The organism is Vibrio chagasii, assembly GCF_024347355.1.
Taxonomy (GTDB): domain Bacteria; phylum Pseudomonadota; class Gammaproteobacteria; order Enterobacterales; family Vibrionaceae; genus Vibrio; species Vibrio chagasii.
Genome location: NZ_AP025466.1, coordinates 1,671,896 through 1,729,566 on the forward strand (window position 1 = coordinate 1,671,896; position 57,671 = coordinate 1,729,566).

Here is a 57,671-nt window from a genome sequence, read left to right on the forward strand (position 1 = left end):
GCTTCGTAACTCTGAATGGAATCAGTATCTGATTGGATCAGTATTGGAAATGGTAGAGCTCCCGGGACCTTTTGTTTACTTATATATAGTGGGATCCCAATGTCCGAATCTGTAATTCAATTTAATGAATTAGCCCTAAACGAAAACATTCTTTCAGCTCTTGATAGCATGGGTTTCGTTTCTCCAACTCCAATCCAAGCAGCAGCTATTCCTCTTCTTCTTGAAGGCCGTGACGCACTAGGTAAAGCACAGACTGGTACTGGTAAAACAGCAGCATTCTCTCTGCCTTTACTAAACAAAATCAACCTAAACCAACACAAACCACAAGCAATCATCATGGCTCCTACTCGTGAGCTAGCGATCCAAGTTGCTGCGGAAATCAAAAACCTAGGCCGTGACATCAAAGGTCTTAAAGTTATTGAAATCTACGGTGGTGCTTCAATCGTTGACCAAATGCGCGCTCTAAGCCGTGGTGCTCACATTGTTGTTGGTACTCCAGGTCGTGTTAAAGACTTACTAACTCGTGACCGTCTACACCTAGATGAAGCACACACATTTGTTCTTGATGAAGCAGATGAAATGCTAAAAATGGGCTTCGTAGATGACGTTACTTGGATCCTTGAGCAAGCTCCAGAATCTGCACAGCGTGTACTTTTCTCTGCAACTATGCCTCCAATGGTTAAGACTATTGTTGACCGTTACCTACGTAACCCGGCTAAAGTTGACGTTGCTGGTACTAACCACACAGTTGATAAAGTAGCGCAGAACTTCTGGGTTGTTAAAGGCGTAGAAAAAGACGAAGCAATGTCTCGTCTTCTTGAAACTGAAGAAACTGACGCGTCTATCGTATTCGTACGTACTCGTCAAGATACTGAGCGTCTAGCTGATTGGCTATCTGCACGTGGCTTTAAAGCTGCTGCACTGCACGGTGATATTCCTCAGTCTCTACGTGAGCGTACTGTTGATCACATCAAACAAGGTGTTATCGATATCCTAGTTGCAACTGACGTTGTAGCTCGTGGTCTTGATGTTCCACGTATCACTCACGTATTCAACTACGACATCCCATTCGATGTTGAATCTTACATCCACCGTATTGGTCGTACTGGCCGAGCTGGACGTAAAGGTAAAGCGATCCTTCTAGTTCGCACAAACCAAATTCGTATGCTTCGCACTATCGAGCGCGTAACTAAGTCTACAATGGAAGAAATCCAACTTCCTCTACGTGACCAAGTTGCTGCAGCACGTGTTGCTAAGCTAGGTGCTGAGCTTGAAACAGAGAAAGAAAGCAAAGCTCTAGAAAACTTCGCAGGTCTTATTACTACCCTGCAAGAGTCTCTAGACGTTGATGCTGCTACTCTAGCTGCAATGCTTCTTAAGCGTCAGCAAGGTAAGAGCCCACTGTTCTACATTGGTGAAGACCCAATGATCGCTGCTATCGAGCGTGACAAGAACCGTCGTAAAGAGCGTCGTGAAAACCGTGATAACGGTGGCCGTGACTTCAATACTCAAGACTGGGATACTTACCAACTACAAGTTGGCCGTGAGCAAGGTGTTCAGGTTAAAGATATCGTTGGCGCACTTGCAAACGAACTTGGCCTAACTAAAGGTTCTATCGGTGCTATCAAACTTGACCAAGGTTCAACTTACGTTCAACTGCCAAAAGCAATGAACTCTGAAACTGCTGGTAAACTAAGCAAGCTACGCATCCGTCAAAAAGAAGCTGGTGCTGTTGTTGTAGACTTCAACGATTTCCGTGAACCACGTCGTGGTAACGGTGGCCGTGGCGGTCGTGATGGTGGTCGTGGTGGTTACCGCGGAAACCGTGATGGCAACCGCGATGGTAATCGTGAAGGCGGTCGCGGTGGATACCGTGGCAACCGTGACGGTAACCGCGATGGCAACCGTGAAGGCGGCCGTGATGGCGAGCGTCGTTTCGACCGTAACCGTGGTGGCGATCACCGTGGCAACTACCGTGGCGAACGTGGCCATGGCAACGGCGGTAACCGTGGTCGTCGTCCAGAGCGCAACGAAGGTTAATCAACCTTTAGCTTAGACGCTCTAGTCTAGACACTGAATTTAAAAGCCGAGCATTATGCTCGGCTTTTTTGTGCCTGCTTGTTCATTCTTCCGACCGCACTGCGCATAACTAATGCACCTTACTTCACGCCAAGATTAATATTACTTCTGCAACCCAGTTAGAAATGATTGTTCAAACTCCCGGATGAAGGGAGCAATCACTCTATCTTGCTCCGTTAACGTAGCTGTATAGCATTGTAAGGCTATACTTAAATTACGTGCTACCAGTCGAGGTAGTAGTAATAAAAGCCTCTTAAATTGCTGTGTAGTCTGTTTACGCAGGGCTCAACTTCTAGAGCATGGAGAGTGTGGGATAGGGTGAGTATTGTTGCTTTGTTTCATGATGTTGACCGTCTTACCGGATCACTCAAATCAAGTTAAAAATAGTTCAAGCATTCGTTTGCTTTGTAAGTTTGTTCATTTTCATATTCAACTATTTTTTAATTTTGCTCTCGAAATAAATAAATTAATGACTAAGGTCAACTTAATTGTGTTGATTTGGTGATTTTTTCAAAACAAAAGTTGAAAGATTCAAAAATTATTGAATAATGGGCTTAACTAAAATTGAAGTAAACACTTCATCTAATTCGTACTGAAACAGGATCCATATCCAATGTCTAATTCGTTTGTTCTGGTTATTAACTCGGGTAGTTCATCCCTAAAATTTGCTGTCATTGATTCTGTTTCTGGTGAAGCAGTGTTGAGTGGCTTAGGGGAGTGTTTTGGTCTTGAAGATGCTCGTATGAGCTGGAAATACCAAGGCGAGAAAACTGAAATTGCTATTCAGGGTGAAGGTAGCCACCACAAGATTGCTATTGGCAAATTGGTAGGCCTGATGGAAGACCTTGGTTTCACGGCAGATATCGTGGCTATCGGTCACCGTATCGTTCACGGCGGTGAGAAGTTCACTCAAACGGTTCGCATTACTGAAGAAGTAACGAACGAGATTGAAAGCCTATCTGATCTTGCTCCACTTCATAACCCAGCAGGTGCTATCGGCATCCGCGCTGCGATTGAAGCTTTCCCTTCTCTGCCTCAGTTCGCTGTATTTGATACGGCTTTCCACCAAACAATGCCACAACGCGCATTTACTGGTGCAATCGCTAAAGAACTATACACAGACTTCGGTGTACGTCGTTACGGCTTCCACGGTACTAGCCACTACTTCGTAAGCCGTGAAGCTGCGAAGATGCTAAACAAGCCTGTTGAAGAATCTAGCTTCATCTCTGTTCACCTAGGTAACGGCGCATCAGTATGTGCTATCAAAGACGGTAACAGTGTTGATACGTCAATGGGTTTCACACCACTTTCTGGCCTTATGATGGGTACACGTTGTGGTGACTTAGACCCAGGCATCATTGAATACCTTCTTAAGAAAGGTTGGTCACAAGAGCAAGTCTTCAACTCTCTTAACAAGGAGTCTGGCTTCCTAGGTGTGTCTGGTCTTACGAGCGATGCTCGTGGCATTTTAGAAGCTATGGAAGAGGGTCATGAAGGCGCTAAGCTGGCTTTCGAAGTATTCACATACCGTGTAGCTAAATACGTTGCTTCTTACCTTGCAACACTAGATTCTCTAGACGGCATCATCTTCACAGGTGGTATCGGTGAGAACTCTCTACCAATCCGTCGTGAGATCCTTAAAAACCTTAAGATCCTAGGTTTTGTTGAAGATGTTGCTGGTAACGAATCTGCTCGCTTTGGCGCAGACGGCATCATCGCTAAGTCTGAGATGCTAGATGCAGTAGCAATGGTTATCCCAACCAACGAAGAGTTCGTGATTGCTCAACAGTCGGTAGAGCTTCTGTAATTTAGCTTAAAACTAAATACTGAAAAGCGAGCCCAAGTGGCTCGCTTTTTTGTTTTAAATGTTGGATAGGCTTATCGCTAAATACCTAAACCGAAAGCAGCCATCGTTAGATGCTTTGTTGTCTGGGAATCACTTTCAGACTCTTCTAGACAGCTAGCCAATCGTGACTTACTTCTGCCTAGAAATGTGTTACACCTTTTGCTTATTTCTATCTTGTTTATGGGTTTATACCCAACAAAAATTTTCTGATGCCACAACTGTCAAAGTAATTAGGCGCAGAGCGATCTAAATCGCTGGCAGCTCTAGAACTACCACGTCCTCAGATGTGCTAATACTGTCTGTATTCGTGTTAATTTGTTCACCAGAAGTTTTATTGATACACGCGCCCAATTAATCAGGCACGTGTACTTATGGAGTTCAGAAAACAATGAGCAAACTAAGATTAAAGTGTCGTTAGTTTGGGTGTCTAGTTGATAATATCGATGTCTATGCTTCCCAAATAGGTGCCGGTTAGCTGCACCTTATCGCCAGCTTGCAAGTAACTTTTGTTATCAAAGCTTTCCTCGATGTATTGCTCCAGAATATAGTCTACAGGACCTGAATCTAAGAATGAAAAGGTTGCGAACCACTTGATGGATTTGGATATTCTGTAACCCCATCCTGGAGTGTTGTAAACGACACCCGCTGGGGTACCTGTCACGAGATTTTGGTTTGGGTTAATCCCTTGTTGACCGAATAACGTGACGTCTTGACCTTGATATCGCCAGATAGGCTGCTCACCCTTTTCTAGAATCATTTCAATCAGAGATTTGGGCTCACGAATCATTTCAGAGGCAGCGGTTTGTTGGCGCTGCTCACCATTGACATAGGTGGTTAGCGACACGCTCTTTAAGAAGGAGTTCCAATCTTTGGGAACCACAATGTAAGGTCCGGTTGGGAAGCGTGATTGTCCACTTTTCGCATCACTAAATCCATGACCTGATGTAACGTTGTCGACATCAATCTTCCGCAACAGCTCCGCTCTGTCAGTAAAGTCACCACATACAAATAGCCCCGCATAACCATCGCTTTGTTTAGGGCTAACTATAGGTTTAACCCACCTCATACACAGCTCTACCTCGTAATCCAGAAGTACATTCTTTTGGTAGCGGATCTTAGTGTGGTTTGGTGTTGGCTTGGAAAACTTAGGAAATAGGAAGACTTCGTCAATATCTGCTTCTTCTCCGTGCTCTAAGTAGTTAGTGCCTGCTGCGATATGCTCAGATCCTTGCCCGCCTGCTGCGAGTAGTTGTTTGTAGTCTAGGGATGTAACTGGGAGGTCGTAATGTACGTCAGACAAAGTGCTATAGCCGTATCGGTCGATAAAGCTTAGTGCTTCGCTCGGGTAATAGTCAAAATGTTCACTTAGATTGATCGCTTTTACACTTTTTCCCGTAGATTCAGTGACTAAATACGTATGGGTTTGACCTGATGGGTTGAGTGCTTGTGCGAGTGTAAGGGCAACGTCAGAGGGCGCGATTTCCGTCGAATGAGCATAATTGATTGACGACAAAGCGAATAGTGCTGTGAAACTGATTAGTTTTGGTGATACTTTCATTTTAACTCTCCGTTTGGTTGATGTGATCACATTACGCTTGCCAATGTCACAATTACGTCACCAATCTTCGAGCTAATACAGTAGTCATTGAAAAGGAAATTACATGAGAATACTTGTCGCGGAAGACAACCACGCAACCGCAGCTAATTTAGGTGATTATTTAGAGCTCTTTGGTCACGATATTGACTTTGCGTATAATGGGCAGGCCGCTATTCAATTGTTAGATGAGTCGCGATTTGATCTGATAATATTGGATATTATGATGCCAGTAATGAACGGCTTAACGGCTTGTAGTGCTATTCGTGCGGGTCGTCACGCTGATATACCCATTATCTTTTTGACTGCGAGAGATACACTTGAGGATAAATTAGCAGGCTTCAAAGCCGGCGCTGATGACTACTTGGTGAAGCCGTTTGAGTTACAAGAGTTGCACGCTAGAGTCGAAGCACTCGAGGCGAGAAATCAACGCCGCTTAAGTCCAGAGTTTCGATACGGCGCTTTGGTTTACGATGTCGGTACCGATACTGTCACGGCTAATGATGAAACACTTGCTCTAGACCCAACTCAAAAACGTATCGTTTGCTTACTCATAAAAAAAGCCCCCAAACTCGTCGATAATCAAGACATTGCGTACCAAATCTGGAAAGGCGATGAGCCCGAAGAAACGAGCGCATTACGCACTCAAATATACCGCCTGAGAAAGGCATTGCCAGAAGGGATACTCGTTACAGAGCGTGGTAGAGGGTATCGACTTAATGCTGTTTAATGTGAAACGCTCATTGAGACAATGGTACTTTGGTCACCTTCGGCATCAAGTTTTTACCGTAATGTCGGCATTGATGTTGCTGGTGGTCATTGCGATAGGAGTGATTGCGTGGGCGGCTACTGAAATAGCCGCCGACAGTTTTATCAACCAACGCGTAAAGTTACTACAACAACAATGGATACAAACATCCTTAATGGCCAGCGAGTGGACTAGCCCTGAAGATAATTTCCTTGCCGTCTACCAATTTGAAGATGATAACAAACCGAGTTTTCTTGAAAGCATAACAAACTTAGGGATAGAAGAATTTGAGCTTAGCGATGCTCATACGGTGACTTTTATGTCACCGTTTCAACAACAGTGGCTTCACTTTGTCTATTACCCTGAACTGGATCCTCAAATGGTCGATTATGGCGAAGGAGTGATGGCTTATGTTGGGTACATGATGGTCGTTGTGTTTGCTTTAGGACTGGTTGTTGCTCACTTACTGTCAGGTTATTTTAGCGGTCCAATTGACCTTTTGGTCCATCAAATTCAACATCCATCTGATAACATTAATGATAGTGCCATTTCGTCGCGCAAAGATGAAATAGGGGCACTGTATCGGACTTATCACCAAGCCTATTCTAGGATTCAATTCTTTTTGAAGCGAGAGCAACAGTTTACTCGCTTTGCCAGCCATGAATTACGAACGCCGGTCAATGTGATTCTCGGCGCGACCGATCTTCTACAAATCGCAGAAGTTAATGATAAAAAACGGCAAATAATTAGTCGTATTCAAGTCGCAAACAAAGAGATGGATAACTTGATCAATACCTTTTTGTTACTTGGCAGGGAAGAAAAGGGGATCCAGCCTAAAAAGTCACTACAGGCAGTCATTAACGAAACGATCGAGCAGCATCACTTTTTGTTCTCTGGTCGAAGTATCCAACTAGAACAAGTTTTGCGCTCGGATGTTGAAGTAGAAAGTTACTTTGCAAAGGTCATTGTCGCGAACCTTATCCGTAATGCGATGAGTTATACCGATTGCTATGTATCCATCCATTTAAAAGGGCGGCGACTTGTGATTGGAAATGATGTTAGGGAACACGATGGGCAAGGCTTTGGTCATGGAGATGAAATTATTTCAGCGGTCTGTAAGAGTGCCAACTGGCGCTATCATTTGTCGGTGACATCTCACAAAGCTAAAGCTGTGGTTTATTTTTAAATAAGTTAACCGGTGAGTTGTGACTTTGTTGTGACACAAGTCTAAGTAGAGTCTGACTATCAAAGCACATAAGGATAGTACGATGATTCACTCAAACTTGTTAGTTCACCCAGTTTTATTTACGCCTTCGTTGAGTCTTATGCAGAGAAACAAGGTGACCATGTCATTCTCACTAAAAGGTTACCTTAAGCTGTTAGCAGTTGGATGCGTGTTGGCTAGTTCTACAGTGTATGCAGAAGAACACAGCACTGTTGGCTTTCATGGTAGTGTCAGTCTTTTTACGGGGGTAGATGGTACTAACTCGGTGATGGATACCGAGTCCCAAGCTAAAATTACTGACTATTCAGGTTCTCAAGAACGTCAGAATGAAGCGGTTGTTATTCCGTTTTGGGATCTTAACTATCGTTTTGATGATTCAAATGAAGTGTATTTTAAAACCGATATTGTTGGAATGGCGAGCGACTTTTACACGCAAGCTGGATATCGTCATTATTTGACTGACGGCTCAAATATAGCGATTGGTGTGGTGCCGGGGTTGTTGGAGAAAGAAGTCTGGAAAAACCCATATCAGTTGCAATCAGATAGAACGACGACAAACGCTGCTGTGCAAGGTCTTGTTTTGAATTATGACCGAGTTTTGGGTTCAGATTGGTCTCTTGAATTAGCTCACGGGAAGTATTCTTTAGACCAAGAAGACAGCCTAGCAGCGCTCGATAGAAATTCGAATCTTAGCTATGTCGAACTAAATTACATGACTGACTTAAGTGAATCATGGGGAGTCGAGTGGTTGATCAATTATCTAGATGTTGATGCCTCTGGCTCGGCATTAAAGAGCCAGCGTATTAGTACCGAAGCTGAATTTCAACTAAGAAACGGGCGACACATTACAATGCTAGCGGGCAGCGTTGGACTTCAAAAATTTGATGACACAAACCCTCTCTGGAAGCGAACTCGAGAAGATACGAAGTTAGGTGTGTCAGCGACATACATATATGCGATGCCATTTGATTGGAAGAATACACTTTTCATTGCGAGAGGTGGGTGGGACATCACTGACGCTAATATTGATTTCTATGACCATGATGAATACTTGGTGACTTTAGGAATGCAATATCAATTCTGAAAAGCCAACGTATTTAAAGTGGGTAAATGGCACTGATGCTTCTTCAGTTTCATTTACCTTTTTTATGATTTTGATAGAGAAGGTTACTCGCCGTGTTTTGACTCTTCCATAGCGAATCTAGAGTGACTCTAACTTATTGGCTATCCAAAGGTTAGGGCGCCCTTTGCAAACTATGTCTGGGCCTTTAGATGAGCAGCCCAGTGTCGTGGATGGGTGAGTTTGTACACTAGATTGTAGGCTTTGTTGTAATAGAAGTAATCCGTTAAATGCTAATTTAGAAAAATCACTGTCATGCTTCTGTCCAACTCCGTGTTAGTAGATGCAATACTAATAGGTTGCCAACCAATGAAGAGTTTGTGATTGCTCAGCAATCGGTAGAGCTTCTGTAATTTAGCCTAATACTAAATACTGAAAAGCGAGCCCAAGTGGCTCGCTTTTTTGTTTTATAGCTAGAGAACGGAGATTAAAATAGGCTTCTTGGCATTGAGTGGCTGCTTTATGTTTGTGTAACGAATCGCTCTGCTGCCCTCAGCCCCATTTGGTAACCGGCTTCAAGTTTGTCTTTATCTGTGGTTAATCTTCCGACAGCAAAACTATCGTCCGGCACGATGACCTTAATGGTGCAATCGTGAGGTGGGTTCTCAATAAACTCTAAGGTTTGATTGTATTGTTCTGCACGCGTGATCATGGCCTCAGCCAGTTGAGGTGTCTCTTTCATTAGGCGACGTAAGAGCCAAGGTGCTTTCGGTGGGCGCTTTTTGTAACCCTGCTTTTGCGAGAGGATCACCGTGATCTGTTTCGCCCCTTGTTTATAAGCCTCAATCACGGGAATGGAATCGACCACTCCACCGTCTATCATCTTTTTACCATTTACTCTCAGAGGCGTGCGGTAGGCCATAGGGACAGAGCAGGACGCTTTGAGGAGTTCTTCTAGGTTACTCTTTTCACCCTGCGTGTAGAGCGGCTAACCGGTTTCAACGTCCGTGGTCACGACTTGAAAGGGGAGCGGCTGTTTATCGAAGGCTTCCATATCGTATGGATAGTGCTGTGCGATATGATCCCAAAGCCAGTCGAGGTCAAGCAAGTGTCCACCTTTGGCAAACTTCTTGAAGTTAATAAACTCGGGTTGGCATGAGTAGTCGGAAATAATGGTATAGGTTCGGCCGCGTTGGTTAGATAACCAAGAGGCTAAATTGGTTGAGCCCGCAGAGACGCCGATGCAGAAGTCGAACGGGTTGTATTGGTGGTCGATAAAGCCATCTAGTACCCCAGCGGCAAAGATGCCACGCATTGCACCACCTTCTACAACTAGGGCATGTTTTGATTTTAGTGTCATTTGATTATGGACTCCCTAACTCTTATAGATGCATATCCTTTCACTGTTATTAATACTAGATAAATGGTCGGATGTGTAGGCTAACCATTATTTTACAGGGTAGTGAATTACGTTATGGAACATCGCATTGTCTTCACCGAGGTTCTTATATCCGTGCTTTTGGTTAGCATTAAAGCGAACGGCTTGCCCTGCTTGTAATGTTTGCCATTCACCATCAAAAAGCACGGCCATCTCTCCTGAGATACATAATATGTGCTCGGTAACGCCAGTGTTATGCGGGTCGGATTCATGTTGATAGCCAGGTGCGAGGGTTAGCTCGAAGATCTCAAACCCTAATGCTTCCTCAAAAGGAAATAATAAGCTGACGAAGAAACCAACGTTATATTCCTCACGCCTTAACTCGTTTGCATCTCTGAATAAACTCGTCAGCTCATTGTTCGAACTTTCTGTGATGAAACTGGAAAATGACACTTCAAACCCAGATGCGATCTGCCAGAGCTTAGCGACGGTTGGGCTGGACTCCCCACGTTCAATTTGACCTAACATCGCTTTACTTACGCCTGTCGCTTTTGCTGCTTTATCTAGGCTCCAGCCCTTTTCTTGGCGTAGGCGTTTTAAGTTAGTGCCGACTTTAATTTCTGTTTGCATACTTTTTCTACAAGATTTTTTCTATAAATAGCTTGTGCGTTATAGCGCACAAGTGCTAGGTTTAGCTTATGGACGTTATAACGCACATAGGAACAAAATAACATGACTAAGCTAAAATTTTCCCACGTTAGTACGGGCTTTATTGCTGTATTTATTGGGTATGCAAGTGCTGCAGCGATTATTTACCAGGCTGCGATGAGTGCCGGAGCAACTCAAGAGCAGGTTGCGTCATGGTTCTGGGCGTTGGGAATTGGTATGGGGGCAACCACGATATTGCTCTCTTTCTACTACAAAAAACCGGTTGTGACGGCTTGGTCGACACCGGGAGCAGCACTGTTGATTACTTCGCTTGAAGGTCTGACGATGAATCAGGCAGTTGCTGTATTCCTGTTTAGTTCGTTGTTGATCACGCTAGTCGGTATGGCTGGGATATTTGAGAAAGTACTGAAACAAATACCCACGTCGATTGCATCGGCTATGCTTGCGGGGATTTTATTGCAGTTCGGTTTGGGCTTGTTTACATCGTTAATGGAAGAAGTTCAGATAGTGGTGGTGATGCTTGCTGTGTTTATTTTGGCTAAATCGAGGTTAGGAAACTTGTTGATCCCAAGTATTTTCGTCATTGCTTTGGTGATGTGCGTTGGTTTTGGAAAGCTCGATGTCAGTCAAGTCACGTTAGGTTTAACGACACCGGTATTCATTATGCCTGATTTCGAATTCTTTTCTCTTATCAGCGTTGGTATTCCGCTGTTCATCGTGACGATGGCTTCGCAGAACTTACCGGGGTTTGCGGTGCTAAAAGCAAACGGGTACCAAGTGGATTCATCGAAGATCATCACTACCACGGGTGTGACAGGGTTACTATTAGCGTCGCTCGGAGGCTTTGCGTATAACCTTGCGGCAATCACCGGAGCGATCTGTATGGGCCCCAATGCCGATGACGATCCCAAAACGCGTTATATGGCGGGAATCTCGATGGGCGTGTTCTACTTGTTAGCTGGCGTGATGGGCATGTCATTTGTGTCCTTGTTTAGCGCGGTTCCTTCAGCGGTAGTCATCGCTGTCGCGGGGTTAGCGGTGATGCCTACATTGATGAACTGTTTAGCGGTTTCCATGGCAGACAACCACTACAGAGAGCCAGCGTTGTTTACGTTCTTATTTACAGCTTCTGGTACGAATTTATTGGGTATCGGAAGTGCGTTCTGGGGGCTTTGTATTGGTTTACTTTGTTGCTGGTTACACAATTACAAAGTCAGAACGAATGGGGACAATAGAGCTTCACAAGCTCAGTCATAGTGATGCTTGATGAAAGGCGCTAGTGAGCGATGGTTTACTAGCGCCTTTTTGTTTACGAGGTATTACCTAGATGACAGCTCGTTTTTGGATGAGATTAAGTTCCAAAGCTTTATCTTGGTTTCCTCGAAGCTTAAAAGTAGTGAAATATAGGTGGCTCATGCATCAAAAAGTTCTGGTGAGAAATGTTCCACGCATAAGCACCTGCCAAGGTGAAAACAAGATAATCACCGATGTCGATGTACTCAATGTTTTGGTTTCGAGCGAGTACGTCTTTTGGTGTGCATAACTGACCAACTAAATTGGCAGTAGTGTGGTGGATTGGATTCGAAATGGTCGAGTGCTGCTGATTGTGGATGACCGCAAAAGGGTGATCATGGCTTTGTGCTGCTGGTGTACGGAAATGATGCGTGCCGCCACGAGCAATAACAAAATTTTCGCCAAGATTCTGTTTGATGTCTAACACTTCCATCACATAGTAGCCGCAAGGAGCTGAGATATAGCGTCCACACTCAAAGCGCAGTTTCCAATCTTGCATATGTTCTTCAGCGATCAAGAATTCTAATTTGTGGCAAAATTCTATCCATGGGAAGTGTTGGCTAGGATCTTGGTAATTGATCCCCATACCGCCACCGAGGTTAATAATGAGTTCTTCAAGAGAGTATAGTTCTCTCCACTGTTTAACCACCTGGAAGTAACGTTGAACGAGTGCTAAGTGACGACCAACATCGAGTTGATGAGACATCAGGTGAAAGTGGAAGCCTTTCAACTCTATTAACGGGAAATCACGTAGATACATGATGGCGTTATCCAATTCAGTTTCATCGAAACCAAATGGAGTCGGTTTTCCGCCCATGGCTAGCTTGCTGAGCGTGATGTCCCCAATATCGATATTCATGCGCAGAAAGATGGAAGCAGGTCGATTCAACTTTTGTGTCAAAGCTCCGATACGCTGTAGTTCTGTAATACTTTCGACATGAATGGCATCGACATCAAGTTGTATCGCTTGTTCTAATTCGCTTGGCATCTTCCCTGGACCACCAAAGATCAGTGGTTTATTAAGCTGTTGCTGCTGAAGGTGGCTAAGTTCGCCGCCAGATGCCGCTTCAAACCCATCAACGTAAGGCGCTAAAGACCTCAAGATTGGCGCAGAAGGGTTAGCCTTTGCGGCATAAAACAGTTCCACGTTTTTGGGTAATACATGGCGCATCTGCTTGATGTGCTGTTCCAGCGCATTTAGGTCATACATGTAAGCACACAATGGCTGACTTTGCTGCTTCGCGAGCTGTTTTACTTCTTGCTCGATGTACGGGGGAAGCTGAGTTGGCTTAGTCATGACACTCTCCTGTGTTTTGAATCGCCCATGGTGTCGCGATTAGCGTGTACCCCGACTCTTTGTCGGCATTTTGCATCAAGCGAGTGGTGAAGTTGTTCTTACTTGGGAAGAAGCCGCCATCAAGTAACGCCACTAACTCTGGCTGCTTGCCATTGATTGACTGCCAACGAACGATGGCTTCTTGTAATAACTCCCACAATGTCTCTTCAAGTTTGGCGTCTCCCTCAGCAATAAAGAATACGGCTTCACTGATGTTGTTAATAAAGGTGCAGTAACCAATGCGATTCCAGCCTTGTTCTCGGCTGTAGTAAACCGATTGTTGGGCCCGCTCTGGAAGCTGTTGTAATGTCTCTGAAGGCCACAATTCAGGTAACAATTTTGTACCTTCGAGATCTCGAATCCACACGCAGCATGGCATACCTTTTTCGAAACCGATCAGCGTGTTTTGTAAATGAGGTTCAAATGCGACCCCGTGTTTGAAGTAATAGTTAAACACGCCCGGAATCAAGCAATGCAAGTAGCGCTCAAACCACAAGGTTGCGACACTCTCATACTGGCTTTGTGTCGCTTTCGCTTTTTGTTTTAGCTGGTTAGCTATACAGCTGTTTCCTTCACGATCATAAGCAAACAGCGAACCTGCCAACGTCGGTTGTAGAATGTCGGTTTCACTAAGTGAGAAGTTCTCACGATACAAAATGCCAAATGATTCACGAGCTTTTATGATGTTGTCAGGCTCTTGCTCGGCAATTGAACCTAGATTCAGTGTTGTTGCGTACGGCTCACTCATCACCTTGAATACAGGGTTACGCAGTTGTTCGCTCTCTTTTATCGGACGTAGAATTGAGGTTAACTGTACGGCACTATCGAGTTCATACCATGCGTTTTTGCGAACACAGTTGGTCAAACGTACATTGATGGAAAACTTAGCAAACCATTCCATATCTGGGTGATAAAGAGTGCGCACGGAGGAAGTGGGTAACAGTTTGCCTCCACCTAAGCCTAATGGTGTAATTTTTCCTTGTTCAATCGCGCGTTGAACTGCTGGGTTTTGTAGAAGTGTGTAGCTTTCCCATGGGTGGCATGGATAAAGTAATTTTGATTCTGAATCACTTTCTTTCGGGGCCAATTGTTCGAGCATCGTTTTTGGTGATGTGCGCGTATCTGAGTGCAATACATCCAGTAAAGCTGCTTCCACCTCAAACCAATATAGAGGCACCTTTGCGCCAACTTCCGGGGAGCAAGCCAGTAAGTCATCCATACTTACTCCAGAACGACTTTTTGGTGTTGGGTGAAAAGTGTGTCCCCAGAGCAGTGACTGTTCTGACGCGATAAAGGCATTATGCTGCTGGAGTGGGCTGTCGGTGTTTAGGAATTGCTCGGTTACCAACAAGCTGTTCTGCATTTGTTTTATCAACTCATGGTTGAACGGGATCATTAACACTTGTTTAAGGTAATTGAGTAACAGTGTTAGGGTTTGAGTTGCGTCTAATTTAGACCAGCCAGCACCAGCTGTTTTCGACCAAGGTGTAGCTGAAAGTTTTACTTTTCCTAGCTTACTGACGTATTCAACAGGCAAGACTAACAAGCCACTCTCTTGCGTCTGATTTTGCTGAGGGAGATGTATTGCCACACGTTGTTTGGCCGTAAAGTTTCTTTTTAACGTCTGCGGAAGTGATGCTGAGCTGAAGCACCAATTAACTTGCTTTTTCGGTATCGCGTATTCACGCAGGTAGCAATTCACTACGCCCATGATGGTGTTTAATTGGGCTTTTTCTTGATTGAGCCGAACCTGACTGTGATTTATTTGTGTCTTGTTTTCAGCTCGGTTCTCAGTTGGATATGAATGAGTGTTTAACATGTCGATGTCCAAATTTTGAAAGAATGATCATCGCGATAGCAGTACTAAAGCTGATCAAAGTAGAAAGTAAGAAAGGAACCTCAAGCCACCCTAAGCTTGATATAACAGACGCGCTTAACCCTGCTGCAACGCCACCCCATTTAGACATGGCATCAAAGCGTGAAAATATTTTGCCACTTTGTTGTCGGTCGATTTGGTTGGCTAAGGCTTGATGCAGCCCTTGGTAGCAACAGACCATCCCAAGTCCAAAAACAACTCGAGCGATGATCAGCGTTGTTTGATCGGGTATTAGGTGCATCGCTGTACTGACTGAGAGCAAGCCAAAACCAAGGTACAAGGTATTTTGCGGATGACGGCGGTTGAGCCTCTCTGAAAACAGATGAACTTTTCCGGCAAAGAGTAAGTAAACACCATGTGGAAGAGCGTATAAAAAGCCTATCCACGCTTGGTTTGTCACACCGTATTGCTGCACAAAAGGTGAGAAATAGGGGAAGGTGACGACCATCGAAAAAGCAAAGCAGAACTGTACACCGAACACCCAGTAGAGATGGCGCAACGGCTTGTGTGTTGCTTGTTCTCTTTGACTTGTTGCTTGGTTTTTTGCTTCTTTCTCTACATCCAATTTCTCTAAGTTATCAGCAGGGAGCGTTAGCGTGATTGCCAATGCTAACAAAGGCAAGGCAGACAACCACAGATACGCATTGAGCGGACTCGTGTCTGACAATGTCCAACCTAGGCCGATGGGAGCGACAATCAATGCCAAACGAGCAGAAAGCTGGGTCTTATTCAGTGAGGTACCGAGGGTCTTTGCGTCTTTAATTTGACTTGATAGGTAGCTATTAGAGGCAGCCATGGTGCCGCCAAAGGTTCCTTGAACAATAAGACCAAACGCAAACATCGTTAGGCTATCTGCCAAACCACACAGAGCAAACCCTGCAGCAAGCCCTAGTTGCGCTCGTAACAGAGAGCGACGTCTGCCAAATTTATCAGCAAACTGCCCCCAAAATCGTGCAGCTAACGCAGTACAAAAGGTTGGCAAAATAAATAAAATGCCTGCCCAATCTGAATCGATATATGCGCCAAGTGTCGGTAATACCATAGGTAAAAACAGAGGCATGCCTAAGGCTGCGAATGCCGCTATGAAGTGGCAGAGCAGCACACAATAAATGAGTTTGGTCATGGTGGATTAGTTCACGCTCTGTTTGATGGATTCTAAGTAAGCGTGTTGTGCTTCTTCACTGGTAAGTAGTAAGAAGTTCGGAGCCGATAACCCATAAAATTTGTTTATATCGCTAGCACCGGAGGCTTCTTTCGAGAGCAAACTGCCTGAGCTTAATAAATACTTGGCGTATAGATTCGGTGATTCAAATAGCAACTCATTGGCAAGTGAAACGTCATGACCTTGATTGCGAAGTTGCTCTAGCTTTTGTGAAAGGCTAGTTGCCACTATTTTGTAAAGGTCAGCCGATGGCGCAATAGCTTGTGCGGCCATTGCTTCAACAATCGCCGCAATATCGAGCTGTAACGTGATGGTCGTGAACATCTGACCAAGAGCCAGCTCCTCGTCTACTTTAATGCGTTGATCCAGCAATTGATTGCACTTAACCGGTGAGAGGTGTTCGAAGTTTTTAAATCGCTCAGGCCAAATCCGCGCTGCATCATTGTCCTTCATCGCTAAGGTCATTTTTCCCTGAGCACCGAACGCTATAATGGCGTTCTGTTGGTTGGACTCCAATGCAATGCCGTAGCGAAGCCACAATCTCAGATGCACTTTTGAAAGCAGATCAACGTAATCCTTAAACCAAGCTAACGTGTCATTGTGATAATACTGTTCGGCGAGGTGCTCTAAGAACAAGCGGCCATCGGGCATTGGGCTAGCCAACGCGGCAACGGGAACGAGTGCTTTATCTTGCGAATGGTTCAATGGATATTCACGTACGATGTAAGCGAAGCTCTTGTCATCTCCTACGTGTCCACCGTGTTTCTCATTACAATGAAATAGTGTGCCTTGTAAGTCGCTATCATTTTGTTCCAAGTGCGTTAATAGGCGCTCGAACCAGTGTCCATCATAAAGAGTCGAAGGCTTGATTAAGCGAATGTTTTTGGTACCTAGAGAACGCATGATAAGAGGTACTTTGATGTGAATATTTGGTGCAGAATTCACAACAACGGTACGCACCGATAGTGTAGGCGTAACCTCAAGGTATGGAGTAGGGGCTTCAATAATGCCTTCTGGAAGAGACTCAAGGCCTTGTAGTGTTAAAGGGTGTGCTGGGAATAAATGATGACTCACAGCAAAGTCGCCCGGTAGACCTACTTGCTCCATGGTTGGCCAGCATTGTGGCTGTGAACTTGTCAAAGTGATGAGTGACTTATCAATCGCTAGCCAACGCAGAGTAAAGCTTTGTGCAAACTCTGGTGCATATTGCTTGAGGTCTGTATCACTTAACCCAAATTTTGCGCGAGCGGTTGGATAATAAGGGTGATCAAGGTACGACGCGATTTGATCAGCACGCAGTAATTTTTGGTTCCAATGCGTCAGCTTAGAAATCGGCTGCATTAATGACTTAGAATGTTGCTGGAAAGCGTTATCACATAGTGCTTTGTGTTCCTCTGCACATTCCAGTTCTTGTAAGTAACCATCTAGCAATGGGTGGGAGCTTTCATGTGCACACGCTTTTAGCAATTGTATCCAATTATGATAGTCATGCTGAAGTTCAAACTGGCCCTTTTTCTCGATTAACCAGCCACTACCATCCACCCCATTGGGAGAACCGTAAATCCAGCGCTGCATGTAGTAACTTGGCGTGACGGGTAGGTAAAGCGTGAAATCAGAATGGGAAAAGATAGCCCATGCTTGCTCATCCGGGTAATTAGAACTAGTAAGGGTAGCAGGCGTTCTGGCTGTGAACTGACTTTTAGACACTAAGCCGAATAGGTCTTCACGAAGGCAAGTGTCCACTAGTCGCTGAGTTAGGTATGAAGCGTTGCTGTTCATGCGTTCACCTCACTGTTTGACGTTAGATTGAATCGAGAAATAGTGCGTTGAAGAGCAGCATCTAAACTTTGTCCTGAGGGTGATGCTATAGAAATTCGCGCTAAGTAATCTTTGTTGGAAAAGCTTTGTAGGAAGGTATCACCCGGGTTTTTGAGTACCTGCTGCTGCGTGACAATATCGCCATCTTGATGAATGAAAGACGTTGATGTCCCCTCGATGATGCCACTTTGATTTGCCACAACATAGTGGACATTTGCACTGCCACTTATTTGGAATGAAGGGTCTAGCTTGCTGCCGAGGTGTAGGCTTAAGATGGTGCTGAACCACTTTCCTCCACTTAGATTGTCGAGTAGGAACTCACGACCATCTCCAATACTACGATAGTTGATTTCAACTAATACTGGGCCTGACTTTGTGATAATAAATTCACTGTGACAAACACCAAAGCCTACGCCAAATGCCTGCAACTGTCTGACACATTCATCTTTGAATTGAGTGCTGTTGTCGCCATTCCAAGTCGCAGCAGTTTCAATAAAGAATGGAGGCTCAGAGAGCTCTACATCAAACCCACCAAGTGCAGCTAAGTTTTCTCCGTCTCCCAAGGTTTCTACGGTGACCAGTGGGCCTTGTAAAAAATCTTCAACCAAGATTGGGTTCGTCGGGTGTTTCTGCCAAAAGCGTTCGCAATAATTCTCCAGTTCAGTTTTAGAGTTACAACGCTGGACGTCTATGCTTGCCACGCCCTCTTTGGGTTTAGCGACGACAGGAAACGTAAAGTTCAACGTAGAGTCTATGTCTTGGTAGAGCAATTCACTTTGCACATTGGGTAAATATTTATCGCTCAGAACTTGGCGAGTGAGGTGCTTGTTCTTTGCTTGCAACGTTACCGTCCAATCTTTTGCTGGTAAGCCGAAGAATTGCGCACAGATAGCGGTAGAGGTTTGCAAGTGATCACTGTTACTAAAAATAGCGCTAGGTTTCAGGTTTTGTTCAGTGATGGTTTCGATAAGTTCAAGTGGATTAAACACATCACATTCAAGAATTGCGTCTGGGCTAAAACGCTCGTCATCGTTACTCAATTTTAGGTGGCTGAGCTTGTGATCTGTGATCAGTATGACGTTAAGCCCCATCGCTTTTGCTGTCGGTACGAAGCCGTGAGTGACTGCGTCATTGACGACGTGACTCACAATAATAATCGTAGATTTCATTGGGCTTTCCTAATTTATAAAACGTTGTTGTTACCTGCTCACAACTTGCATTCAAGTGGCCTTTTTCTTGTTTTTAGGGAAGGCTTATTTCTATGTCATTGTTTTTATTGATAATGGTATTAATAGTGCAGTTGCATATTGCCGGGCAAATATAGATCAAAAAATATATATTGCAAACATAAATGATATTTGTTTTCATTCGCGCTGTTGAGAATTTATAAATTAAAACGGAATTAGAAAATGGATATCAGATTGAACTTGTCTCCTCTTGCTCTCGCGATTGGAGGGGCATTGACGGTGGTCGTCGGCGTACCAAATGCAGTGGCTGAAGAACAAGCCAAAGTGGATGAAACATTGCAAATTATTGGTCACCAATACGAAGGATATGCAGAACATATGCCTCAGTCAGGAACCAAGACAGATGTTGAGTGGTTGGACGTACCACAAGCAGTATCTGTGGTCACGAAGACAGAAATGGAAGACCGAGGCGCGGTACGTTTAGTGGATGCACTCGATGGTGTAGCTGGCGTCAATAATACCCTAGGCGAAGGTAGCCGAGACCAGTTCGTTATCCGTGGTTTTGACTCACTCAATGACATGTATCGTGATGGTATGCGTGATGATGGGACCTTACAGTCATACCGAAGCCTCGCAAACATTGAGCGTGTTGAAATTGTCAAAGGCCCGGCCGGTGCGCTTTATGGTCGGGGCTCTGCTGGCGGTATCATTAATCTAGTCACTAAGCGTGCAGAGGGTGAAAACTTCACCAATGTAAATGGTAGTGTGGGCAGCAACAGCCAGTTTGTTGGACAAGTTGATAGCTCTATGGCTTTTTCGGACAAGGTTAATGGCCGTATCAATGTGGAGCATCGCCAAGCCGATTCTTACGTCGAACATGTGGATTCTAACGATTTCTTTATTGCCCCAACGATTCGAGTGATGCCTTCTGATTGGCACACTATTGATCTCGATGTTGAATATGCCCACCAAGAATTAGTACCTTATCGTGGTGTTCCATCCAAAAATGGTAAACCAGTCGATGTTTCCGAAAGTACTTTTTACGGCGGTACCAACGATTACCAAGAGTCGGACAGCATTCGTGTTGGCGTTAATTACGAATGGCTTTTGAACAGTGAGTGGTCATGGACCAACCGCGCAGCCTACAACCATATCGAGTTAGAACAAAAAGGCACACGCCAAGACAAAGAACCAGTTACAGGAAATGAGGTTAAACAAACTGTCAACAACTTCGGTTACGATCCGCGTACCACCACGACCTTGCAATCGGAACTCGTTTGGGAAACCGATTCTAATCAAATGATGATTGGTGCTGACTACAATCAGATAAATATCGCTCTCACTTCTGCTTTAGTTAGCGACGAAGAGTTACCTCAAAAAGATATCTATGACCCCGTCACTGGTCCTACGCCTGATCCGGGTTTTAAACCTTCCCGTGACAACACCACAACGACCGCTGGCGTGTACATTCAAGATGTTTATACCTTTGGCGATCTATCGGTAATAGGTAACGTCCGTTATGACTCTATGGAACTGGAACAACAAAAGGCAGGATCTGCCAAAGAGCATTTAGATGATAACAAGGTGAGCTACCGTGGTGGTGTTGTCTATCGTCTCAACAGTGATATGTCGGTGTATGCAAGTTTAGCTCGTTCGTGGCAACTGCCTTATGCTGGCATCTACATCAAACCTGAATTAGCTGAATTCTTCCATACCGATCTAAAGGAAGTCGGTGCAAAAGCCTACCTATTGGATAACGCCTTGATGCTCAATGCAGCGCTTTTCCAAATTGATCAAGAACAGCCTGAAACCAACACTAACGGGGATGTCGTCAACAAGATTGAAGCGCGTCACCAAGGCATTGAATTGGAAGCTCGCGGCCAGATTTCTGAGCAATGGGATATTTCGATTGGCTATAGCTTCCTCGATGCTGAAGACAAAGAGACAGGCAAGAAGCCGAACGACGTCTCTGATCACTTGTTCTCACTGTGGAGTACCTACCAGCTAGACGACAACTGGCGTTTAGGTGGCGGTGTGAAATATGTCGGCGACCGCTATGCGGGTAATGACGAAGCCGTCGCATTGGGGGATTACACCACGGTTGATTTGATGGCGGCGTACACCACCGGTCGTCACAAAGTCCAAGCGAATGCTTATAACGTGCTGAACGAGAAATACATTCTCGGAACAACCAATGGTAAGTCTGGCACCAACCAGGTTGGTTACGGTGCACCAGCTGAATTCATGCTCAGCTATGGCTATCAGTTCTAACTATAAGATCTTTTATAAATACTTTTGTTTGCTAGCAAATAGCGATCACTTTTGGCCTTATTTCGAGGCCGTTTAGCCCAAAAGGTCAAAAGGACATATCGAATCGATGGTAGCGCCTTTGACCTTAACCTGCCTTTTTAGGAGATTTTCATGCCTTACCAGAATTTGGATGGTAACCCCTGTACTCAATCGCACAAAAAGTTGCGTCTCAGTGCTCTATCAATGGCCATCGCTTCCGTGACGTCCATGGGCGTACTTGCAGCGTCTGAACCTCAAACGACAACCATGGAAACAGTCATCGTTACCGGTAGTTTGATAGGTAACTCAGAGCTCGAGGACGTAAAAGAGTACCCTGGATCTCGTACCGTTTTGACCAATGAACAGATTAAAAAAACGGGTACGCTTTCGGTTGATTCTGCTCTTCAAAGTGTTCCTGGTATTAAGGTTCAAGATGAAACGGGCACAGGTGTTCTGCCTAACGTCTCAGTTCGCGGTTTGAAGGAAAGTCGAAGTGGTCAGGCTCAGTTTCTAATGGATGGCGTGCCGCTTACTCTAGCGCCTTATGGTCATACTGGACAATCCATCTTCCCAGCGACGCTTTCGATGCTTGATCGTATTGATATTGTGCGTGGCGGTGCGGCGGTACAGTACGGGCCAAACAACGTGGGGGGGGTGATCAACCTGGTGACCAAGCCTATTCCTCACCAATGGCAAACGGAAATCAGTAACCGCTTTACCGTTTTTGAAGATGGCGATATCCCGCTGAACGATATTTATCTGCGTACTGGTGGTTGGCTGAATGATAAACTGGCACTCCAAGTAGAAGGTAATTTCTTAAAAGGAGAAAGCTTCCGCGAACACTCTGACACCGATGTTAAAAACTTCCAGGCTAAGTTGCAGTGGTTACTGAATGATACTCAAGAACTACAAGCTTTCGTCCAGCGTTATGATGCTGACACGCAAATGCCGGGTGCTTTATCGCCAGAAGATTACGAGAAAGACCGTACACAATCCAAGCGCCCTTATGATGAGTACCAAGGTAAGTCGACGCGTTGGAGCTTAAAGTATTTACATGATTTGAATATTGCTGATAGTGCCGAGCTAGAAGTACTGACTTTTGGCCATCGTTCTGAGCGTTTCTTCCAGTGGGGTTACAACAGTACTAAAGGTGTGGAGTGGTCTGATCCATCACTTCCGTCGACTGATATTCGCACGTCACCACGTGAATTTAAGGTATATGGGGTAGAACCGAAACTCGCGATCTATTTTGACGGCAATACAGTGACCCAAAACGTAATTGTTGGGGCTCGCTACGTCAACGAAGATATCGATTACAAGCTTACTCAAACGCCGATTGCTGGTGGCTTGACAACGACTCCACGTGACTGGCACTTAGACACCGACGCTTATGCTGGCTATATCAGTAACGAAATTGGTTTGTTTAATGATGTATTAAAGGTAACACCAGGTGTTCGTTATGAATCAATTGATATGGCATATAGTGATTTAGGTGAAGGAAAGAAAAAAAATAATAGGGTGACTGAGTGGTTGCCTGGCTTAACGGTGGCATACCATCTAACTGAGCAATGGGTTGGTTATACCAATGCACAGAAATCCTTGCGTGCACCTCAAATATCTAACATTAAACTTCATGGTGAGGAGGGCAGTGAGCTCGCATGGAACTATGAGGTGGGTGCTCGCTACAATCAAGATTCAACCAGTTTCAACGTAGCGCTTTACCGAATCGATTTTGAAGATCAGCTTCAATGGCAAAAAGCGACTGAAACTTTCGACAATATTGGAAAAACACTTCACCAAGGTGTTGAGCTTTCCGGCCGTTACACGCTGGAATCTCTTCAGGCTCTGAGCTTAGGAGCGGGTTATAATTACCTAGACGCAACGATTGAAGAAGACGGTGCAAATAAGGGTAATCAACTGCCTTACACCTCTAAACATCAATTTAGCTGGGATGCGACTTACGCATTTAGCAAGCTAGACACGACCTTGTCTGGTTATTACTTCAGCGAGTCATACTCTGACAATGCCAACACGAGTGACGAGGATGCTATCGGGGCGACGGGCAAAGTCCCAGCCTATATGGTATGGAACTTCAATTTGGGCTCCGATCTATACAAGGATGAGAGTAGCAAACTGCGCATGAACTTTGCTGTCAACAACTTGTTTGATGAGGACTATTACTTCCGAGGCATTGATACCAGCCCAGTTGGTCGCTATCCGGCGCCAGGGCGATCTTATACCTTGGATCTGAATTACCAGTTCTAATCAGTAATTTATTGAAAATCATAACGAATAAAAGTCGCCAATACCCTTGGCGACTTTCACGGTTCTAGCGTTAGAGGATAATTTAATATGGGAAACGACTCTCAACCAGTTTCAACGAATACATTACGCCCAATGAATAGATTATGGTTAAGTCTTGCTGCATTGGTGATGTGTTTAATTTCATTTTCGAGTTTGGCCAAAACAAGAGTCATCCAAGATGAGCAAGGTCAGTTTGAGATTAACACCACGCCACAGCGTATTGTTGTGCTGGAATTCTCATTTGTTGATGCATTAGCCGCGGTAGGCGTTTCTCCCGTTGGTGTAGCCGACGATAATGATGCGACACGAGTGATTCCAGCAGTACGAGACTTGGTTGATCCTTGGCAGTCTGTTGGCATGCGATCTCAACCTAGTCTAGAGGCTATTGCTGTGCTCAAGCCTGATTTGATTATCGCAGATGCGGAACGTCATCGAGCTGTGTATCAAGATCTACAGCGAATTGCACCGACTTTGCTATTAAAAAGCCGAGGAGAAACTTATCAAGAAAATTTGGAATCAGCGCTCAAAATTGGTGTTTCTCTTGATAAGCAATCAGATATGGAGCAACGAATTCAACAGCATCATCAAGCTATGCTCGGCTTCAAGAGCCACTTCTCTCTGAAGCAAACCGTCCAGTTTGCTGTCGTATCGGATAAAGGAATGTGGCTTCATGGCCCAGCATCCTATGCAGGAGGAGTACTGACAACATTGGGAATTGAGAGCCCGATTAAAGAACTTACTGAAAAAGCGTATTTGCCAACAAGCTTTGAGTTGCTGCTAAAAACCAATCCGGACTGGCTGTTATTAGGTGCTTACTCGCATCCTAATGTGGTCAACGATTGGGAGAAAAACCCGTTATTCAACCTAATGACTTCAGCAAAAAATAGTCAAGTTGTTGAGGTGTCGCCAGCACTTTGGTCATTAAATCGAGGCATGCTAGCAGCTGAACAGATGGCGAAAAATCTAGAGCAGATCTTGGAACGATCATGAGAACGATATTGACCTCTAGCGGAAAGCGAAACCTAACAATATTACCGTGGCGAGCCACTGTATTTACGCTATCAGTGTTGTGTTTGATGCTATCTGGCTATGCGGCTTCGATGCTGGGATGGTCCAACTTTTCTCTGTCTCTTAATGACTTAGTTGGCTATTGGTTTGCGTTTGATACGAGCAATATGACTCATCAAATTTTGGCGACTCTGAGAGCGCCAAGAGCCTATGCTGGGTTATTGATTGGAGCGAGTTTAGCGGTTGCGGGCTTGTTGATGCAGGGCTTAACAAGAAACCCACTCGCATCTCCTTCTATTCTTGGTATTAATTCTGGTGCAGCCTGTTTTATGGCTTTAGCTGCCATAGGCGTGCCTATTGTCAGTGAACTCAATCCCATTCTTAATGCTGTTATCGGTGCTTTGTTAAGTGGCGGTGCTGTGATGATCCTCGGTGGTTTTTTTTCTGCACGATCTCACCCATTGCGCTTGGTTTTAGCGGGCATCGCCATTACGGCACTACTGATTGGTTTGACTCGAGCAGCATTGATTCTTGCCGACGATATGGCTTATAGCGTGCTGCATTGGCTTACAGGCTCATTATCTAACGTGGATGATGAACAATGGCGAATGTTGTGGCCGCCCATAATGGTTGGGTTAGGGTTAGCTATTAGCTTGGCGCGCAACCTTAATTTACTGGCGCTGGGTGAGGAGGTTGCGGTTGGGCTAGGCAGCAACATCCGCCTTACGCGATTCATTTGTAGTGTGACCATTGTTTTGCTGGCGGGCGCGAGTGTCGCTATTGCCGGGCCTATTGGCTTTGTCGGATTGCTAATTCCCCACTTAGTTCGTCCTATGGTTGGGCATAATTACCATGTTTTAATTCCCGTTTCCGCTCTGGCTGGTGCTGCATTGGTATCTTGGTCAGACGCGTTGTCGCGAGCTATTGCTTTCCCGACAGAAACGCCAGTGGGTGTCATTACCGCTTTATTAGGGACACCTTGTTTTGTTCTCATAGCTACGAGGAGGTCTTAATGCATCATAATGCGAAGCTATTGTTATTGCTTGGGCTGCTTATGCTGATGGCCTTTTCTAGCTTGTTTGTTGGGGCTGCATCACTTTCTATTTCTCAAGTGATGGAACATCTGATTGCTTTCTCTAGTGACGATTTTGTTATCCAACAGTATCGGTTGCCACGTATGTTACTCGCAATCAGTGTCGGTGCAGGGTTAGGGCTTTCAGGCGTGTTAGTACAAGGTGTAATACGTAACCCTCTGGCGTCTCCTGACTTGATGGGAATTAGCGCCGGAGCAGGCCTTGCTGCAACAGCGAGTTTGGTTTGGTTTCCTAATGCGCCGGTGAGTTTGCTTCCTATATTTGCGATGTTTGGTGGTGTTTTTGCAGCTGGATTGATTGCCTTATTGGCATGGTGGTCTAAGCCAACACCAGCCAAACTGGCATTAATTGGTATTGCAGTAAGTGCGTTTCTGGCCAGTTGTATTGATTTCTTACTCGTCACTAACCCTATCGAGATCAATACAGCCATGGTATGGCTCACAGGTAGCCTTTGGGGTAGGAACTGGCAGCAAGTCCCATTTATCTGGGGGGCGTTGGTTTTACTATTACCAATGGCATTATGGCTCGCTTGGCGATTAGACGTGTTGGGACTGGGTCAGGAAAGTGCGACTACCTTGGGTATTAAGCCCAAACAGATTCAGGTTCTCGCATTGTTGGCAGCAGTGTTACTCGCAAGTGTCAGCGTGTCAGTAGCCGGGACAATCAGTTTCGTTGGGCTATTGGCGCCTCACCTAGCGCGCTTATTGTTTGGGCATAATCACAAGTTGCTAATCCCCGCGTCTGCTTTATTAGGGGCCATTTTAGTCACCTGCGCAGATGCACTCGCACGAGGTTTGAACCCTCCAATCGAATTGCCTGCCGGCGTACTGACGTCAGTGATTGGCGCACCTTATTTCATTTTTCTTCTTTATCGTTATCGAGGTTGGTAACCATGCTAAAAACGCAGAATCTTTCCGTCGCGTACGGCAAACAAACGATCATCCCAAACCTCACGGTTTCAATCCCTAAAGGGAAAATTACCGCATTAATTGGCCCCAATGGATGTGGTAAATCCACTTTGTTAAAAACCTTGGTAAGAATTAATAAACCGATGTCGGGAGAGGTGTCGTTTGAAGGTAAACCATTATCAAGTTATGGCGATAAAGCGCTTGCACGTTCTTTATCGCTTCTGCCACAAATCCTAGTTAGCCCGGAAGGTATTACCGTTAGAAAATTGGTCGAATATGGACGTTCTCCTTATGTATCTCACTGGGGAAAGTTAGGAAAAGACGATCAAACCATTGTTGAGCAAGCGATGCGTGATACAGGCGTACTTGAATATGCTGATAAGCCAGTAGAATCATTATCAGGGGGACAAAGGCAAAGAGCGTGGATCGGAATGGTGATAGCACAAGATACGGACATCGTTATGCTTGATGAGCCAACCACGTATTTAGATATGTCGCATCAGGTGGAGCTAATGAATTTGATGCAACAGATGAACGCCAAAGGCAAAACGGTGGTAGTGGTACTACACGATCTAAATCAAGCGTGTCGTTACTGCGATCATTTGGTGGTGTTAGAGCAGGGTAGTGTTGTGGCAGAAGGCTCGCCCGACGAGGTGATGACAGAGGCGTTACTTGATGATGTGTTTGACCTAAATGCGAAAGTATTCCGCGATCCGATTTCGAATACGCCGATGTGTGTAGCGATTTAGGTAGTGATTGTTTGAAGCAATTATTGACCGACAGCTAGCTATTCAGTCATTCGGAGTTGTGATTGAGATAGTATTTTGCTAAAAAACGCGCATAATCTCGCTATACCACATTTAAAGAAGATATTACTTATGACTACGTTTCAATACTACTTTCACCAACTGCCTTGTTTTGACTGCAAAAAAACGACAGTAAGCACAGATCTTGGTTGGTTAACGCCAGCGATGAAAGAGGTGGTTTTAGCGCAACTGACTGAAACACTAGCACAAGGTGAGATTACCCCTGACCTTACTGCGAACGTTGTGTGCACTAAAGCAGAAGCTCGCGAGTACCTGCTGTTTAACTTCTTTGGTTATTCAGAAGAAGAGCTTGAAGGTGAAATCGAGGCGGATGATGAGCAAGAAGTCGCTGACGAGATCGCAGAGCTGCTTGAAGACGGCAAAGACACGATTGAGTTCGAACATGAAGTAGCGCTTCAGTGTTGTGCTGACTGCGACATCATCGAAGAATAACTAAATATCTTCTAAAGTAAGCGAATCAGTTTGCCACATCTGGTGATAGGTCATTCGCAAAGGCGCTCGTGAACAATTGTTCGCTAGCGCCTTTTTTGTATCCAGTTTGAAATTCAGCATTAAGATGCTTAGCTGTTGATGACACCTTGCTTATTGAGCTGGGAAAGGATCTCCGCCGTTTTCTCACGGAATAAATCTCTCAGTAAACGAACGGTTGGCGTGATGGATTGACGGCTTGGGCACACCAACCACAACTCTGTTGGTGTCGGCTCATAGTTAGGCATGATTTTGACCACATCGCCAGACAGCAAATGACTCGACATATCCAAACAAGACTTTATAGCGATGCCTTTTCCTGCAACACACCATCGTCTAACTAGGTCAGCGTCATTGGATGCGCGATTCCCTTTGAGCTTTACTTTGTGGTCTTGGGTGCCGTCGTTAAATACCCACTCGTCTTGCAACATGTCATGGAGTTGATACAGCAGTCCGTTGTGCTCAGCCAAATCACTTGGATGGTCTGGGCTGCCTTTTTCTGCGAGATACTCAGGCGAAGCACATAATATTCTTGGCACATCACAAATTTTGAAGCCATACATGTTGGCATCAGTTGGCGAACCATAACGCAGCGCCATATCCACGGAATCACGATAAAAGTCGATGTTACTGTCGCTGATGCTCGTTCGAAGTGTCGCTTGAGGGTAATCAAATAGAAACTCATCTAGCCAAGGTATGACGAGGTTTCGCCCTAAATCTGATGAAAGCGCGATTCGAATTTCGCCATCAATGACACCAAGCTCCTCACGTATATTAAGTTTCGCTTGGTCCAGCATTTTTAACGCTTGTTCGCACTCTGGTAAATATCGTTCTCCAGCGGGAGAGAGGCGAAGATGTCGAGTGGTTCTTACGAAAAGCTCCGCACCGAGTGCCGCTTCAACGCGTTTCACCGCCGCACTTGCCGTTGCTGTGCGCATGTCTAGGTTAGTGGCGGCTGCTGTGATACTACGAAACTCCGCTACCTTTAAAATTACTTGTAAGTCTTCAAGAAGCATTTCATTTCCCTGCTCTGAGCCGTGAATCGGTTGCTCTGTTCGCCATAAGTTTGGCTTTTTCTTCTGACTAATCTTAGTGTTTTTTTTGCGTACACACACCTTATTATCAAAAATAATTTGATAATAATTCAAATATTAGGCTGTTTATCTAAAGTGATAAATCTCTAAGATTCAATTATCGAATGTAAGGAGAAGCATCATGTCACTACCATCTACAATGAAAGCCATCGGATTTACTCAATCACTAGCGATTACAGAACCAGAAAGCCTGTTTGAATTTGAAACGAGCCTACCGGAGTTAAAAGAGAATGACTTACTGGTAAAAGTGAGTGCGACTTCTATCAACCCTGCAGACGCAAAAATCCGAATTCGCAACGCAAAAGATAAAACACTTGAGCAACCAAAAGTGTTGGGCTACGACGCTGTTGGTGAAGTGGTAGGTAAAGGCAAAAACGTCGAAGGTTTTGAGTTGGGCGATCGTGTGTACTATGCGGGTGATGTAACACGCATGGGCGCTAACGCAGAATACCAAGCCGTTGACTACCGCATCACAGCTAAAGCGCCACAAAGCTTAACGGATGAAGCTGCGGTTGTTATGCCGCTTGCAACGCTCACTGCGTGGGAAGCGTTATTTGATCGCCTGCGTGTTCGCCCTGAAGAGAAAAAGTCTATCCTGATCATTGGCGGCGCTGGTGGTGTTGGCTCTATTACTATTCAGCTAGCGAAGCAATTAACCAACCTTAATGTTATTGCGACAGCGTCAAGACCTGAAACGGAGCAGTGGGTAAGAGATATGGGGGCTGACCACGTAGTGAACCATCGAAACTTAGTTGAATCAGTGCGTGAACAAGGCATCCAGTATGTGGATTACATCTTTAATGTTGCAGACACAAAAGGCCACTGGGACGCGATGGTAGAGTTGATTGCGCCGCAAGGCATGATCAGTTCGATTGTTGAGTTTGATAGTGAGATTGACCTGTCGGCACTACAAGGTAAGTCAGTAGGCTTCATTTGGGAGTTGATGTTTACTCGTTCGCTGTTCAACACCGACGATATTCAGAAGCAGCAAGATATCTTGTTCCAAACGGCGAACTTGATTGATGCGGGGCGTATCAAACCTACGCTAACCACAACACTGAATGGTTTGAGTTCTGGTACGCTGAAAGAGGCACACCGACGTATTGAAAGCAGCGCATCGATTGGTAAAACTGCCATCAAATACTAAGTGCTGAAGATATAGAAAATATAGGCGTTTTGACACTTGAATAGAAGAGCCCCAGACATTTTTCGTATTGCGAGCTGTGTCTGGGGCTTCGTTCATCTGTGCTCTCTTCAGTTTATTGGGATGATTTAAATTGAATCTGAATCAGTTTTAACTCAAAGGGTGAGGGCTGTTTGTCTGCAATCAAAAAGCCGAACTGTTTGATGTCTTGAGCCTTGAGTTCTGGTGCGTTATTGAGTAATCGACCTCTAAACACGGCTTGAAAATCCTCTAGTCTGAACACTTTCTTGAGTGGTTCACCTTTGACGGTCTCAAAGCTGTGCTTGTAGTTGGTTCGATAACCGTCTTTCCATGTGGTGAACCTTAACTGGTAGGTATGCCCGTCCCCAATAAACGACAGCTCTGCATTTTTCACCGCGGGGTTTAACGATTCAAGGGAGCGGTTTATTGAGCTGAATCCACCATTGTTTTCTAATGATAGTTCACCTTTAAATAGGCTGTGCTGGCCATCATAAACGAGCCCACCTATTGAAATGCCACCCATTACGTTGTCGTTGATCGCAGACCATTTCTGTTGTTCGCTCGCTTGCGTAAAATCAATCATCTCTATTCCTGCTGCTGACGTTTCAAACCATAACAAAGAAAGGCTCAGGGTTAACCATAAAGGGGGGGCTCGTTTACGCAATGAAGACGTTGTGAAGTTCGACTTATTCATGATTTTCTCCATTAATCATTAGTCCGATGAAGGTTCCGTGGCGAGTATTCCCAGACAATTGTCGATAAATTCAGAGTAGTTTGACGCGTTGTCGTACTCAATTTTAAGCGAACCATGAAACATCAGTGTGACGGTGACGTCTTTGTAGCTTAGCCAACAGGTGTAACCATCGTAATCATGCCAAGCTATCATCTCGCCAACTTGATATTTATTGTTCAGTTGTTCCCCGGAAGAGCGAATGAAATCGAATACTCTAAGAAACTCAATGATGGTGATCCTGTTGTCCATGTGTGGCTCCCTCGGTGTGATCGACGATAAACAGCTAAGCACTTGTATTTAAATCGTTACGGTTTGCTTTTAGGTTCCGATCACTAAGAGAGACGCGAGCACTTTTAGATTGTGCTCGCGGTATGGAAGTAGAGAAATGTATCTACTGATGAGCTCCTAAAAGAGCTTCAGATTTATGCTTGATACGAAACACAAAATAGACCATTGACGCTAGAGCAGCGATAAGGTTACCGAGGGCCATGAAAAAGATGACATTGAGAACAGGATTATCGAAAGCGTTAATAAAGAAAGCTCCTGGCAGCCCAACAAAGATCATTGCAAGTCGAAATAGCGGCGGGAGTTGAGAAAAGCCTCTAACTCTTAACCAAGATATAAACACAAGAGCAATACCATCAATTGCGATCACTGCGACTGAGAGTTTTAATGCTTTTACCAATTCATTTGTCGCAGTAGGTGTATAGATCTGAGAAATAGCCTCAGCAAGTAAAATTAACCCAAATGCACTCACGAGGATATAACCGAACATAATCGTGAGCATTGAGTAAGGTTCATTAGAGGATTTGTCCATTTGAGAGAGTGAAATGGACAGAGATATCACCAACCCTACATAGAGCACGGAAAAGCTATTCATAAAGTTGAGGGCAAACCCAAGATACGCAGTATGCTCTTGGTTATAAAGGCTGGCAAACGTAAGAACCAAAATTGAAATACCGCCAGTGAAGCAGATACTGGTTAATGCTTCTGTGCGACCAAAATTAACAAGTATTCCGACCTTTTCTTTGTTGAATCGTGGCGTAGCGATGAGCTGATTTTTAAAACCTAGATATATGACAGGCAATAAGGTTAAAACGCGTATTGCTAGTGTTGATATTGATACCGCTACAGAAGCGTTATCTATGTTAGCTATTGCGATATAGTTAAAAGCGATATTCGCTATTGCACTGACTATTGTTACCGCTAGCACTTTTTTCTCTAAGCCTTGTGCTTCTAAAATGTTGCATAATCCAACATAAATAGCCAACGGGAAAATACTAATGGAAAGTATAAAATAACTTTGAGTTGCGTGGTTTGAAGCATCAAAAAATTGTCCCACAAGAAGGCTTATAACAAGTAAAACCACGCCAAGACATATTGAATATCCAAGTATTTCTTGAGCAGTTTGACGAGGTGCCTCTTTGTTCTGTCCAATGACAATATTGATACCAATACTGAGTACGACAGCCAAGATAACGAAAACCTGAGCGACTTGTGAAGCCAAGGTGTAATCTTGCACTGCCAGCATATTTGTGTGTCCTAACATGATCATATCGACCATCGCGAGAGACAGTGCAACAAACCTTGTTGCTGAGATTATTAGGGCTCGCTTGAGGAAAGTTGCGATCATATTAAAGTTCCTGATGATGTAGGGAAGCTGTTATCGTTTTCAAGTATCCAATACATGAAAGTGTGTTGAGGTTGAGTGTTTTTGGTGAGTAGTTATCGATTTCTCTATGCGGAAACGAATGTAAACGCAACAAAAAATAGGTTCAATAATATTGAAATAAATATTTAATATAAACATTGAAGCTTTGATCTATATCTTAATTCTAGATTGTTAAAATAATCTAAATATCAATATTAAATTTCGTTCTTCATTATGGTTAATTAACGATTTTGTTAAATTTTTCTCTAATGTAACTATTTCTAATTTAGAATAATCGTTCATATTAAATGACATAATATTTATCTTATATTCCATTTATTTCAATCAGCCATTAAGAATTTTCTCATGTAATATCAATTATTGTTTTTAGTGGTAAAAAGGATAAGAAAGAGGATGATAATCTATTGAGGTAAAAAGGGAGAATAGCTGTTCCGATAGTGATAACCATAGTCGCAATTAACGCCTTTCACTTCGTTGTGAAAGGCGTTTATACATGAGGTTATTTCACTTTAACTAGTGTGCTTGAATCAGTGTGTGCAAAGGCTTTGTCGTAGATCTCTAAGCCAGTGGTTTGAGAGTAAGTCAGCGTGTCGTCTGAGATGCTGATGTTCATGGTGAAGTTTGTGGTGGTTGCGTTGTCTGTCATGTATTCAGACTCAGCGATACCGCGCTTAGACGCGACTAACGTCATTGTGTCGCCAGCAGGGCCTTCCGCGGTGACACATGTGGTGCGTGGCACACAGTAAGAGTTGTAGACGATCTGATTTTCTTGGTCATAGATGAAGTAACCACGTTGATCGTGGAATTTAGAATCGTCAGCCTTTCGGAATACTTCCTGTTTATAGTAAAGCGCAACGAGATATTGATCGCTGGCGTTGGTGGCATCTGCGGCTACTTCAAATGTCATTACTTCATAAAATGGTGTGACAGCAGGGCCTCCCGCACCCACATCAGTCCCTTCTTGACCTGGCGATACATCAATGCCGCCAGCTTCCACAGATTTCCAGGTGCCAACTAATTTTGCTAATGGCCCGAAATCCATACCATCGATTGTGTTATGGTCGGCGACTGCTGGAACCGAGATTACTGCTGCAATACCCAATGCTAATACTTTTTTCACTGTAACTTCCTTATATAGTTATTTGACTTAATTAACAATAAAGGTGCTGTGAAACCAGTTTATTAACCCAGATCAGTGTTGCTGGCTAATATGAAAGCGAAGTGTAAGCTGATGTATCAGTCAATAAGGGGATGTTAATACGTTTAAATATTGAATAGAAAACTGGTTTCTTATCCAAATTTGAGGGAATCTAGTAGGTTTACTTTTCTCTTGAAGTAGAGGTCAGTTATCTGGTTTGAGGTCGTCTAAACTTAAAGTTCGTATTTCAGAAAATATGACAATCTGGGCTCTAAAAACGTTCTCGAAATAAATGCAAATTAACGCTTTACCTCAACTTAACTTGAGGTATTAGGATATGCAACGTTGCTTACGAGAATACTTTAAGGAGAGAAGAATGATCCAACTTGAACATGTAAATTTAGTCGTTAAAGACATCCCAGAAATGCTGACTTTCTACAAAGCGGCGTTCCCTCATTGGTATGTTCGTGATGAAGGAAAGGGCGAATGGTCAGGTAAGCCACGAAACTGGTTACACTTCGGAGATGAGTATCAGTATATCGCAATGAGTGATCATGGTGAGGGGGAGAATCGAGATTTAGATGGCCACTCTGTTGGTCTAGCACACTTCGCCTATGTGACTCATGATATTGAAAGCGTGACCCAACGCCTAATTGATGCGGGTTTCCCTATTGCCAAACCTGGCGCTGAAGAACCTTATCGAAAAAATGTCTACTTTGTAGATCCGGCTGGCTTTGAAATCGAGTTCGTTGAATATCTGAGTGATGATCCTAAGCTGAGAAATGCTACAAGTTAGCAGAATCGTTAGGTAGGAAAACTGAAAAAGGCATTGTGGAACACTCCGCAATGCCTTTTTAGATTGATGAGCTAATTGTTCTTTCGCTCGATGTTCTACTTAGCTTTGAACGGGACCAATAGCTGTTTCCCAAACACATTAATAAGCGCGCCAGTCACAATCAGACCACCACCAAGATATGTCCATATTGATGGGATCTCATTGAAGATCCATACGCCTAACAATGCAGAGAAGACGATTTGAACATAAGAGTAAGCCGAAGCTTTTCCTGCTGCTTGAGTTTGCATTGCCTTGGTTAAACCGTATTGGCCAATTTGAGTGAATACCCCAACCAAAACCAACATCACGGTTAAGAATAGGCTCGGCATTACAAAGTCGTTCCAAATAAGCGCTGTCGATATCGGTAGAGCTACTAATGGGAAGTAGAAGATGATGACAGAGCTGTCTTCTGTTTGGCTCAGCTTTCGGACAATCACATAAGCAATTGAGCTACCAAACGCTCCAAGTAATGCCACCAGAATACTGAATAACGGCAAATCGCTGCTTACGTTACTGTTCATACTTGGTTGTACCATCACCAATAAGCCCGCTAGACAGAACGCAATGCAAATCATAGTCGATTTTTGGACACGTTCTTTGAGGAATAACACGCCAAGCAAGGCAGTAAATACGGGGTGTACGTATTGTAGAATGGTCGCTTCAGCTAACGGTAACGTGGTTACGGCGTAGTACACACACATCAGCGCTGCAGTGCCGACTGCACCCCGAACAAACAACAGTGGTTTGTTGTTACCCCAGATAGAAATGCCTTTTCGTTTTACGTCGATATAGCTAATGATCAAAGACACTAACGCCCTTGCCGCAACGATCTCAAATACAGGTATGCCGTAGTTGCTGATGTATTTCACACAGGCTGACATCAGTGCGAACCCAAAAGCGGAGAGGAGCATGAATCGAACCCCAACAGGGATCATTGTAAAAGAGAAAGAAGGCATAAAAATATCAATCGGTTGAGGGAAAAGGAATCATAGCTTAGTTTAGGAGAGCCGACCAAAGCCTTTGTCTTTTTCTCGTCAACTTGATTCAATTAATTCTCATTTCTACTCTTCTACTTGGTACGGATACATCAATGTACCGCCTAACTTACATCACATTTTGCCTCACATAATATCGACTATGGCTCAGTTTTATAAAATCAACATCAACAGAAGGTGACGCTAATCCAACTCTGATTTATAGGACGTTTTAATTGTCCTTATCACTCATATCATTCCTGTGAATTTGTAATGAGAGATATGTTCTATGAAGCCAATAAATACCTTACTCATATCCACACTTGCGCTTTGCTCTTTTAGTTCAGCGACTTATGCCGATACCATTTTGCATGCATTTAACTGGAAATATTCAGATGTGACAGTTAATGCCAATCAAATTGCCGAAGCTGGTTATAAGAAAGTTCTGGTTGCTCCGGCAATGAAATCCAGTGGCACCCAATGGTGGGCGCGTTATCAACCACAAGATCTACGCACGATTGATTCTCCATTGGGGAATAAACAAGATCTAGCAGCAATGATTGCCGCGCTGAAAAGTGTCGGTGTTGATGTGTACGCGGATGTTGTACTCAACCACATGGCGAATGAAAGCTGGAAGCGAAGTGACTTGAACTACCCTGGTACAGAAGTGCTAAACGAGTATGCCAGCCGCTCAAGCTACTATGCTGACCAGACTCTCTTTGGCAACTTAGCGCAAGGTTTTGTTTCGGCTAACGATTTCCATGCTGCAGGCTGTATTACAGACTGGAACGATCCGGGACATGTTCAATACTGGCGTTTGTGTGGTGCTGATGGCGATACTGGGCTACCCGATCTCGACCCAAACAACTGGGTAGTGTCACAGCAACGTTTGTATTTGAAGGCGCTAAAAGAGATGGGTATCAAGGGCTTCCGCATTGATGCGGTGAAACACATGAGCCAGTACCAAATCGACCAAGTATTTACGCCTGAAATCACATCGAACATGCATGTGTTTGGTGAGGTGATTACCAGTGGTGGGGCAGGGAACAGTGGCTATGAGTCTTTCTTAGCCCCTTACTTCAACAACACCAACCACTCAGCGTACGATTTCCCGTTGTTTGCTTCTATTCGCTCGGCGTTTTCTATGGGCGGTGGTTTGAACCAATTGCACGATCCACAAGCTTACGGACAAGCATTGCCTGATAGCCGTGCTATTACCTTTACTATCACACACGATATTCCAACCAACGACGGCTTCCGTTACCAAATAATGGATCCTCAAGATGAGCAGCTTGCTTACGCGTATATCCTTGGTAAAGATGGTGGGACTCCACTGATCTACAGTGATGATCTTCCTGATTCAGAAGATAAAGATAATGGTCGTTGGGGTAATGTTTGGAACAGTTCGATAATGAAAAACATGTTGAGCTTCCATAACGCGATGCAAGGCAAAATAATGACCATGATTTCAAGTGACCAGTGCACTTTGCTGTTCAAGCGTGGCAAAGAAGGGGTAGTTGGGATAAACAAATGTGGAGAAACGCGTGGCGTGACCGTTGACACTTACCAACACGAGTTCAATTGGCATGTTCAATACAAAGACGTATTAAGCAGCGCGACAGAAACTATTTCTTCTCGCTATCATACGTTTAACCTGCCACCACGCAGTGCACGTATGTTTAAGCTGTAAATGTTATCTAGCTAAACCACTTAGCTCATTAAGCAAGAACGAAGTATAAGCCTCAGCAAATGCTGTGGCTTATTCATTTGGCGTAAGCCCGTGTTCAGTGCTGGTCTTCAATCACTCCTGACCAATGATTTTGCTGGGAGAGTGCTTTCAACAATTCGATCTCTTTCGCTGTCTCTCCTTTAAGCCAATCAATCAAACCACTGATCACAGGCGAGTGGGTGCGCTGGTGGATGAAATAGGTCCACGCACTGTTCTGGATCTTGGCATTCTCTGGGCAATATAAGAAACCGCGCTGCAGATCCTGTAAAACCAAAAGCAAATCCGTCACCGTGACACCTTCACCAGATAAGCACGCACTGAGTGCCATATCCAAAGACAAGAAACTGGTATTTCTGACGGGCTTTTTCGGTGGCGATTCAACATCGGCTAGCCATACTTTCCAATCATGATGATCTACGGTTGGGTGCAGCCTCGGCATGGTTAAGATCGAATCGAGGTCGGTATCTTGCTGAGTCAAACCAGCAGCATTCGTTAAGCTTGTAGAGCAGACTGGCGCCATGAACTCTTCACGCAAGAAAGTGATGTCAGGCGCGTTGTCATAACGTTTTTTGAATCGAGTGTGGAAGATCAACAGGTCGTATTCGCTGCTGTTGATCGCTTCATCTTCTTCAATCACAGGAACGATCACGATCTCGTAATCTGGGTAACGCTCGTTTAATTCACGAACTTTGGAGATCAACACGCGCGTAGCGAAGCTCAAGGTTGCCTTTATCACTATGCGCTTCTGCTTCGGTTCTCTCCAAGAAGCGATAACCGATTCGATATTGCCGTAGCTTTCTCGCAAAGCGACATACAAATCATGACCTTGTACCGTTAATTCAATGGCTCGATGCTTACGAATGATCAGCGATGCGTTCAGCTCATCTTCAAGCTGTTTGATCTGACGGCTGATTGCACTCTGTGTCACGTTGAGCTCATCGGCGGCAAGTGTAAAGCTCATCAGTCTCGCTGCCGCTTCAAAGGCTTTTAAGCCATTATGTGAGGAAGGCAGACTAGGATATGGGGTCATAATTCGTTCGCATGAGTTTTTGGAATGTTAGAGTCGCAAATTTATCAATTGAACGCTAGTCCCATCGATCGTATTTTGGGCGAAATTAACTGAGGCGCTCATGAAAAAAATACTGACTCTTGCATTCCCTTTGATCATTTCACAGCTGATATCCATGGCTTTAGTCCTTACTGATGTTTGGATGATGTCGCGAATCAGCGTGTCAGCCCTTGCTGCTGGTGGCTTAGGCGCGTCTATCTACTTTTTTATCTTCATTATTGCGAGCAGTACAGTTGGTTGTGTGGCAAACCTGATCGCTATTGCTTATGGTCAACGAGTCGCTCGCCCTGAATTTGGTAATAGCCAAATTAGGTTGGCTGTGAAAGGCGCAACCATGCTGGCGTTTGTACTTAGTGCACTCTTAATGACAAGCTTTTGGTTAGCACCTTTGGTGTTAGAAGCTGCCAAGCAACCACAGGAAGTGATTACCTTAGCGATGGAGTATGTGCACGCTCTAAAATGGGTGATGTTGCCTTCGCTTATTTTATTGGTGCTGCGCGGCTTAACCAGTGCGTTTGGTAATGTGCGCTCTATTCTAGTGATGTCGATTATCACTGTGATCTTAAATGTGCCAGTGAGTTACTTCCTCACGTTCCAGTTAGATATGGGCTTAACAGGCTTGGGCTTAGGTACGGCTATTGCGGCATTCATCGTAATGATTGGATACACGGTTTGGGTGTTTAAACGTGACGAATTCAAACCGTTCGCCCCTTGGCTCCATACCGAAGAGTACTCCATCAAGCTGATGAACCCGTTGTTGTTAATGGGTTTACCTATCGCCTTGGCGGCGTTACTTGAACATGGCTTGATTTACGGCGGCACCTTAATGGCAGGGACGATCAGCATAGCCTCTCTGGCGTTGCATCAAATCTTACTGCAATGCTTAAGCTTTACTTGGAACTTCAACTTCGGTTTCTCGCAAGCTGCGGCAATTTTGGTTGGCCGTGATTATGGCGCAGGCAACTATGAAGGCATCAAAAGAACTTCGATTCAAAGCTTTATATTAGTGTCAGTGTTGAGTGTCGCTTTGTCTGCCGTGTTCATCATATGGCCTGAGATGATCGCTTCTATCTTCAAGCTAGACGACGGCACAGGAGCAATGACATCGCTATTGGCCTCGGTTATCTGGGTTGTTGCACTCTGCTTTATCGTTGATGCTTGGCAGTTGTTAGCAATCAACCTGCTTAGAGGGATGAAGATTGTCTCTATGCCTACGGTGATGACGGCAATTGGTTACTGGGTGTTTGGCCTACCTGCAGCTTGGTACTTAATGCCCAAGTTTGAATTGGCCGGAATCTGGGGCGGAATTGGTGTTGGCTTGGGAGTGACAGGCATTCTGCTGCTTATTCATTTGATGGTTGTGCTGAACAAAAACAGCAAGGCTCCAAATATCGGTTGTTCTGCTTACTCTTAATTTTCTCAGTGAGATTATTACTGACAAACAAAAGCCACAGACAATACTGTGGCTTTTGTTTGTCTCATTGATTCAAGGGGGAGTGAATCAATATCAGGAATCAGGGGGCGCTATGGTTAGCTAGGTTCGACTTTTGTGTGCTCACTGTCCATCAGAGAGCGCAGACTTCATTATGGTTTTGAACTGCTCTTTTTGCTCTTCAGTTAACACGTTGTAGATGTTGTTCTTAAGACGCATCTCTTGCATCACCATCGACTTCTCGGTCGCTTGAACCGTATCAATGACCTTTTCCATCTCAGCTTCATTGAATTCAGGCTGAGTCACTAGGGCGACCTGCTTCTTCTTAAGTTCTATCGCGCTATTCATATCAATCTTTGTTCGATCAGATTGATAGTCTTCAATAAGAGATATGACTTCCGCATGTTGTTCTTCACTTAGGTTTAAAGAAGCAATAACCATTTGCAATGGGCTCACTGCTGGTTGTGGCGGTTGTTGTGGTGATGAGGCACTCACAAACGGAGCGGTAACGAGTAAAGCTGAAGCAGTTAATACACAAAGCGACTTTTTCAGTGATTTCATTGAGTTTCTCCTGTTAGTGGAAACATGAGTATAGGTAAGTAAGCTGAACTCGATATGAACATGTTGTTCAGTTTAATTTGCCGAGTTCATTGCGTTCACTTACTTGCGCTCGTCTAAGCACAGAACGACTTAGACCTTGGTCTTACAGAAACCGAGCTAAAAGGTGACTAGAATTATTTGAGTCGCTCACCGTTATATCAAGGAATATACAAATGGAAGTTGGATTGTTCTGGGCTGAGAAAGGAATGTTAGTACTTGGTGCACTGTTTGTCTTAACGAGTGTGATGCAGTATGGAAAACGCAGTAGTGATTGGAAAGGCGTGATCACTATGTTTTATAAACGTATTCCAATGAGCGTTGCAGAGTATAAGTGGTATCGCTTGGGCATTGCATTATTGGTGTTTGCGGTGATCATTCGCTTCGCGCTGCTTATTCTATGGCCGAGCTATCAGTTGTAAACCGTCGTCGTTGCGTAAGGTCATCGAAACTTAACCATCAGTATTGAGCTTTAATAAATTTCGTTGTTAAGGCTCGCACTTCATAAAATAATGCTGTTATGTTCACTAAAGATAGTTGTTATAGCCCTTGTAGCATATTGTTTTTTAGGAAAAATCACTCAAAATAATCGCTCACCTGTCCGTCTTATCATTCTTATTAATAATCGACATATAAATCTATTCACCCCGTACCTGATACCATAATGATCTGTTACACTCGTCCGAATTAGCTTTGATTTATCAGTGGTGCATTTATGTCGTTCCCAGTTCTTATATGTGATGATTCTGCGTTAGCACGGAAGCAGATGGCTCGATCACTGCCTAGTTCTCTAAATGCAGATATAACTTTTGCTGTTCATGGGCTTAATGCACTTGAAGAGCTAGCTCAAAACCAGTTCAAACTGATGTTCCTTGATCTCACCATGCCGGAATTAGATGGCTATGGCACATTGGAAGAGATGCAACGTTTAGGTGACACCACACCCGTTGTGGTTGTTTCTGGTGATATCCAACCAAAAGCGCAGCAGAAGGTCATGGACCTTGGTGCTAAAGCGTTTTTGAAAAAGCCGATTGATAAAGAAGCGTTAAAAGCGATTTTACGTGAGCATGTTGAGCCACCAAAACAGCCTCAACTTATTACGCCAGCACCGCTAGAGTTACCGATTCTGCGCCGACGTGACATCTATATGGAAGTTGCGAACGTTGCGATAGGTCGAGCAGCAGATGCATTGGCGCGCCACTTTAATGTATTCGTTCACTTACCATTGCCGAACGTGAACATCTTCGAAGTGAGCGAATTGCACATGGCACTTCGTGACTTGGCTGACAACGACCAAGTATCCGGTGTTTGCCAAGGCTTCAGTGGAGAGGGGATTGCAGGTGAAGCGTTAGTATTGCTCAGTGACTCCAGTGTGAGCGATCTTAAAAAGCTCATGAAGGTTCCGACTGAAAGTGAAGAGCTGGAAGAGTTAGAATTACTGATGGATGTGTCGAATATTCTCGTTGGCTCTTTCCTTAACGGGCTAGGGGAGCAGTCCGAGGTTCGTTTCTTCCAGAGTTCGCCGGTTCTACTAGGGCAGCACATCTCGATTGATTCTGTTATCGAAAACACGAGTGGTTCGTTCAAGAAGACCATGACCTTCGAAGTCAGCTATAACATTGATGGTACTTCTATCCGTTGTGACCTTCTGTTTATGTTTGTTGACGAGTCTCTGCCTCTTCTAGACAATAAATTGGCCTACCTAATGGAGGAGTTTTAATATGCTGAATCTTCCTGCTGAATTTGAACAGTTCCACTGGATGGTGGACATGGTTCAAAACGTCGATATGGGGCTGGTGGTCATCAATCGTGATTTTGAGGTGCAAGTTTGGAATGGTTTCATGACGCACCATAGCGGTAAGCAATCGCACGATGCGATTGGTAAATCGATCTTTGAACTGTTCCCTGAAATCCCAGAAGAGTGGTTTAGGCTTAAAACAAAACCGGTTTATGACTTAGGCTGTCGTAGCTTTATTACGTGGCAACAAAGGCCTTATCTGTTTAAGTGCCGTAACGTGAGGCCAGTAACTCAGCAAGCCGACTTTATGTATCAGAACGTCACGCTTAACCCAATGCGTTCTCCAACTGGGCAAGTGACATCCTTGTTCTTGTCGATTCAAGACGCGACTGCTGAAGCTCTGATGTCTCAGAAAAAGACTTAACGTACCTTAAGGTGAAAATTGAATCGCCTTATAAGAGCACTCTGAACACTAGTAAAAATGGCCAAGGTTAATCCCCTTGGCCATTTTGTATCTGATTTAGTAGTAATGAGTTCGGATTAAAGAAGGCGTTCTGTGTTCGTTAACTTTAGTCGAGCTGTTGTTAGGCTCTATCAACAGCGGCTTGTATTCGATGGATTTTCATAAATAAGCATATCTAACAAGCCATATTCTGTGGACTTTACCCCCGCTCATCCAAGTTTCGAACGTGTTAATCGATCTTGTCTTTGTACTTTATAAATTTCAGGGCTAATGAAAGAGGGCTGAGATCGGCTCGCGAAGCGAAAAAAGTCAGAAAAAAATGAAATTATTTAAGAAAAAATGCATTTTTTGATTAAAGAAAAGTGTGATTTTTATGTGATTAAAGGGCACTTTTTTCACAAATTTGCCTTATCGAACGTTTTTTAGTCGAATTTGAAAGGAAAACGTTTGCGCAATAAACCGACAGCGTTTGCGCGAATGTGTTGTTAAGTTATTAATTACTAAGAATTTAGTCGAAAAGTAGGAGCGGGGAGCTTTTACCAGATATGGAATCTTTGAGAGGATAGCACAAAAAAAAATGAAATATCAGACTTGCTGTTAGTAAATCACAGCCTATAATGCTGAAAACCGGAGCGTCTGCCAACGCTCCGGTTTTTTTGTGTCCGAAACTCAGTAAAGCGTCTGCCAACGCTTACCGAAAACGCACGACACGTAATATGATTACAGGACAAATTATCATGCGTATCGAACAAGAACTTAAGTTAGGCTTCAAAGATGTATTATTCCGCCCAAAGCGTTCTACTCTTAAAAGTCGTTCTCAAGTTGAATTAACCCGCGAGTTTACATTCAAGCATAGCGGTCGTCAATGGTCTGGTGTACCAGTAATCGCAGCGAACATGGATTCGGTAGCAAGTTTCGAAATGGCAGCGGCTCTAGCAGAGCACGGTGTAATGACTGCAGTACACAAGCACTACACAGTAGAGCAGTGGGCTGAGTTCGCAAAAACAGCAGACAAGAAAACGCTGAACAACGTATTTGTATCAACAGGTACTTCTGAAGCTGAGTTGGAGAAAACTAAGCAAATCATGGCGCTTAGCGAAGATTTCGTATTTATCTGTATTGATATCGCTAACGGCTACTCAGAGCACCTAGTTGAGTACGTACAGAAAGTACGTGCAGAGTTCCCAGACAAAGTAATCTCTGCTGGTAACGTTGTTACAGGTGATATGGTTGAAGAGCTAATCCTAGCAGGTGCAGACATCGTTAAAGTTGGAATCGGCCCAGGTTCAGTTTGTACTACACGTGTTAAAACTGGTGTAGGTTACCCTCAACTTTCTGCAATCATCGAGTGTGGCGACGCGGCTCACGGCCTTGGTGGCATGATCATCGGTGACGGTGGCTGTTCATGTGCTGGTGACGTATCTAAAGCGTTCGGTGGCGGTGCTGATTTCGTAATGCTAGGCGGTATGCTAGCAGGCCACGAAGAGTCAGGCGGTGAAGTTGTTGAGCAAGACGGTAAGCAATTCATGAAGTTCTACGGCATGTCTTCACAGTCGGCTATGGACAAGCACTCAGGTGGTGTTGCTAAGTACCGTGCTGCGGAAGGTAAAACTGTTTTACTTCCATACCGTGGTTCAGTTCACAACACAATTTCAGACATCCTTGGTGGTGTACGCTCAACGTGTACATACGTAGGCGCAGCGAAGCTTAAAGAGCTAACTAAGCGTACGACTTTCATCCGTGTACAAGAGCAAGAGAACAACGTATTCGGCAAAGAGTAACGTTTAAAACGCTTGTTTGAAAGTTTAAGAATGGAGCCACTTTTTAGTGGCTCTTTTTTGTCTGAAAAACGAAAAAGTGGCAGCAGAGACCGTATTTGGGGTGGTATTAGGTTAAAGGTTAGTGAGTGGATTGTGCGTAATCGCTTCTGATAAGTGGTCAGGAGCGAAGTGTGCGTAGCGCATCGTCATGCTGATATCAGCATGACCAAGAATATCGCGTAGAACCAAAATGTTTCCGCCATTCATCATGAAGTGGCTAGCAAATGAGTGTCTTAATACGTGCGATGCTTGACCAGAAGGGAGGCTTATGCCGAGTTTGTTCTTCAGGATATAGCAGAAAGGGGTATAGCATTGCTCGAAGAGTTTGCCTGAAGTAGGTTTATAGATCTCGTTGTAAAGCGCTTCAGAGATAGGTACAGAGCGATTCTTTTTTGTTTTAGTGTTGGTGAAGGTGACTTTATATTTGCTTAACTGAGAGCCTTTCCACACACCAAGTTCCTTCAATTTAGTGAACACAGCAAAACTAACTTTTCTAACAAGTATTGGAACTGATCGTAGATGGTGTCGCACTGAGTACTAATGAATAATGCAGGGCTCAGGTAGGAGTATATTTGATGGGACTGGTGGTCGCAGACAATAAAGGCAAATCGATAACAACAAAGTAGAAGCCATTCAGGTGGTCATCCAAATGGCTTATGAGAACCGAACTTAATTGGGATTTCTAGCTAAATATATTTCTATGGGATTAACGTTGAAACTCTTATTATTTTCAATAGTATCAATATCTTGGTGTTGTTGACTGTTGTTTTTTTTAGATTTAGATTGTGCCGATAATCGTGTGCTGGCCGCACAATCTAGTGTTTAAAAAAGGAATTCAGTATGAAAAAAAGCTTCTTAATTTTATCAATGGCGTCGTTGTTATCAGCGTCGGTATTTGCTAAAAATCTTTCATTTTCAAACCCAAGAACTCTATTGCCCAATGAGGATGTACAGTCTTTTGAACTTGCAGATCTAGACGGCAATGGAAAACAAGAAATTGTATATCTAACGTCTAACGGTGAACTTAAGTATGCAGCCTTAGGCCATTATATCACCGAATCAAGTCGTGATATTCTTCGTAGTTCGTATGAATGGGCTGTTAAAGAGCGCCCAGGTATAACGATGGAATTTGATGATAATGGGTACATGATTTCAGGAGAAGGAAGTGGAGGTGGATCTAATTTATATTTTAAAGATGGTACGTTCCGTGGGAATTATGTGCAGCAAACAATATTGATTGATTACATTTCTGATACTGAAATAAGCGGTACATTTAAGGATGGGCGTTTGGGAATTTACGATGAGGTTCCTTTCACTGCGGTTCCAAAGTAGAAAATCCAACTAAGATATCAAAAGTTGTTGTTTTAGCTCTTGGCGCTGATCGGGTGCCAAGGCCTTAACCATTTCAAAAGCCAACTGAGAAGTCGTTTTAGCTGAAGGGCTGAGAGTATGACTGAAGGAAAGATTCATCACAAAGGTATGGCCACACTCAGGGTCACTACAACTACAACATAAATCGCTATAACCCGCTGAAATACGGTTTGATTTTTGTATGCGGGTTTTCTCGCCACACTCGGGGCAAATTACTCTCATATGACACCATGAACCTATCGAAATGATAAGCCCATGGTACTAAATTATGGTGAGGATTTATACAGTTCTACCGCTTTTGAGGATGTCTTTTTGTTTTTCTCGGGGCGTGCTTACCTAGATGAGCCACAGTTGGCAAACTATGCAGAAAAATTCTGTATTTTGTGAAGTGATGAATCATACGTGACAGATAAGTTATTGAATATGTGGCATATCAATGTGTATCCTTTATTGCATGAGTCTCTTAGATAGAAAAATTCTGTATTTAAATGCAGAATTTTTCTGTCTAATAAAGCGGTTAACAATCAGGGAGAAATTGGAGTTGAGTGGTTATCAATCGAATTTAGAAACTCTGCTGAACATGCTCAATGAGACTTGGGATTCATTAATAAGTAACGGAGTTACCAACGAAACAGAGTTAGTTCTAGAATTTGGCTACTTATGTCCAAATAAAGCATCAGCTATTCAACTAAACGACGCTCTCGAAAACTATGAGTCACTGACCAGAAGTGAGGGGTTTATTAACCGCTCATGGTTTGTTGAAGGATATTCTCACCCGACAACGGTAACCAAAGACATCCTTACTCAATGGTTAGACTTTATGGTTACAAAAGGTTGGGAGTTTCAATGTACCTTTGATGTTTTTGGGGCTTCGTTTAGTTAAATTGCTAACAAACTGTTTAATAGTGATTCGAAACACGTGGCATTTTACTGCGCGTTGGTTTTAGTGGTTGAGGCGCTATACGACGGCTTCAGTATTGCGTTGCTTAACCCATATCAAGTGTCAATTTTGATACAAATTTTTCTTTGCTAGTTGCGCCCGAGCCGAACGCTAACACTAGCAAAGCCATTATGGAGAAATAAACCAAAATGAATATCAGATCAAAAGCATCCATATTTTTTGTTACTATTCTGTGTGCACACCCAGCGATAGCAACGGATGCCTGTTATGGAAAAATTTCGTTGCTATGGGTTGATACTGACAAAACTGTGAACTTCGATATAGAGCCCACGAAACAGTGCCCTTGCAACTTTGTTGAAGGAAGCTCGAAAGGTTTTTTTATACCTCGAAACCAAGAAAATAGAGAGGAACAGTACTCTGCTCTTCTCGCTGCCTTCATGGCCGATAAGGTAATTAGTAGTTGGCACGATTGGACATCAAATGAAGGTACAACAAGGTGTACGAGTCACAATATTGCTTTGGGAAAGTTTTAAAAGCCTTATATGATACATCTCAAGACGGACAGAGGGTGTTGCCACACACTTAGTATGATACTTGGTCATACATATGAACTTATCAGTAACAAATCTTAGACCAAGATATATTAGGAGACTAGATGGCTCTACTCGTTGTTAAGCTTAAAGAGTATTTTTCCCGGACAGTCATCGATCTCGGAGGCATTTTTATTATGTTGTGGTGTTGAAGTGCCACACTTCAGCTTGGTCATTGCGTGTTCCTCACCTTGACATAACGTTCATATGTGATTGAATATAATAAAGAATATTCAAGGAGAAATAGATGAAAAAATTGTTTTTGTGTTTTTTTATTGCTGTAATTTCGATACCTTCATTTGCTAATGAGAATTATCAAAATGGGAAAATCAAGAATTTAACTGTTACAACTGCCGGTATTATGATCATGATGGATACTGGGCAACCAAATAACTGTGCAGGAACTCCATACGGTTGGTTGTTGATCAAACAAGAATATACAGCACTTACTTCCGTGGTTCTAGCTGCTTGGGCATCTGGCAATAAGTCCGGTACAGTTTACACCAGTGGGAGAGAGGGAGGTGTGGGCTTCTGTTTAGTCACTCAATTTGATCCTAATAATTAATTTCAGTATCAAGTGTAAAAACTTCTTACAGCCATCGCTCACGGTGGCTTTTTCACGCCTGTCACACAGCCCCACCTAAAACACAACCAACCCACGGAAAACGCATTCCCCTGCCCACCTGAAGAGTTTTCTATCTCATTTTTTCGCAATTCTATTTCAGTGAAACTCTGCCGCCGCTATGGAAGGCTAGCAAGCCGCGAGCCCTTTAGGAATAGGGGGAAGGGATGGTTGAGGTGTTGAGAATGCCAACAGGACGCCTACCAACAGCGAAAAGGCGTGTATCAATTAGTCGACCAGGAAGGCAATTTTGAGCGAAAGACAGACCAAGCCGACAAGCTTGAATGCCTCACTCAACAAATCAAAGTGCTCGAAGATAGAATCACTGAGATAGACGGTAACCACACTGAAACCGTCAGAGGCAATAGAGCAATCAAAGCTAATAACATCACCGAAGACGCCGACACCATCAAATTCAATGGTGGTAAAGGCGTGTGCACTGGCGCGAGTATCTGCCCATTTATGGGAAAACCCCATGTTGACGTATCAACCACTGTATTTGTAGGAAAAGACTGATGGCCATAAGCAAAGCATCACTGAAACAGAAATTGGAAACTGAACTGAAAGCTAAGGGTTTCGTGCTCGATGGTGAGCTCGCCATGGCAGGCATGATGGCTGAAGCCATTGCCAATGCGGTAGTCGACGAAATAACGCAGAACGCTCAAGTGGAAGTCTCGGGTGGCAGCTCTGCGGGGAGTTATCAAGTGCAATAGTTTTTTGAATAAAACAAAATGTGGATGTTCAAGCTTCCTAACGTATATTTGCCCCAACTTTTGTTGAGGTCTTTCATTTTTTGTCGAGTACCAAAATAAAAACCAGCCACTGCAATATGCTGCAATGACTGGTATCTATGCATAGCGGTTAACTATTGAAAAAAGCGAGGGAAATATGCTCTATTTCTACTTAATTTGCTGTTTTCAGCGAAATGCCATGTACGGCGAAGATCGATAACCTCGTTGACATCCCAACCAGATAAATCTTGCTCAAAGACTGCAGCTCTTGAGAACATTCCATTAATGTGGGTGACGTTAGCCGTGTTCCAATCCCCGATTGGTTGGTTAAAGGATTTGCTGGAAGCGAACATGTGTCTCATATCGGTGACGTTAGCCGTATTCCAATCACCGATAGGTTGGTTAAAGGAGCCGCTGTCGTCGAACATTTGGCTCATATTGGTGACCTTTGACGTGTCCCAGTTGCCAATAGGTTGATTAAAGGTTGGATTTTGGGAAAACATCGATCGCATATCAGTGACCTCTGCCGTATCCCATTCACCGATGGGTTGGTTAAATACATAAGCGCGATAAAACATCAAGCGCATATTGGTAACTTTAGATGTATCCCAGTTGCCGATAGGTTGGTTAAAGGCAGTGGTAATTGCGAAAAGTCCTTGCATATTAGTTACTTGGCTGGTGTCCCAATCACTGATGTCGGCATTGAAATCTTTATATGCGGGCTTAAAATCTCTTAAAAATAAGTATGCCATATCAGTGACATGAGAGGTGCAAAAACGCAAATCATCGTTGACCAAGGCATCTTGGTTTTCGGGTAGGCGGATCGACGTATCATCAACCACAAGATATTCCATGTTTTTATATCTAAACCTTTCACCGACGCCTTTATCCAAGCAGCTCACCGTTGATTGAAGCGAACTGCTGGTGTCGTAACTGAAAGCATCTGCGCCCAAAAACATGTCGGTCATATCGGTCACATTACTGGTGTTCCAAGCACTGATGTTTTGATTAAAGACACTGGCGTTTTGGAACATGTTAGCCATGTTGGTGACGTTGGACGTGTCCCAGCCAATGATGTTTTGATTAAATGCACTGGCGTTTTGGAACATGTTAGCCATATTGGTGACGTTGGATGTATCCCAGTCACTAATGTCTGCACTAAACGTACTATTCCCTTGGAATAGGTTACTCATATCGGTTACTTGAGAAGTACAAAAGTATAAATAGCCTTGTTGGAGAGCGTTAATTTTATCTTGCTGACCGACAATACGATCATCTGCAACCATATATAAACGTTGCTTTTCAATAAATACCGAACCTATTTCGGCATCCGGGCAAGAAACAGTATCAGCATAGGTAGAGAAGCTATTGAATAACAAAGCAGCACTCAACGCAGTGAGTGTTAAAGGGTGGGTTAAAGCCAGAATTATATTTTTACCAATTTTATATTTATGAGATGGGCGCAAAATGCGCGCGGAAGGATAACCTGTTTCATATTAAAAGTGAATAGTTATCTTAAAACCATTGATTTTTGGAGTGTGTGGCCCTTGATAACTTGATTGCCATTAATCTGAGTGGTTTTTTGGGGGAGGGACTCAATTTATATATTTAGGATTATTCTCCATCTGAAAAAGTGAAAATAACCAGCGAGCTTTCTGTATCATTTCGAACTTATTTTAATTAAATCATGGTTTTAACTATGAAGCTACGTTCGATTATTTCCGCCTGTGCGCTGCTGAGTTGTAGCCACACCTTTGCCAGTGAACCAGAAACGGTAACCTGCGAATCAAATAAACCAGGAACCGTCATGGTTCAAGAAGATGAGCTGTTTGTGGTCGTCAATGATGCACTCATTCGCAACTCAGACTATTGGCAAAACTTTCTTGATGGCAACATTCTGCTCTGCACCACTCACGTAACAGACATGAGTGACCTGTTCGCTAAAAACAAATACTTCAATCAGGACATCAGCCGTTGGGACACCTCTCATGTGACTAATATGGACCGAATGTTCTCCGGCGCTAAGCGCTTTGACCAAGACTTAACCCACTGGGACGTCAAGCGCGTCTCACGCCATATCGACTTCGCAAAAGGCAGTGGCCTGTCTGAAGATAGCCTTCCAACTTTTACACAATAACGTCTATTCAACCCTAGGAAAATACAATGAAAAGAACCATAACCTCACTTCTCGTGGGCGCCGCTGCGCTCGCTAGCCAAACCGCATTTGCTGTAGATATCTCAGTAAAATGCCCTGACCAACCTGTTAACTCCGTGATGCTTGAAAACGGGCAAGTCTATGTGGTGGTGGATAACACCCTAATAAAAAACGAGACGTTGCTCGATAAATTAGAGCAAGGCCACATAGGATTTTGCACAACACAGGTGACGGATATGAGTAGAGTTTTTTATGACCGAGTTTCTTTTAATACAGATATTAGTGATTGGGATACATCAAATGTGACGAACATGGCTTGGATGTTTAAAGGAGCTAAATCTTTTAACCAAGACATAGGTTATTGGGATACATCGAATGTCAGAGGAATGTACGAAATGTTTAAGTGGGCTAGTACATTCAATCAAGATATAGGTTATTGGGATACATCTAAAGTGACGAGTATGAGCGGGATGTTCGGAGCCACAAAATTATTTAACCAAGATATAGGTCACTGGAACACATCAAATGTGAAGTATATGGATTATATGTTTAGTGGTGCAAGTGCCTTTAATCAAAATATCGGCCATTGGGATACATCAAATGTGACTGATATGGGTAAGATGTTTGTTGGAGCAGAAGCCTTTAATCAAAATATCGGTCATTGGGATACATCAAATGTGACGGATTTTAGTTCTATGTTTAGTGGTGCAAGTGCCTTTAACCAATATATCGGTGGGTGGGATACATCGAATGTGACGGATTTTAGTTCTATGTTTAGTGGTGCAAGTGCCTTTAACCAATATATCGGTGGGTGGGATACATCGAATGTGACGGCTTTTAATTTTATGTTTCATGATGCAAGCGCTTTTAACCAATATATCGGTACTTGGGACACATCCAGTGTGAAGGTTATGATATATATGTTTGCTGGTGCAAGTGCCTTTAACCAAGATATTGGTGCCTGGGATACATCAAATGTGACGGATTTTGGTTATATGTTTAGTGGTGCAAGTGCCTTTAACCAATATATCGGTGGGTGGGATACATCGAATGTGACAAGTATGAGAGCCCTGTTCTTTAGTGCACAAGCATTTAATCAAGATATAAGTGGGTGGGACACATCGAATGTGACAAGTATGGTTAGCATGTTTTATAACGCAGGTGCCTTTAATCAAGATATAGGTGATTGGGATACATCGAATGTTGTGGGTATGAGATACATGTTTCGTGATACGAAGGCCTTTAACCAAGACTTATCTAACTGGAACGTGAGCAAGGTAACAGACCACACTGACTTTGCGAAAGACAGTGTTCTGACTGAAGAACAACTGCCAATTTTTGTGGACTAATCCCCGTTTCGTTTTAGCTAAACAAAGGCCAGTGTTGATGGATTCAACGCTGGCTTTTTTATTGGTTGATTCACTCTCAAAAATTGGCTGCAAAAATGGCGGCATTCATTGTAAAAACAGCGTTATTTATGGGGATAAATTGTCTTTTTAACTATTTTTATTTACATAGGTCTCTTGGTCAAATTGTTGTCTTTTTTAATTTATTTTCGTTCCTTTAAGTTCTACGGCATGTCTTCACAGTCGGCGATGGACAAGTACTCAGGTAGTGTTGATAGGTTACTGTGTGCATATAGTGAAACTGTTTTACCTAAAATTTGGCAAGTGGCGACAGCCGAGCTAAATGTTCTCAAGGCTGGTTAAAGATTTTAACAAGAATTATAGATTAATTGCCTTAGATGAATGAGCTGGTTTTAAGAGGGCATAGCGCATTGTCATACTGATATCGGCATAACCAAGAATATCGCGCAAAACTAAAATGTTCCCTCTATTCATTATAAAGTGGCTGGTAGATTAATGTCTTAAAACGGTGGATGCTTGACCATAAAGGAGGCTTATGGCGAGTTTGTTCTTCAGGATGTAGCAGAAAGGGGCATAGCATTGATTGTATGGTCTGCCCGACGTAGGTTTACAGATCTTGTTGCAAGGCGCTTCAGAGATAGGCAAAGAGCGATCTTTTTTGTCGAGTGTTGGTGAGCGTTAGTGCATATTTGCTTGACTGAGAGCCTTTAAGGTAGCACTCGCCACTACAGCTAAAATATAAGTTGCCGAAATACGTCTTATTTATGCCGGCTTCATCGTCACACTCTTAGCAAATCTCTCCCATGCCATACCGTAAAGCTATCGAAATGAAAAGCCCACGATACATAATTATAATGAGGGTTTATACAGTTCTACCGTTTTAGAGGCCGTCTTTATGCCCTCCACAATGGGCGTATTCACCCCAGATGAGCCATAGCTTTAGGGCTATTATGCGTAAGAATTCTGTATTTTGTGAAGTGATAAAGCATAAGCTACAGAGGACGTATTGATCGTGTTGAGTGTAAATGTGTATCTTCTCTAGTATCGGTTTAATAGATAGCAAGCGATTAGCAATCAGGGGGAATAGTGAGCATCAATATCAGGAATGCAGAAATTAGTGATGCAAAGGCAATCAGTGAGTTGATCTTACCTTTAACAAACAAATATGTTTGCCCAACTTGTGATGTGTCGGTACACAGTATTTTGCTCGATTCAATGTCAGAGAAAAACATGGAAAAATATCTGTCTACAAACTATAACTATGTTGTTGCAGTAACCGAGAATAATTAAGTCGTTGGTGTAGCTGGAGTACGAGACAAGTCACATCTGTACCATCTATTCGTAGATGATGATTTTCAAGGTCATGGGCTCTCCCGTCAATTATGGGAAACTGTTAAACAAAAAGCATTAGAAAGCGGTAATAGCGGTCTATTTACGGTTAACTCTGCGGTAAATGCGGAAAGCGTATATTTGCGTTTTGGTTTTAAACGCACAGAAGGCGTTAGAAATCGCCAAGGAATGGTTGATATTCCAATGGTGTTAGAGTTTGATTGCTAAAAATTTGTTTAAGAATGATTCGCGACACTTGGTAGTTTTACTATCCGTTAGTTTCGATCTTTATGGCGTTATGCGGCGGGCGGCCCTGGTATTACGTTGCTTATCCCTTAATAGGAAATATCATGAATTTTGAAAATTGGTTAGCTTTTTGCTCAATTGCACTTATTGCGGCAGCGATTCCTGGTCCTGCGATATTGCTAGTATCAACGCATAGTCTAGAGTTCGGGGCTGCACGTGCTCTTATTACCGCGGCAGGTAATGTAACTGGACTTTTTATTATGTCTACTTTCTCTATATTAGGATTAAGCGCGCTAGTGATTGTTTCTTCAACAGCTTTTACGATCATAAAAGTAATTGGGGCGTTATATCTCTTATATATGGGAGTAAAATTATGGCGTAATGGCGTAATGGCGTAATGGCGTAATGGCGTAATGGCGTAAAACTAAAAACAGCCGACAGCACATACCCAAAAAAATTTAGTGCTCGGAGCCTTTATTCTCAAGGGCTTCTCATTTCACTAACAAACCCTAAAGCAATTATATTTACATCTGCACTTTTTCCACAGTTCATTAATGCCTCAGAGTCTTTGTTTAATCAATTTTCAATACTAGTTACTACCCTTATGATGTGTTCATTTTTGTGTCTACTCTCATACTCTTTTTTGAGTCAGAAGTTAAAAGCTGGGGCTAAAAGCTTTGTATCAGGGAGCACTATCGGAAAGGTGTTTGGAACTACATTTATCAGTGCTGGTGCAGCTTTGGTAATGTCAACTCATAGATAATTGTGAATTAGTACAAGTTTGAAATGCAACTATCCCAAGATAGCCACCGATCATGGTGGCTTTTTTGTGCCTATTGCAGAGCCCAGCTAAAACACAAACAATCCACGGAAAACGCACAACTCATGCCCGCAGAGTCGCGTTATCGGTCTCATATTTTCGCAAATTTTGTCACTTGTCTTAACATGATGCTAGCGAGTTGTAAGGTTTATAGAAAGCACAAAGGAGGGGGAGTGTTTACGAGGATAAATTAATTTGTAGGGTGCCTAATAAAATTGCGAAGAGTGCAAAAAATTGAAATTTTGAAGATCAGCTATGAACATTATTGTATCGATTCTATTCTTATTGAATAAGCGCTGAGCGTGAATAGAGAATTGTAGCCCACGGATACCTTCGAACGTAAGTGCGCCCCAAATTATAATTTTTAATGCCTCACTCAAAAATTGGAATTACCTGACCTCTTAGTATGATAAGTGAATAAAAGTGATTGGTTAATTTTAGTTATGAATAATAGACGTTTATTTTCGTTTAGGCATAGTAAATGGATATTCGAAGTCCAAAATAAAATTATTCCAGTATATATGGTGAGAGTGAAAATTAATTGTTAAGTATGTTTTAATTTTGTGAAAAATAAAAATCCTATAAACAGCAATATCCTAAGTGGTTCGGAGTCTTTACGAGTATTTATTAGTTAGTTGATGTCTTAAATGATAACTTAATAATATAGGTGCTTTTAGTTGATTTAATTTGATATGCAACTGGATTTAAGTATGATGCATGGAACTAATACTATAAACGTAAAAACGGTATTACAAGATACCGTCCTAAAGAGAGTCAGTTATGCCCAAAAATTTCTTCATTTCCATGTTGGCGTTATTATTGTCAATAAACGCCGCACATGCTACCTCCCTGTCTGATAATTTAAAAGACCATATATATTCTAGTGAATTAGGTGTCTATCATTCTAGCCTTAATAATGAAGAGTCAGAAGAATTACTTCTCAAGCAATTAGAGGTTGCGAATGAATGTACAGTCAGTCCTGGACACTGTGAGCATGCGATATACTCGCTTTTAATTACAGCACAGATAAAAGTAAGGGAGACGGGTTCTACACCCGCTCAGCAAGAACTGTTGTATCTTCAAGATGCATATACTCAGTTAGAACAAGGCGGCAAAAACCTCACAGCATTCGATGTTCCATTGAGCTTTGTGAATATACGAATAAGCCTAATGAAGCAAGAGCTTCTTAAAGACATATTAATAGCGAACGCACAAGCAACGCCCATAGAGTTTAAAGGAGCTTATGCCACATTACTCAAAGAATTAGAGGAGAATCAATTTGAACGTCTTGATATTCCATTCTTATCGGAAAATTTTAATTTTGAAAACAATCTCTCTAGGGCTTACCTGCTATTATTACAATCTATTTTGAGTAGCTACTCTCAAGGTAATATTTTAAGCCTACAAATGAATGAACTGATGAGTTCTACAATCGGAGAAACATTAAACAAGCCAGGCAGAGCGGTGCGCTGTGAAAATTGTACAACATCCTTTATTGTTGAATATTATAACGATTATTCACCCATTAAAAGCTACGGTGAAACAAACGTGGCTGAATTTGTATCCAGAAGATCACTCGCAATAGAGGGATTCGATAATTATCGCATTGCCTTCCCACACTATTACGTCCGTGAAATCATCCCTTTTTTACTGGGTTTAAAAACATATGTTCATGAGAATGCGCCTTATTTTATCGATCGCACTCGAAATTTGAATGATTTAAGTGATAACGAACGTCTCATGATTTTTCAAGAAATCAAAGATGCAATTAGAAGTGAAGGCGTAGAACTGAGCTTGTCGAGTATTGCAAATATGACATTCAGGTGGCTTACTGCTACCGGTCAAATGGAATCTTTACTTTCTTCAGGAGTTAAACTGGCGTCTCTTCGCTCAGGTCGGTTTGATCCTGGTTCCCATAATAAAATTTTTGCGGTAAATATTTTTACAAATGTTGTGTTGAAGAAAATACCAAGAATACTTGAAGGCGAGGTTTTAAGGTATGGATGTAGCAGGAGTGAGTGGCGACTACCTACTGTTTTATATATGTTACTAGAGGATAGGTGTGTATTTACTCCCACTTTCCAAAAGGGCGTGTTTTCTATCACAGCTTCTACAACTTTTCATGAACAAGATGAGTCCGAATACGTGCTCTCTGTCTATCATAAGCCGACGAACACAACATTATTCAGCAAGACCATTTCTAACAAGCAAGAAATAAGGCTTTACAGAGCAGCGCTTGGGGCCTTTAGTACCAAAGATTTAATCCTTTACATTCACAACAATAACCCTGAGGTAAGAGAAGACATAGCATCAATTCAACTTTCCGACCTAATGTTTGAAACTGGTTTTGGTGGGGTTATAAAAAATAATGTGTTTTATTTTGTTAGAAAACTTAAAACGCCTGAGTTCAATCAATTTAGAGCGGAAGATTATGGTTGTCCATTTTTCCAAAGGACCGAAGAGCAACAGATAGATTGTCTCAGAGACACACTTAACACACATCGGCTGCCAAACTACTTCTATAAAAATATGGAGTCCATTGGCCCAGCTTTTTCTGGATTACATACTTCGCTCGAAGACATCATTCAAAATGAAGATCGTGCAAAAAAAGAAGCGGAGAGACTGGCAATAGAGGAGCTAGTAGAAAACGCACTGAGTGGACAAGGGTGGGGCTCAGGAAATGGCCCCTACTGATTTACTCACTAATTGAATATGCTGTATGTCCGAATACCAAGTTGGAGCAAAGTCAAATTGGCCAGTGAAGTAAGCTTTTAGATGAGCCATGGAAGTGCGATGCACTATATTTGGGAACTCTATCGTCATCTCAAACATCATTGAACCATTTTTCTATGTAAATTAGCTTGGTATTCAAATTAGCGACAATAGTAGACCGTTCGTTTAATCGCTGTGG

Annotated in this window: 48 protein-coding genes and 4 pseudogenes; 32 read left to right on the forward strand and 20 right to left on the reverse strand. The window is 43.3% G+C overall.

What is annotated here, in order from left to right:
* Nucleotides 1-15 precede the first annotated feature (15 nt).
* Both OCV52_RS23180 and OCV52_RS23185 read left to right on the forward strand, forming a co-directional pair.
* Nucleotides 16-2,040 (forward strand): DEAD/DEAH box helicase, encoded by a 2,025-nt coding sequence (locus OCV52_RS23180; protein WP_083803034.1) that lies wholly within the window; start codon nt 16-18, stop codon nt 2,038-2,040.
* A 652-nt stretch (nt 2,041-2,692) separates the two neighbouring features.
* Entirely contained in the window at nt 2,693-3,886 is a 1,194-nt protein-coding gene (locus OCV52_RS23185) for an acetate/propionate family kinase (RefSeq protein ID WP_008219810.1), read from the forward strand.
* A 466-nt stretch (nt 3,887-4,352) separates the two neighbouring features.
* On the opposite strand, the gene OCV52_RS23190 is transcribed toward OCV52_RS23185, so the two are convergent.
* Complete coding sequence (locus OCV52_RS23190; protein ID WP_137406743.1) at nt 4,353-5,483, reverse strand: fumarylacetoacetate hydrolase family protein; 1,131 nt, start codon at nt 5,481-5,483, stop codon at nt 4,353-4,355.
* Between the two features lie 103 nt (nt 5,484-5,586).
* Here OCV52_RS23190 and OCV52_RS23195 point away from each other — a divergent pair, with 103 nt between their 5' ends.
* The 3 genes from OCV52_RS23195 (at nt 5,587) to OCV52_RS23205 (ending at nt 8,576) form a co-directional block, all read left to right on the forward strand.
* A complete protein-coding gene (locus OCV52_RS23195; RefSeq protein ID WP_137406744.1) occupies nt 5,587-6,249 on the forward strand; it encodes a response regulator transcription factor in 663 nt (220 codons plus the stop codon).
* A complete protein-coding gene (locus tag OCV52_RS23200) occupies nt 6,239-7,453 on the forward strand; it encodes a sensor histidine kinase (protein ID WP_137406745.1) in 1,215 nt (404 codons plus the stop codon). The genes OCV52_RS23195 and OCV52_RS23200 overlap by 11 nt, the downstream gene beginning before the upstream one ends.
* Before the next feature lie 82 nt (nt 7,454-7,535).
* Nucleotides 7,536-8,576 carry a DUF2860 family protein gene (locus OCV52_RS23205; protein ID WP_137406746.1) on the forward strand — a complete coding sequence of 347 codons (1,041 nt, stop codon included), beginning with the start codon at nt 7,536-7,538 and terminating at the stop codon, nt 8,574-8,576.
* Nucleotides 8,577-9,072: 496 nt separating this feature from the next.
* Here OCV52_RS23205 and OCV52_RS23210 read toward each other — a convergent pair.
* Nucleotides 9,073-9,912: pseudogene (locus OCV52_RS23210) on the reverse strand (patatin-like phospholipase family protein).
* Nucleotides 9,913-9,999: 87 nt separating this feature from the next.
* Nucleotides 10,000-10,560: a helix-turn-helix domain-containing protein gene (locus OCV52_RS23215; RefSeq protein WP_061032266.1), complete on the reverse strand. Its 561-nt coding sequence runs from the start codon at nt 10,558-10,560 to the stop codon at nt 10,000-10,002.
* A gap of 102 nt (nt 10,561-10,662) precedes the next feature.
* Between OCV52_RS23215 and OCV52_RS23220 the strand changes: the two genes are divergently transcribed.
* Entirely contained in the window at nt 10,663-11,856 is a 1,194-nt protein-coding gene (locus tag OCV52_RS23220) for a benzoate/H(+) symporter BenE family transporter (protein ID WP_137406747.1), read from the forward strand.
* 130 nt (nt 11,857-11,986) lie between these two features.
* Here OCV52_RS23220 and OCV52_RS23225 read toward each other — a convergent pair whose 3' ends face one another.
* The 5 genes from OCV52_RS23225 to OCV52_RS23245 are packed head-to-tail and all read right to left on the reverse strand — an operon-like array spanning nt 11,987 to nt 19,253.
* The gene (locus tag OCV52_RS23225; RefSeq protein ID WP_137406748.1) at nt 11,987-13,189 is read right to left on the reverse strand and encodes a type III PLP-dependent enzyme; all 1,203 of its coding nucleotides are present in this window, start codon (nt 13,187-13,189) and stop codon (nt 11,987-11,989) included.
* On the reverse strand, nt 13,182-15,047 hold the full coding sequence (locus tag OCV52_RS23230; protein ID WP_170222418.1) for an IucA/IucC family protein: 1,866 nt from the start codon (nt 15,045-15,047) through the stop codon (nt 13,182-13,184). Before OCV52_RS23230 ends, OCV52_RS23225 begins: the two co-directional genes overlap by 8 nt.
* Complete coding sequence (locus OCV52_RS23235; protein WP_137406749.1) at nt 15,019-16,227, reverse strand: MFS transporter; 1,209 nt, start codon at nt 16,225-16,227, stop codon at nt 15,019-15,021. Before OCV52_RS23235 ends, OCV52_RS23230 begins: the two co-directional genes overlap by 29 nt.
* 6 nt (nt 16,228-16,233) lie before the next feature.
* Nucleotides 16,234-18,045: an IucA/IucC family protein gene (locus tag OCV52_RS23240; protein ID WP_137406750.1), complete on the reverse strand. Its 1,812-nt coding sequence runs from the start codon at nt 18,043-18,045 to the stop codon at nt 16,234-16,236.
* A complete protein-coding gene (locus OCV52_RS23245) occupies nt 18,042-19,253 on the reverse strand; it encodes an ATP-grasp domain-containing protein (RefSeq protein ID WP_137406751.1) in 1,212 nt (403 codons plus the stop codon). Before OCV52_RS23245 ends, OCV52_RS23240 begins: the two co-directional genes overlap by 4 nt.
* Nucleotides 19,254-19,493: 240 nt before the next feature.
* On the opposite strand from OCV52_RS23245, the gene OCV52_RS23250 reads away from it, so the two are divergent.
* The 7 genes from OCV52_RS23250 (at nt 19,494) to OCV52_RS23280 (ending at nt 28,133) form a co-directional block, all read left to right on the forward strand.
* Nucleotides 19,494-21,542 carry a TonB-dependent receptor gene (locus OCV52_RS23250; RefSeq protein ID WP_137406752.1) on the forward strand — a complete coding sequence of 683 codons (2,049 nt, stop codon included), beginning with the start codon at nt 19,494-19,496 and terminating at the stop codon, nt 21,540-21,542.
* Nucleotides 21,543-21,692: 150 nt separating this feature from the next.
* On the forward strand, nt 21,693-23,825 hold the full coding sequence (locus tag OCV52_RS23255; RefSeq protein WP_137406753.1) for a TonB-dependent receptor family protein: 2,133 nt from the start codon (nt 21,693-21,695) through the stop codon (nt 23,823-23,825).
* Nucleotides 23,826-23,912: 87 nt separating this feature from the next.
* Complete coding sequence (locus tag OCV52_RS23260) at nt 23,913-24,854, forward strand: Fe(3+) dicitrate ABC transporter substrate-binding protein (RefSeq protein WP_137406754.1); 942 nt, start codon at nt 23,913-23,915, stop codon at nt 24,852-24,854.
* The gene (locus OCV52_RS23265) at nt 24,851-25,885 is read left to right on the forward strand and encodes a FecCD family ABC transporter permease (protein WP_137406755.1); all 1,035 of its coding nucleotides are present in this window, start codon (nt 24,851-24,853) and stop codon (nt 25,883-25,885) included. Before OCV52_RS23260 ends, OCV52_RS23265 begins: the two co-directional genes overlap by 4 nt.
* A complete protein-coding gene (locus tag OCV52_RS23270) occupies nt 25,885-26,856 on the forward strand; it encodes a FecCD family ABC transporter permease (RefSeq protein ID WP_137406756.1) in 972 nt (323 codons plus the stop codon). Before OCV52_RS23265 ends, OCV52_RS23270 begins: the two co-directional genes overlap by 1 nt.
* Before the next feature lie 2 nt (nt 26,857-26,858).
* Entirely contained in the window at nt 26,859-27,623 is a 765-nt protein-coding gene (fecE, locus tag OCV52_RS23275) for a Fe(3+) dicitrate ABC transporter ATP-binding protein FecE (RefSeq protein WP_137406757.1), read from the forward strand.
* Nucleotides 27,624-27,752: 129 nt separating this feature from the next.
* On the forward strand, nt 27,753-28,133 hold the full coding sequence (locus OCV52_RS23280) for a hypothetical protein (RefSeq protein WP_137406758.1): 381 nt from the start codon (nt 27,753-27,755) through the stop codon (nt 28,131-28,133).
* A 128-nt stretch (nt 28,134-28,261) separates the two neighbouring features.
* On the opposite strand, the gene OCV52_RS23285 is transcribed toward OCV52_RS23280, so the two are convergent.
* Nucleotides 28,262-29,185: a LysR family transcriptional regulator gene (locus OCV52_RS23285; protein WP_137406759.1), complete on the reverse strand. Its 924-nt coding sequence runs from the start codon at nt 29,183-29,185 to the stop codon at nt 28,262-28,264.
* Between the two features lie 199 nt (nt 29,186-29,384).
* Between OCV52_RS23285 and OCV52_RS23290 the strand changes: the two genes are divergently transcribed.
* Nucleotides 29,385-30,410 carry a zinc-binding alcohol dehydrogenase family protein gene (locus OCV52_RS23290; protein ID WP_137406760.1) on the forward strand — a complete coding sequence of 342 codons (1,026 nt, stop codon included), beginning with the start codon at nt 29,385-29,387 and terminating at the stop codon, nt 30,408-30,410.
* Nucleotides 30,411-30,522: 112 nt separating this feature from the next.
* On the opposite strand, the gene OCV52_RS23295 is transcribed toward OCV52_RS23290, so the two are convergent.
* The 4 genes from OCV52_RS23295 to OCV52_RS23310 form a co-directional block, all read right to left on the reverse strand.
* Nucleotides 30,523-31,134 carry a CIA30 family protein gene (locus tag OCV52_RS23295; protein ID WP_137406761.1) on the reverse strand — a complete coding sequence of 204 codons (612 nt, stop codon included), beginning with the start codon at nt 31,132-31,134 and terminating at the stop codon, nt 30,523-30,525.
* A gap of 6 nt (nt 31,135-31,140) precedes the next feature.
* Nucleotides 31,141-31,410, reverse strand: coding sequence for a DUF3081 domain-containing protein (locus tag OCV52_RS23300; RefSeq protein WP_137406762.1), 270 nt, complete (start codon nt 31,408-31,410; stop codon nt 31,141-31,143).
* A gap of 142 nt (nt 31,411-31,552) precedes the next feature.
* Nucleotides 31,553-32,794, reverse strand: a complete 1,242-nt coding sequence (locus OCV52_RS23305; protein WP_137406763.1) for an MATE family efflux transporter — start codon at nt 32,792-32,794, stop codon at nt 31,553-31,555.
* Nucleotides 32,795-33,332: 538 nt separating this feature from the next.
* Nucleotides 33,333-33,953 carry a heme-binding beta-barrel domain-containing protein gene (locus OCV52_RS23310; RefSeq protein WP_137406764.1) on the reverse strand — a complete coding sequence of 207 codons (621 nt, stop codon included), beginning with the start codon at nt 33,951-33,953 and terminating at the stop codon, nt 33,333-33,335.
* Between the two features lie 394 nt (nt 33,954-34,347).
* On the opposite strand from OCV52_RS23310, the gene OCV52_RS23315 reads away from it, so the two are divergent.
* Nucleotides 34,348-34,767, forward strand: coding sequence for a VOC family protein (locus OCV52_RS23315; protein WP_137406765.1), 420 nt, complete (start codon nt 34,348-34,350; stop codon nt 34,765-34,767).
* A gap of 95 nt (nt 34,768-34,862) precedes the next feature.
* On the opposite strand, the gene OCV52_RS23320 is transcribed toward OCV52_RS23315, so the two are convergent.
* A complete protein-coding gene (locus tag OCV52_RS23320) occupies nt 34,863-35,762 on the reverse strand; it encodes a DMT family transporter (RefSeq protein ID WP_137406766.1) in 900 nt (299 codons plus the stop codon).
* A 307-nt stretch (nt 35,763-36,069) separates the two neighbouring features.
* Between OCV52_RS23320 and OCV52_RS23325 the strand changes: the two genes are divergently transcribed.
* Entirely contained in the window at nt 36,070-37,470 is a 1,401-nt protein-coding gene (locus OCV52_RS23325; RefSeq protein ID WP_137406767.1) for an alpha-amylase family protein, read from the forward strand.
* A gap of 94 nt (nt 37,471-37,564) precedes the next feature.
* Here OCV52_RS23325 and OCV52_RS23330 read toward each other — a convergent pair whose 3' ends face one another.
* On the reverse strand, nt 37,565-38,539 hold the full coding sequence (locus OCV52_RS23330; protein ID WP_137406768.1) for a LysR family transcriptional regulator: 975 nt from the start codon (nt 38,537-38,539) through the stop codon (nt 37,565-37,567).
* Between the two features lie 100 nt (nt 38,540-38,639).
* On the opposite strand from OCV52_RS23330, the gene OCV52_RS23335 reads away from it, so the two are divergent.
* Nucleotides 38,640-39,992, forward strand: coding sequence for an MATE family efflux transporter (locus tag OCV52_RS23335; protein ID WP_137406769.1), 1,353 nt, complete (start codon nt 38,640-38,642; stop codon nt 39,990-39,992).
* A gap of 141 nt (nt 39,993-40,133) precedes the next feature.
* Here OCV52_RS23335 and OCV52_RS23340 read toward each other — a convergent pair whose 3' ends face one another.
* On the reverse strand, nt 40,134-40,571 hold the full coding sequence (locus tag OCV52_RS23340) for a Spy/CpxP family protein refolding chaperone (protein WP_137406770.1): 438 nt from the start codon (nt 40,569-40,571) through the stop codon (nt 40,134-40,136).
* A gap of 212 nt (nt 40,572-40,783) precedes the next feature.
* Here OCV52_RS23340 and OCV52_RS23345 point away from each other — a divergent pair, with 212 nt between their 5' ends.
* The 4 genes from OCV52_RS23345 (at nt 40,784) to OCV52_RS23360 (ending at nt 44,589) form a co-directional block, all read left to right on the forward strand.
* Nucleotides 40,784-41,029 (forward strand): hypothetical protein, encoded by a 246-nt coding sequence (locus tag OCV52_RS23345; protein ID WP_102424407.1) that lies wholly within the window; start codon nt 40,784-40,786, stop codon nt 41,027-41,029.
* Nucleotides 41,030-41,322: 293 nt separating this feature from the next.
* A complete protein-coding gene (locus tag OCV52_RS23350) occupies nt 41,323-42,327 on the forward strand; it encodes a response regulator (RefSeq protein WP_032498090.1) in 1,005 nt (334 codons plus the stop codon).
* A 1-nt stretch (nt 42,328) separates the two neighbouring features.
* Nucleotides 42,329-42,769, forward strand: coding sequence for a PAS domain-containing protein (locus tag OCV52_RS23355; protein WP_102424405.1), 441 nt, complete (start codon nt 42,329-42,331; stop codon nt 42,767-42,769).
* Nucleotides 42,770-43,545: 776 nt separating this feature from the next.
* Nucleotides 43,546-44,589 carry a GMP reductase gene (locus OCV52_RS23360; RefSeq protein WP_137406771.1) on the forward strand — a complete coding sequence of 348 codons (1,044 nt, stop codon included), beginning with the start codon at nt 43,546-43,548 and terminating at the stop codon, nt 44,587-44,589.
* A gap of 111 nt (nt 44,590-44,700) precedes the next feature.
* Here the strand turns inward: OCV52_RS23360 and OCV52_RS23365 are convergent.
* Nucleotides 44,701-45,072, reverse strand: a pseudogene (locus OCV52_RS23365) (tyrosine-type recombinase/integrase); the annotation flags it as partial.
* A gap of 396 nt (nt 45,073-45,468) precedes the next feature.
* Here OCV52_RS23365 and OCV52_RS23370 point away from each other — a divergent pair.
* Nucleotides 45,469-45,960 carry a hypothetical protein gene (locus tag OCV52_RS23370; RefSeq protein ID WP_137406773.1) on the forward strand — a complete coding sequence of 164 codons (492 nt, stop codon included), beginning with the start codon at nt 45,469-45,471 and terminating at the stop codon, nt 45,958-45,960.
* Nucleotides 45,961-45,969: 9 nt separating this feature from the next.
* Here the strand turns inward: OCV52_RS23370 and OCV52_RS23375 are convergent, their stop codons facing one another.
* Nucleotides 45,970-46,221: an ogr/Delta-like zinc finger family protein gene (locus tag OCV52_RS23375; protein ID WP_137406774.1), complete on the reverse strand. Its 252-nt coding sequence runs from the start codon at nt 46,219-46,221 to the stop codon at nt 45,970-45,972.
* A gap of 319 nt (nt 46,222-46,540) precedes the next feature.
* Here OCV52_RS23375 and OCV52_RS23380 point away from each other — a divergent pair, with 319 nt between their 5' ends.
* From OCV52_RS23380 to OCV52_RS23395, 4 genes and pseudogenes are all read left to right on the forward strand, one after another.
* Nucleotides 46,541-46,882: a hypothetical protein gene (locus OCV52_RS23380; protein WP_137406775.1), complete on the forward strand. Its 342-nt coding sequence runs from the start codon at nt 46,541-46,543 to the stop codon at nt 46,880-46,882.
* Between the two features lie 855 nt (nt 46,883-47,737).
* Nucleotides 47,738-48,055, forward strand: a complete 318-nt coding sequence (locus OCV52_RS23385) for a hypothetical protein (RefSeq protein WP_137406776.1) — start codon at nt 47,738-47,740, stop codon at nt 48,053-48,055.
* Nucleotides 48,056-48,304: 249 nt separating this feature from the next.
* Nucleotides 48,305-48,628, forward strand: a pseudogene (locus tag OCV52_RS23390) (hypothetical protein); the annotation flags it as partial.
* Nucleotides 48,628-48,825 (forward strand): hypothetical protein, encoded by a 198-nt coding sequence (locus tag OCV52_RS23395; protein ID WP_102426514.1) that lies wholly within the window; start codon nt 48,628-48,630, stop codon nt 48,823-48,825. The pseudogene OCV52_RS23390 and the gene OCV52_RS23395, both read left to right, overlap by 1 nt.
* Before the next feature lie 152 nt (nt 48,826-48,977).
* On the opposite strand, the gene OCV52_RS23400 is transcribed toward OCV52_RS23395, so the two are convergent.
* Complete coding sequence (locus OCV52_RS23400) at nt 48,978-50,309, reverse strand: BspA family leucine-rich repeat surface protein (RefSeq protein WP_150897798.1); 1,332 nt, start codon at nt 50,307-50,309, stop codon at nt 48,978-48,980.
* Between the two features lie 233 nt (nt 50,310-50,542).
* On the opposite strand from OCV52_RS23400, the gene OCV52_RS23405 reads away from it, so the two are divergent.
* Both OCV52_RS23405 and OCV52_RS23410 read left to right on the forward strand, forming a co-directional pair.
* A complete protein-coding gene (locus OCV52_RS23405) occupies nt 50,543-50,980 on the forward strand; it encodes a BspA family leucine-rich repeat surface protein (protein WP_137406778.1) in 438 nt (145 codons plus the stop codon).
* Nucleotides 50,981-51,006: 26 nt separating this feature from the next.
* Nucleotides 51,007-52,347 carry a BspA family leucine-rich repeat surface protein gene (locus OCV52_RS23410; RefSeq protein WP_137406779.1) on the forward strand — a complete coding sequence of 447 codons (1,341 nt, stop codon included), beginning with the start codon at nt 51,007-51,009 and terminating at the stop codon, nt 52,345-52,347.
* Between the two features lie 375 nt (nt 52,348-52,722).
* Here the strand turns inward: OCV52_RS23410 and OCV52_RS23415 are convergent.
* Nucleotides 52,723-53,077: pseudogene (locus tag OCV52_RS23415) on the reverse strand (site-specific integrase); the annotation flags it as partial.
* Between the two features lie 614 nt (nt 53,078-53,691).
* On the opposite strand from OCV52_RS23415, the gene OCV52_RS23420 reads away from it, so the two are divergent.
* The 4 genes from OCV52_RS23420 to OCV52_RS23435 all read left to right on the forward strand — a co-directional run bounded on the left by OCV52_RS23420 (nt 53,692) and on the right by OCV52_RS23435 (nt 57,454).
* Complete coding sequence (locus OCV52_RS23420; protein WP_233090532.1) at nt 53,692-53,922, forward strand: GNAT family N-acetyltransferase; 231 nt, start codon at nt 53,692-53,694, stop codon at nt 53,920-53,922.
* Nucleotides 53,923-54,044: 122 nt separating this feature from the next.
* On the forward strand, nt 54,045-54,338 hold the full coding sequence (locus OCV52_RS23425) for a LysE family translocator (RefSeq protein ID WP_261900888.1): 294 nt from the start codon (nt 54,045-54,047) through the stop codon (nt 54,336-54,338).
* A gap of 119 nt (nt 54,339-54,457) precedes the next feature.
* A complete protein-coding gene (locus OCV52_RS23430) occupies nt 54,458-54,703 on the forward strand; it encodes a LysE family translocator (RefSeq protein WP_315973372.1) in 246 nt (81 codons plus the stop codon).
* 837 nt (nt 54,704-55,540) lie between these two features.
* A complete protein-coding gene (locus OCV52_RS23435) occupies nt 55,541-57,454 on the forward strand; it encodes a hypothetical protein (protein WP_137406780.1) in 1,914 nt (637 codons plus the stop codon).
* Nucleotides 57,455-57,671: the final 217 nt, after the last annotated feature.

Coding starts and splice junctions, on each gene's coding strand:
- OCV52_RS23180 (WP_083803034.1), top strand. CDS start 16: ATGGAATCAGTATCTGATTGGATCAGTATTGGAAATGGTAGAGCTCCC.
- OCV52_RS23185 (WP_008219810.1), top strand. CDS start 2,693: ATGTCTAATTCGTTTGTTCTGGTTATTAACTCGGGTAGTTCATCCCTA.
- OCV52_RS23190 (WP_137406743.1), bottom strand. CDS start 5,483: ATGAAAGTATCACCAAAACTAATCAGTTTCACAGCACTATTCGCTTTG.
- OCV52_RS23195 (WP_137406744.1), top strand. CDS start 5,587: ATGAGAATACTTGTCGCGGAAGACAACCACGCAACCGCAGCTAATTTA.
- OCV52_RS23200 (WP_137406745.1), top strand. CDS start 6,239: ATGCTGTTTAATGTGAAACGCTCATTGAGACAATGGTACTTTGGTCAC.
- OCV52_RS23205 (WP_137406746.1), top strand. CDS start 7,536: ATGATTCACTCAAACTTGTTAGTTCACCCAGTTTTATTTACGCCTTCG.
- OCV52_RS23215 (WP_061032266.1), bottom strand. CDS start 10,560: ATGCAAACAGAAATTAAAGTCGGCACTAACTTAAAACGCCTACGCCAA.
- OCV52_RS23220 (WP_137406747.1), top strand. CDS start 10,663: ATGACTAAGCTAAAATTTTCCCACGTTAGTACGGGCTTTATTGCTGTA.
- OCV52_RS23225 (WP_137406748.1), bottom strand. CDS start 13,189: ATGACTAAGCCAACTCAGCTTCCCCCGTACATCGAGCAAGAAGTAAAA.
- OCV52_RS23230 (WP_170222418.1), bottom strand. CDS start 15,047: ATGTTAAACACTCATTCATATCCAACTGAGAACCGAGCTGAAAACAAG.
- OCV52_RS23235 (WP_137406749.1), bottom strand. CDS start 16,227: ATGACCAAACTCATTTATTGTGTGCTGCTCTGCCACTTCATAGCGGCA.
- OCV52_RS23240 (WP_137406750.1), bottom strand. CDS start 18,045: ATGAACAGCAACGCTTCATACCTAACTCAGCGACTAGTGGACACTTGC.
- OCV52_RS23245 (WP_137406751.1), bottom strand. CDS start 19,253: ATGAAATCTACGATTATTATTGTGAGTCACGTCGTCAATGACGCAGTC.
- OCV52_RS23250 (WP_137406752.1), top strand. CDS start 19,494: ATGGATATCAGATTGAACTTGTCTCCTCTTGCTCTCGCGATTGGAGGG.
- OCV52_RS23255 (WP_137406753.1), top strand. CDS start 21,693: ATGCCTTACCAGAATTTGGATGGTAACCCCTGTACTCAATCGCACAAA.
- OCV52_RS23260 (WP_137406754.1), top strand. CDS start 23,913: ATGGGAAACGACTCTCAACCAGTTTCAACGAATACATTACGCCCAATG.
- OCV52_RS23265 (WP_137406755.1), top strand. CDS start 24,851: ATGAGAACGATATTGACCTCTAGCGGAAAGCGAAACCTAACAATATTA.
- OCV52_RS23270 (WP_137406756.1), top strand. CDS start 25,885: ATGCATCATAATGCGAAGCTATTGTTATTGCTTGGGCTGCTTATGCTG.
- fecE (WP_137406757.1), top strand. CDS start 26,859: ATGCTAAAAACGCAGAATCTTTCCGTCGCGTACGGCAAACAAACGATC.
- OCV52_RS23280 (WP_137406758.1), top strand. CDS start 27,753: ATGACTACGTTTCAATACTACTTTCACCAACTGCCTTGTTTTGACTGC.
- OCV52_RS23285 (WP_137406759.1), bottom strand. CDS start 29,185: ATGCTTCTTGAAGACTTACAAGTAATTTTAAAGGTAGCGGAGTTTCGT.
- OCV52_RS23290 (WP_137406760.1), top strand. CDS start 29,385: ATGTCACTACCATCTACAATGAAAGCCATCGGATTTACTCAATCACTA.
- OCV52_RS23295 (WP_137406761.1), bottom strand. CDS start 31,134: ATGGAGAAAATCATGAATAAGTCGAACTTCACAACGTCTTCATTGCGT.
- OCV52_RS23300 (WP_137406762.1), bottom strand. CDS start 31,410: ATGGACAACAGGATCACCATCATTGAGTTTCTTAGAGTATTCGATTTC.
- OCV52_RS23305 (WP_137406763.1), bottom strand. CDS start 32,794: ATGATCGCAACTTTCCTCAAGCGAGCCCTAATAATCTCAGCAACAAGG.
- OCV52_RS23315 (WP_137406765.1), top strand. CDS start 34,348: ATGATCCAACTTGAACATGTAAATTTAGTCGTTAAAGACATCCCAGAA.
- OCV52_RS23320 (WP_137406766.1), bottom strand. CDS start 35,762: ATGCCTTCTTTCTCTTTTACAATGATCCCTGTTGGGGTTCGATTCATG.
- OCV52_RS23325 (WP_137406767.1), top strand. CDS start 36,070: ATGAAGCCAATAAATACCTTACTCATATCCACACTTGCGCTTTGCTCT.
- OCV52_RS23330 (WP_137406768.1), bottom strand. CDS start 38,539: ATGACCCCATATCCTAGTCTGCCTTCCTCACATAATGGCTTAAAAGCC.
- OCV52_RS23335 (WP_137406769.1), top strand. CDS start 38,640: ATGAAAAAAATACTGACTCTTGCATTCCCTTTGATCATTTCACAGCTG.
- OCV52_RS23340 (WP_137406770.1), bottom strand. CDS start 40,571: ATGAAATCACTGAAAAAGTCGCTTTGTGTATTAACTGCTTCAGCTTTA.
- OCV52_RS23345 (WP_102424407.1), top strand. CDS start 40,784: ATGGAAGTTGGATTGTTCTGGGCTGAGAAAGGAATGTTAGTACTTGGT.
- OCV52_RS23350 (WP_032498090.1), top strand. CDS start 41,323: ATGTCGTTCCCAGTTCTTATATGTGATGATTCTGCGTTAGCACGGAAG.
- OCV52_RS23355 (WP_102424405.1), top strand. CDS start 42,329: ATGCTGAATCTTCCTGCTGAATTTGAACAGTTCCACTGGATGGTGGAC.
- OCV52_RS23360 (WP_137406771.1), top strand. CDS start 43,546: ATGCGTATCGAACAAGAACTTAAGTTAGGCTTCAAAGATGTATTATTC.
- OCV52_RS23370 (WP_137406773.1), top strand. CDS start 45,469: ATGAAAAAAAGCTTCTTAATTTTATCAATGGCGTCGTTGTTATCAGCG.
- OCV52_RS23375 (WP_137406774.1), bottom strand. CDS start 46,221: ATGAGAGTAATTTGCCCCGAGTGTGGCGAGAAAACCCGCATACAAAAA.
- OCV52_RS23385 (WP_137406776.1), top strand. CDS start 47,738: ATGAAAAAATTGTTTTTGTGTTTTTTTATTGCTGTAATTTCGATACCT.
- OCV52_RS23395 (WP_102426514.1), top strand. CDS start 48,628: ATGGCCATAAGCAAAGCATCACTGAAACAGAAATTGGAAACTGAACTG.
- OCV52_RS23405 (WP_137406778.1), top strand. CDS start 50,543: ATGAAGCTACGTTCGATTATTTCCGCCTGTGCGCTGCTGAGTTGTAGC.
- OCV52_RS23410 (WP_137406779.1), top strand. CDS start 51,007: ATGAAAAGAACCATAACCTCACTTCTCGTGGGCGCCGCTGCGCTCGCT.
- OCV52_RS23425 (WP_261900888.1), top strand. CDS start 54,045: ATGAATTTTGAAAATTGGTTAGCTTTTTGCTCAATTGCACTTATTGCG.
- OCV52_RS23435 (WP_137406780.1), top strand. CDS start 55,541: ATGCCCAAAAATTTCTTCATTTCCATGTTGGCGTTATTATTGTCAATA.